The organism is Guyparkeria hydrothermalis (assembly GCF_023555375.1).
Lineage (GTDB): Bacteria > Pseudomonadota > Gammaproteobacteria > Halothiobacillales > Halothiobacillaceae > Guyparkeria > Guyparkeria hydrothermalis.
This window is the reverse complement of the sequence record NZ_JAJSEE010000004.1, coordinates 1-55,947: the sequence shown is the minus strand read 5'-3', so window position 1 is coordinate 55,947 and position 55,947 is coordinate 1. Positions and strand designations below refer to the sequence as shown.

Below are 55,947 nucleotides of genomic sequence, written 5' to 3'. Positions count from 1 at the left end.
CACCAATCCAGTGCAAATAAGCAGCTACTGATTCTCTAATGCACACGACCAGTGCGTTTGCGCGCTCAAATGTCGCCATGACGCCATATTCGTCTGGCCCATTTTTTGCTCAAAGGGGGCGCAAATCCAATAGAGCAGAGCAAGTGCATGCAACTGAAAAGCCTTTCGATGAATCTCTCCCCGGCCGAACGCCGCTGGCTGCCGTGGTTCGGTGCCACCGGCAAGTTGGCGATGGGGCGAGCATGCTTTCGCAACCGCAAGATGTACCCGGTGGTGGAACAGACATTCGAAGGCATCGCGGCGACGCGAAAGAAGTTGCTGCAGCTCTGGGCGCGGAACCAGTGGGATCACATGGCCGGGCTGGCGGAAACGACCGCCACCGCATTCCCGGAGGTCGCGTCCGACCTGTTACAGGAGAAGCGTCGGATCGCGCCGGATTTCTCCGAGTTGTTCGTGGTCGATTGCGATGGGCAGGTCGTCGCATCCAGCCACAGCTACCTGGATGGTGCTCATGCCCTGGACAGGCGCGCCGTCCAGGAGGGCCTGAAGGCGCCCTTCCTGCATGGACCGTACAGCGACCGGCGCACGCTGGAACTGGGCCCGTCGAGCTCGCGCTTTCACGATGCGGTGACCCTGATGTTCTACCAGCCGATCGAGCGCGACGGCGAGGTGCTGGGCTGCGTCTGCGGTCGGGTACCGAATGACGTGCTCGGTGACCTGATCCAGCGCGAGGCGGGGCACATCTACCCGGAATCGGGCGACAACTACCTGTTCATGGTCGAGTCAAGGTTCGACCCGAGCATCCAGCCCGGTACCGCGCTGTCGCGCTCGCGCTTCGAGGACGACACCTTCGCCCACGGCGAGAACCTCAAGAGCGGCATCCACACCAAGTTCGGCACCGTGCAGGTGCAGAACCACACCGAGCTGGAGCTGCGCTTTACCGACCCGGCCACCGGCCAGCTACACCCGGGTGTGCGCGAGACCATGCGCAAGGGCGAGAACCTGTTCATCACCTACCCCGGCTATTCGGACTACCGGCACTTCCCGGTGATCGGCAAGGGGGTGACGTTCCAGTTGCCCGGCTCGCCGGATCGCTGGGGGATGATGTGCGAGGGCGATCTGGAGGAGGTCTATCGCCGCCGGTCGGTCAGCAACCGCCTGATGCGACTCTATCTGGGTACCGTGTTGCTGGTGGTCGCACCCACCATTGCCGTTCAGCACCTGACCGACCTATCTGCCTGGGCGGTGGACGGCGTGAGCCTCGCGATGCTCTTGTTCGGCTCAATCATGTTCTACCGGCTGGGTCCGGCGCGCCTGTCCGGAAGACTTAATCAGATGACTGACGTGATTCGCACCATCGCCGAGGGTGAGGGGAACCTGCGCCAGCGGCTGGACACCCAGCGGATGGCGGCCGACGAGACTGGCGACATGGGGCGCTGGATCAACAGCTTTATCGACAATCTCGACGGCATCGTGGGTCAGGTTATCGAGGCGGCGGATGAGGTGCGACAGACAAACAGCGAGATGCTTGAACGTAATGCGATGGTGCAGCGGACGTCCTCGACCGTCTCGGAGTCGGCTTGGGACATGCTTTCGTTGGTGGAAGCGCAATTAGAGGAAATTCAGCGTGCCGCCAGCACCGCCGAGCAGATGAAGGCCACCATGGATCGGGTGGTCGCCGAGGCCAAGGGGCGATTTGAGTCGGTGCGTGCCGGTACCCAGGCGATCCGCGACGTGGTCGACACGTCGGCGAAGACCGTGCACTCGCTCGACAATCGCACCACCGAGATCGGCAAGATCGTCCAGGTGATCACCGAGATCGCCGATCAGACCAACCTGCTGGCGCTGAACGCGGCGATCGAGGCCGCCCGGGCAGGCGAGCACGGTCGTGGCTTCTCGGTGGTCGCGGAGGAGGTACGCAGCCTCGCCGGTCGCACGGCAACGGCCACTCACGACATCCGCACGATGATCGAGGGCATCCAGCGCGAAACCCAGCAGGCGGTCGGCTTCATGGAAAACGGCGTGAAGGACGTCGACAACAGCCTCAAGCTGGCCGAGGATGCCTCGTCTGACAACAGTGGCCTGCACGACATCGTTCAGGAGATGTTCGGCATCATCAAGGAGATCGACGAGAGCGGCCAGCAGCACGGCAACACCGTACGCAGCGTTGCCGACGTGACCACGGAGATGAACCAGGAGATCGACGGGCTCAAGAACAGCTCGGAGCTGGTCGGCCACACGGCCAACAAGCTTCACCAGCTGGTGGGCCAGTTCCAGGTCACCTCGCCCTGAGAGGGCCCAAGGTCGGGCCACGGCATAGCGGCCGCGGCCGGGCAGGGGTCATCCCTCGCGCAGGAACACCCGCCGACCGTTGACCCAGGTGCCCTCGACGCGGTGAGCGAAGTCCCAGCCGGCAAAGGGCGTGTTCTCGCCGGCACTGGCCATGCCGGTCGAGCCGAGGCTCCACATCGCGTCGGGGTCGATCAGGGCGAGATCGGCGCGCTGACCCACGGCGATCGAGCCGGCATCGTTGAGACCGAACAGGGCGGCCGGGCGGGTGGTCAGGGCGTCGATGGCTCGGTCGAAGCCGATGACGTCTTCCTCCACCAATTTGAGCACCAGCGGCAGCAGGGTCTCGAGGCCCGAGATGCCCGGCTCGGTCTCCGGGAAGGGCGCGAGCTTGGCATCGGGTTCGTGCGGCTGGTGGTCGGAGACCACCGTGTCGATCAGTCCCTCGGCCAGCCCGCGGCGCAAGGCGTCGCGGTCGCGAATGGTGCGCAGCGGCGGGATGACGTGGGCGTTGGGGTCGAGCGCGTCGGTGTCCATCTCGGTCAGCCACAGGTGGTGGGCCGAGACGCCGGCGGTGATCGGCAACCCGTCAGCCTTGGCGCGCTCGACCAGCTTGAGAGCCGCCGCCGAGGAGAGCATGGGCACGTGCACCCGAGCGCCGGTCTCGCTGATCATCGCGATCAGCTGGGCGAGTGGGGCGGTCTCGGCCGAGACCGGCAGGCCGGGCAAGCCCAGCCGGGTCGCCACGGCGCCGTCGTGGGCGCAGCCGCGCGCGGAGAGCGACGGGTCGAGCGGCTGGAGCAGCACCTGCAGGTCGAAGGTGGCGGCGTATTCCAGCGCGCGGCGCATCAGGCGCAGATCCTGGAAGGGGTAGTGCGCATTCGAGATCGCGACACAGCCGCCGGCGTCGAGTGCTGCCATCTCGGCAAGCAGCTCGCCGCCCAGTTGCTGGGTCATCGCGCCGATGGCCACCACGCGGGCGCGTCCGGCCAACTGGGCGCGACGCTTGATGTAGCGCGCGACCGCGACGGTATCGAGTACGGGCGAGGTATCAGGGGGCATGACCACGGTGGTGATCCCGCCGGCGACCGCGGCGGCGCTCTCGGTGGCGATGGTGGCCTTGTGCTCGCAACCGGGCTCGCGCAGGCGCGCCCAGCCGTCGATCACGCCGGGGATCAGCCAGTGGCCCTCGGCGCAGACATGCTCGGCGGTATCGGTCGGCCAGTCGCCGGGTGCCTCGCCGATCCCGACAATGCGCCCGCCACCGAGATAGATATCGCTGGTGGTATCCAGCCCATTCGACGGATCACGCAGCCGGGCGCCGCGGATGACCCAGCGATCGCAGTCGATGCCCTCGCGACAGCCCTCCGGGTGGCGCACCGGGTCGTAGTCCAGCCCCAGGTTCTCGGGTGCGTCCTTCATGCGTTCTCTCCCCGATTGGCGCTCATGCACAGGCTCATTACCGCCATCCGCACGCCGATGCCGTTGGATACCTGCTCGAGAATCACGGACTGCGGCCCGTCGGCCACCGACGATTCGATTTCCACGCCTCGGTTGGCGGGGCCCGGGTGCATGACCATCGCGTCGGGCTTGGCCCAGGCGAGCTTCTCCTCGGTCAGGCCGTAGAGGCGGTAGAACTCCTCCTCGCTGGGCAAAAGGCCGGCCTCCATGCGTTCGCGCTGCAGGCGGAGCATGATGATCACGTCGACGTCCCGGAGGCCTTCGCGCATGTCGTGGAACACGCGTACGCCGAGTTTCTCGACGTCGGTGGGGATCAAGGTGCGCGGGGCGATCACGCGCAGCTCGCCGACGTTGAGCGAGTTGAGCACATGCATCTGCGAACGTGCCACCCGCGAATGGCGGATGTCGCCGACGATCGCCACCCGCAGGGGGGTGAAATCCCCCTTGTGGCGGCGGATGGTGAAGGCATCCAGCAGCGCCTGCGTCGGGTGCGAGTGCCAGCCGTCGCCGGCGTTGAGCACCGAGACATGCGGGGCGACGTGGCGGGCGATGAAATGGGCCGCGCCGGACTGCTCGTGGCGGACGACGAACATGTCGGCCTGCATCGCCTCGATATTGCGCAAGGTGTCGAGCAGGCTTTCGCCTTTCTTGGTCGCCGAGGTGGCCAGATTGAGGTTGAGCACGTCGGCCGACAGGCGCTTGGCGGCGAGCTCGAAGGTGGTGCGGGTCCGCGTCGAGGACTCGAAGAACAGGTTGACCACGGTCCGCCCGCGCAGCAGCGGCACCTTCTTGATCTCCCGGTCGGTGACCGAGACGAAGCCCTCGGCGGTGTCGAGAATGCGCGTAATCCACTGCGGCCCCAGGCCCTCGATGGTGAGCAGGTGGCGCAGGTGGCCCTTCTCGTCGAACTGGATCGCCCATGGGTCGGGCGCGAATTTCGGGATCTTGGGGCGGACGAATTTCACGGCCATGGCGCTCAGCTCTCCTTGCTCGATACGAGGCGGGCGGTCATCGGGTCCGGCCCGTCGACGTGGATCTGCTCGTCGGGACCGAGGTTCAGTTCCTGGCCGGCCCAGTCCGCGCAGATCGGCAGTTCGCGGCCGTCGCGCTGGTATAGCACCGCCAGGGCGATCCGGCGTGGGCGGCCGTAGTCGAACAGCTCGTTCATCGCCGCCCGCACCGTGCGGCCGGTGAACAGCACGTCGTCGACCAGGATGATATCGCGGCCGTCGACGTCCACCGCCAGATCCGAGGGGCTGACCTGCGGGTGCAGGCCAAGTGTATTGAAATCATCACGATAGAAGGTGATGTTCAACCGACCTAGTGGCTCCTGGCAGTCCAGCGCGCGATGCAGGGCATCGGCCACCCAGACCCCGCCGGTGTGAATGCCGACGATCAGCGGGTCGACCAGCGCGCCGTCGCGGCGTTCGGCCCGGATCTGGCGCTCGAGCCGCTCGATGGCCTCGTTGACGGGCAGCAGGCGATCGGTCTGTGTCATCGAAGTGGGGTCCGGTGAAGTGGGTTGCTGCGGATTGTATCAACGCCGCGCGGCGCTCGGGGTCTCGACCAGGTTCTGCGTGACCTCGGCCTTGGTGACCGCCTCGATGGGACGGGGGGCGGCTTGCGCGAAGAACGTGTCCAGGATGACCGCCGCGGCCATGGCGTCGATGCGCCCCTCGTCGCGGGCGATGGCGCGCCGACCCAGCCGTTCGGTGGCTTGCTCGGAGCTCAGGCGCTCGTCGACCACGAACACCGGCCGTTGGCTGCGTTCACGCAGGCGGTTGCCGAAGCGGCGGATGGCCGCGGCTTGCGGGTAGCAGCGCCCGGCGTCGTCGATGGGCCAGCCCAGGGCGAGCGCATCCGGTTGCCATTCGTCGACCAGCGCCTCGATAGCGCTCCAGTCGATCTGGTCGGCGTTGCGGTTGTGCAGGGTGGTCAGCGGTCGGCCATTGCCGATGCGTCGGTCACCGATCGCGATGCCGATTCGCCATTCGCCGTAATCGAATCCCAGCACCTGCAGGGGGGCATCGGCGATCGGCTGGTCGGTCATCAGGCGTGACCGGCCTCGCCGGAGAGCAGGTTGATGTCGATGCCCAGCTGGCTTGCCGCGGTGGTCCAGCGCTCCTCGACCGGCTGGTCGAACAGGATTTCCTCGGTGGCCTCGACATTGAGCCAGCTGTTCTCGGCGATCTCGCGGTCCATCTGCTCGCGGCTCCAGCCGGAGTAACCCAGCGCGACGATGGCCTGCTTGGGACCGGCGCCGTCGGCCAGCGCCTGCAGGATGTCCTTGGAGGTGGTCAGGCCGATGCGGTCGGTGACCTCGAGGGTCGATTCCCAGCCGCCGTGCGGGGCGTGCAGGACAAAGCCACGCTCTAGGGCGATCGGTCCGCCCATGAATACCTGCCGGCCGCGCACGTCGGGGTCGGTGCAGGTGATGTTCATGTGATCGAGGATGTCGCCGAGGTCGAGCTCCAGCGGGCGATTGATGGTGATGCCCATCACGCCCTCGTCGTTGTCTTCACAGATGTACGTCACGCTGTGGCTGAAGTTGGGGTCCTCCAGGTTCGGCATGGCGATCAGGAGCTGGTTGGTCAGCGAATGGTGTTCTTGCATGGTCTCCCCAGTATTGGTGCCCGGCGGCCGGGCTTCAAGCCGATGGGTGCGTGTCAGCGGCTGGTGCCGCGGCGGCGATTGGTGGTGCCGCCGCCCTTGCGGCGCGAACTGGCCGGCTTGATGGTGGTCTCGCGCTTGAGCGAATGGGCAACCGGGCCGCTGCCCTTGCCACGAGCTTGGCCGCCTCGGCCGGGTTTGGCGTTCCGCTTGCCATCGCGTACCGAGCGGCCGGCCTTGAACGGCTTGTGGGCACGGCGGGCGTCGTGGCGCCCGAGCGTCTTGTGCCGGGTCTCGGGCTTGAGGCCCACCAGTTCGGCCAGGGCCGCCTCGATCCCGGGTTCCAGTTCCTGGACCTTGCCGGGGCGCAGGCGCGGCGGCAGGGCGACCCCGGCGTAGCTGATGCGGATCAGCCGCGAGACCGCGCCATTGACCGCCTCGATCATGCGGCGGACCTCGCGGTTGCGTCCTTCGTGCAGGGTGACGTGGTACCAGTGGTTCTGCCCCTGGCCGCCGGCGTCGACCAGCCGCTTGAAGCTCGCCGGCCCGTCCTCGAGTTCGACGCCCTCGAGCAGCTGTTTCTGCTGCTCGTCGTTCAACCCGCCGAACACGCGCACGGCGTAGGTGCGTTCGATGCCGTAGCTCGGGTGCATCAGGCGGTTGGCGAGCTCGCCGTCGTTGGTGACCAGCAGCAGCCCGCTGGTGTTGAAGTCGAGCCGGCCCACGGTGATCCAGCGACCCTCGCGGATCGGCGGCAGGTTTTCGGCAACCGTGGGGCGGCCCTCGGGATCGTGGTTGGCGGTGATCTGGCCTTCGGGCTTGTGGTAAATCAACACGCGGCGTACCGGGCGCACGTCGGGCACCTGGATGCGCTTGTCGCCCATCTCGATGATGTCGCCGGGGCCCGCCTGGTCGCCCAGCGTGGCGACGTGGCCGTTGACCCGCACCTCGCCCTCGGCGATCCAGTTCTCGATCTTGCGACGCGAGCCCAGCCCCATGGCCGCCAGGACCTTCTGCAAGCGTTGTTTTTCCATGGGTATCTCCTCGAGTCGCGGTCGGCCACGCTGGCCCAGATGGGGTCCAGTGTTGGGGAAGGGGTGGCCAAGGTGCAAGGTGGCCGGATCCGTACGCACAGGGTGCGTTCGGCCCGGGCAATGGCTAGGGCCATAACCCGGGCCTTAAAAGGCCGGGTATTCTAACAGGTTCGTCGTATCCCACCGACGCCAGCGCGCAGGCGGCCATGCGTCATGGCGGATCGTGGCCGCCGATGGACGAGCGGGACGGTTTGCGCCTACGCTCTAGGGCAACTCTGCACGAATGCCATACTGCTGAAGCGCGCCTTGGCGAGTCGCCCGTGCGCCGCGTTGCGATGTCTTGGCGTGGCCACCGGCACGTCAAGACATCGCGCCTTGATCACGAACGACTCGCCAAGCCAGAGTGGCATGGCATTCGTGCAGAGTTTCCCTAGCGTTCGCGTTGATTCGCCCATTTGCTGCCGACTCCCTCCGTTTACGCCGTCGAGATCCCCCGGTCCATGCCAGTTAACCAATCGTCCCGGATGTCCCCGCCGCGCATCGCCCTGGAATCAGGCGTCGAGGGGGAACGATGCCTGCGGCTGTCGGGGCACTGGACGCTCGATTCGATCGATACCGCCCACCGCCCGTCGCTGGGCGGGGACGCCGGGGTAGGCGGCAAGGGCGACGGGACGATCCGGGTGGACGGCGCGATCGAGGCCCTGGACAGTGCCGGGGCGCTCGCGCTGGCGCGGTTGATCGACGATCTGGAACAGGGTGGGGCGCGCGTGGATCTGACGGCCCTGCCCGCCGGGCAGCGCAACCTGGTCGAGCTGGTGAAGGCCCGCCTGCCGCCGCCACAAACGCCTCGGCCGCCGCGCGAGGGCATCCTGGCAAGGATCGGTCGGGCCACCGTGGCCAAGTTCACCGAGGGCAACGCCTTCCTCGCCTTCGTCGGCGAGCTGGTGGTGCGAGGCGGCCGGTTGCTGGCGTTTCCCTGGCGCATCCGTTGGCGCGAGGTGGTCGCCGAGATCGAGGCGGCCGGCCTCAGGGCGCTGGGCATCGTCGGTCTGCTCTCGTTCCTGGTGGGGATGGTGATGGCCTACCAGGCCGGCGCGACCCTGGCCGATTTCGGTGCCAACATCCTGATCGTCAACCTGGTCGCCATCATCACGCTGCGCGAGATGGGGCCGCTTCTGACCGCCATCATCGTCGCGGGGCGGACCGGCTCGTCCTATACCGCCCAGCTGGGCACCATGCGGATCACCGAGGAGATCGACGCGCTGCGATCGATCGGCATCTCGCCGTTCGACATGCTGATCCTGCCCAAGATCGTCGCCCTGATCGTGGTGCTGCCCCTGCTGACGGTGTTCGCCAACCTGCTGGGGCTGCTGGGCGGCGCGGTGATTGCGGCCTACCGCTTCGAAGTGAGTTTCTCGGTCTACTTCGACCGACTGCCCGAGGTGGTCGATCTGACCACCCTGATGCTGGGGCTGGTCAAGACGCCGGTGTTTGCCGTCGCGATCGCCCTGATCGGCTGCATGCAGGGCATGCGGGTCGCGGGCAGCGCCCTGGCCGTGGGTCGCGCCACGACCGTCAGCGTGGTGCAGGCCACCTTCCTGGTGATCGTGCTGGATGCCGGGTTCTCCGTGCTGTTCAACCTGATGGGGTACTGAGGCGATGATGGGGGATCTCGACCACATCACGAGCGAGGCGACCGTATCGCCGGTCGCTCGCCTGTCCGGCATCCGCAACTGCTTCGGTCACGAGTGCGTGCACGAGGGGCTGGAACTCGAGTTGCCGGCCGGGCGCATCATCGCCCTGGTGGGTGGTTCGGGGACCGGCAAGACAGTCCTGCTCCGCACCCTGTCGATGCTGCGTCGCCCCGATGCCGGTCGGCTGGAACTGTTTGGCGAGGATGCGTTGGCGGCCGGGGAAGACGCACAACGTCGCTTGAGACGTCGCATCGGCCTGCTGTTTCAGGGCGGCGCGCTGTTCACCGCCCTGACGGTGCTGGAAAACGTGATGTTGCCGCTGCGCGAGCACACCGCGGTGCGCGGGCACTGGCTGGAGGAACTGGCGATGAGCAAGGTCCGGCTCGCCGGGCTGCCCGCGGACAGCGCCAGCAAGTATCCGGCCGAGCTCTCCGGCGGCATGGTCAAGCGCGCGGCGCTGGCGCGGGCCTTGGCCCTCGATCCCCGCCTGTTGATACTGGACGAGCCGACCTCCGGGCTCGATCCGATTGCCGCGGCCGGGTTCGACGCCCTGGTGCGCGAGCTGACCGATTCGCTGGGCCTGACGGTGATCCAGGCCACGCACGATCTCGACTCGATCTGGCGGGGGTCGGACGCGGTGGCGTTCCTGGCCCGCAAGCGGGTGCTGGCCTTCGCCCCGGCCGTTGAGCTGGCGCAACGGGACGAGCCGGAACTGGTTGCCTATTTCCGCGGCAGTCGGTCGGCGGAGTATGCGAAACTCGAGCTCGGTCGGAGCGCTCATACCTCGGGGAGGACCTAGGGCGACGTCATGGAATCGAAGGTCAATTACAGCATCGTGGGGTTGTTCGTCGTGCTGCTGCTCGGCGCCTCGCTGCTTACCGCCTGGTGGCTTTACAGCGGCGGGTCCTCGCGTCAGTACAGCCCCTACCTCGTCTACGCGACCGACAGCGTCTCCGGGCTGAACAGCGACAGCCGGGTCTACTACCACGGCGTGGACGTCGGCTACGTCGACGAGATTCGCATCGACCGCAACAACCCGGACAATATCCGCATTCGCCTGCTGATCGATCAGACGGTGCCGATTCGCGCGGACACCAGCGCCCAGCTGCAACCGCAGGGCGTCACGGGCCTGAGTGTGCTCAACCTGAAGGGCGGTTCAGCCGAGCAGGACCTCCCGGCCGCCCCGGATGCCTGCTGCCCGGTGATTCCCTACGAACCCTCGCTGTTCTCCAAGCTCGAGGGCGGGCTCAACGACACCATGGTGCGGCTGGTGGCCGTGAGCGAGCGCATCGACCGCCTGCTGCGGGAGGAAAACCTCGCGGCGATCGAACGGACGGTGACCAACCTCGACCAGATCACCGGCACGCTGGCCGAGGAACGCGAGACCCTGCGTGCGCTGATGCAGAACGCCTCACGTACCGCCGAGAACACGGCCGAACTGACCGAGAGTGGCGAGCGGTTGCTTGCCCGGGCCGAGGGCACCATGGACTCGCTCGATCAGGCCATTGGTCGGGTGTCGGGGACCATGGATACCTTCGAGCAGACCGCCGACCGCGTGGCCACGGCAGCCGAGGCCACCGTCGGCTTCAGCCAGGCGGGCGAACGGGCGGCCGACGAGATCTCGCGCCAGACGCTACCCGACATGAGCCTGCTGATCCGCGATTTGCGCGACCTCTCCCGTCGCCTGAGCGAGTTCACCACGACGCTTGACGACGACCCGTCCCGGGCGCTGTTCGGTGGTGACCGACGCGCGCCGGGACCGGGTGAGGCGAACCCTTAATCGCGGGTAAACGTGAAACCCGAGTGGTAGAAAGATGCGGTATCCGATTGAAAACGCAATGAAATGGAGTCCAGTGCGTGCGCTGTTCGCGTTGGGCATCGCCGTGCTGGCAAGCGGCTGCGCCGTGTTGCCGGAGCGGGGCGGCGAGCCGCAGCAATGGCGCCTGGTGGCGCCCGAATCGAGCCGCCCGTCGACGACTGCCGGGTCGGTGATCGTGCGGCTGGTCGAGACCCGCGCGGCGAGTGCCATCGACCGCCGAGACATGGCCTACAGCCGTGATCGCCAGTCACTGGCGTATTACCGCGACAACCGCTGGGCGAGCCCGCCGGCGGTGATGCTCAACGAGATCATCGACGAGTCCCTTTCCAGTCAGTCCTGGGTCAAGACGGTGGTGCGGGGCGGCGCACGCGTGCCGGCGGACCTGAGCCTCTATTGCGAAATCCAGCGCCTGGAGCACCGGCTCGAGCCGAACGCGGGGCTCAACCCCTCCGGCGAGGTCCAGATGAAGGTGGCCTGCAGCTGGTACCGGGCCGCCGAACGTCAGCTGGTCGAGGCGATGATCTTCAACGAGACGGTCGAACTCGAGAGGAACAACGCCGAGGCCTATGCCCGGGGTGCCCAGTCACTGGTCGACGGGCTGATCGGACGCCTGGCTGCCCAGGGAGCGACACTGGCGGCGAGCGTGGTTGCCACCCGGTAGCTAAACTACGGGGGCGACTGGGTGCCTCGGGTCTCCACGTACCACGAGTCCGGGATGGGCAGGTGGCCGGTCTTCACCCAGATGGTGCAGCCGGTCTCCGAGTAGGGCTGGTGCAGGCTCCAGTGCGGATTGCGCAGCCAGGTGCCGGCCGGATAGCGGCCATACTCGTCGGCAAACGTGCCCTCCACGACGAAGATCTCCTCCCCGCCGAAATGGTGGTGCGGCTTGAAGCGCGTGCCCGGCGCCCAGCGCACCATGGCCGTGTGCTCGCCCTCGAACCCACCTAGCGGCATGACCTCGAGTCCCTCCACCAGGCCCGGTTGCCATTGGGTGGTCGTCGTGTCCACGACGATCTGCTCGGTCTCGCGCGGGTCGAGGTGATGCAGTTTCACCAGGATCACGCAGCCGTCCGGGGCGCTCGGACAATGTCGTGAGCCGGGCGGGTTGCGCACGTAGTGACCCGCGGGAAAGCAGCCGGTCTCGTCGCAGAACGCGCCCTCCAGCACCAGGAATTCCTCGCCACCGTGATGGACGTGTTCGGGGAAGCTCGCCCCGGGTGCGAAGCGCACCAGGCTGGTCGCCCGCGTGCCGTCACCGCCCTCGCGTTCGATCAGCTTGCGCTCGACGGTCGGCTCCGGGGATGGCACCCAGGGCAGGGCGCTGGTGTCGACGACGGCACGCTCGAACAGGTCGGCGTGAATAGGTGTCAGCGGGTGTTCGGCCATGGATCGGTTTGTCCTGAGGGGTCACGGGAGCCCAAGCGTAGACAAAAAAAACCGCGACCGGCCGGATCGGCGGGTCGCGGTTCATGCCGTGAGCTGATTGGTCAGGTCGCCTTGGCTTTCGTTGCCTTCTTCTCGGTCTTGATCTGCTGATCGAGCTGCCAGAAGTAGTACATGATCGGGATCACCAGCAGCGTCAGCATGGTCGAGGCGAAGGTGCCGAAGATCAGCGAGACGGCCAGCCCGCCGAAGACCGGGTCGGTGATCATGATCGCCGAGCCGAACATGATCGCCAGCGCGGTGAGCAGGATCGGGCGGAAGCGCACCGCGCCGGCCTCGAGCACGGACTCCTTCAGGCCGTAACCCTGCTGGCGGTAATCGAGGATGAAGTCGATCAGCAGCAGCGAGTTGCGTACCACGATGCCGGCCAGCGCGATGAAGCCGATCATCGAGGTGGCGTTGAACGGCATGTCGAACAGCCAGTGGCCCGGGAAGATGCCCACCAGGGTGAGCGGAATCGCGCCCATGACGATCACCGGCAGCATGAACGACTGGTAGTAGGCAACCAGCAGCAGGTAGATGAACACCAGTGCGACGATGAAGGCCGCCCCCAGGTCGCGGAACACGTCCAGCGTGAGCCGCATGTCACCGCCCCAGAGCACCTGGTAGCCCTCCAGGTCGTCCGGCTGGCTGTCGACGAAGCCGAGGTTGCCGGTGCTGATCTCGACGTTGCCGTCGAGCTCCATCTCGTTGAGCCACTTGTTGAGCGTCAGCGTGGCGTAGACCGGGCTCGAGCCCAACAGGTCACCCTGGACGAAGACCACCGGGTGTTGGTCGCGGTCCATGATCGGCTTGGTGACCGTGCCCTCGCGGATGTCGACCAGGTTGCCGATCTTGACCGCCTTGCCCTCGGGGTTGGTGACGGTCAGGTCGCGGATCTGGCGGATCCAGGCGCGGTTGGCCTGGTCGAGGCGCAACACGATGTTGACCGGCTCCGAGGTGTCGGTGTCGTGCACGGTGCCCAGGGTCTGGCCGTTGACGTACTCGTGAACCACCTTGGCGATCTGCGCCGGGGCGATGCCCGACTGCAGTGCCTTGGTCTGGTTGACCTCGATGCGGTACTCCGGCGCATCGGCGGTGATCGAGTCGTCGACGTTGATCATGCCGTAGACGTCCTCGAAACGACCGCGCACCTGGGTGGCGATCTCGCGCAGCGTCTCGTAGTCCGGCCCGTGGATGCGGGCGAGGACCTGGGCGCGGACGGGCGGGCCCGGCGGGGTGAGGAACAGCTTGATATCGGAATCCGCGTGCCGCTCGCGCACGGACTCGAGCTGCTCCCACATCTCCATGGCGACCTCGCTGGTCACCGGGCGGTGATGCCGGTCGACCAGGTTGACGCGGATCTGTGCCATGTTGGGCGCCTGGCGCATCATGTCGCCGCGTACCATGCCGGCGAAGGTCAGCGGCCCGGTGCGGCCGACGTAGGTCTGGTAGTCGGTCACGTAGCGATTCTGCGAGACGACGCGGCCCACGGCGTCGGCCACCAGCGAGGTGCGCTCGACCGCCGTGCCCTCGGGCGTGTTGACCTCGAGCAGGAAGGTGTCGACGTTGCCCTCGGGCAGCATCTTCAGGCTGACGCCCGCCGGGGAGAGCGGGCCGTTCATACCCGAGTCGCGCACGAACTGCCAGGCCGGCATCAGCATCGAGGCGATCATCAGGCCCAGCACGAGCAGGAGGAAGGCGAGCGAGAAGCCCCGCGAGCCCAGCAGCGGCTTGGCGACGCGCTTGTAGTTGCGCATCAGCCAGTCCTCGTGGTGCGGGTCGCCCTCGAGGGTGTCGCGTTTCGCCAGCGCCTTGCGTGCCTTCGAGCCCAGCCAGCGGTAGGCCGTCCAGGGCACGATGATGTAGGCCAGGATCAGCGAGGCGATCATCGCCACCGAGACGTTGATCGGGATGGGAAGCATGAACGGCCCCATCATCCCCGACACGAACGCCATCGGCACGAAGGCGAGGATGACGGCCAGGGTGGCGATGTTGGTCGGGTTGCCGACCTCGTTGGTCGCCCGCACGAGTAGATCGGCGAACGACGGTTCCTTGCCCTCGTGCAGGTGGCGGTGGATGTTCTCGATCACGACGATCGCGGCGTCCACCAGCAGGCCCAGTGACAGGATCAGGCCGAACAGCGAGATGCGGTTGATCGTCTGGCCGAAGATCCAGCCCACGCCCAGCACCACGAACAGTGTCAGCGGCACGGTCAGGGTGACGATCAGCGCCTCGCGCCAGCCGAGGAAGAAGAACAGGATGATCAGCACCACCAGCACGGCGACGCCCAGGTGTTCGATCAGGGTGTTGACCGCGTCGTCGGCCCGATCGCCGTAGTCGCGGGTGATGGTGAGATCGACCTGCTCGGGCAGGAGCTCGCGCTCGATGATCTCGAGCTTCTCCTTGACCGCCGCGGCCACGGTGACCGCGTTGGCCCCGGCGCGCTTGCCCACCGTCACGGTGACCGCCGCGGTGGGGTCGCCCGCGGCTTTGCCCAGGGTGTTGGCCGGGCCGAAGGCGTGGGTGGTGTACTGGTCGTTTTCCTCGGGGGTGTAGGTGATGTCCGCGACCTGGGCGAGGTAGATCGGTCGCTGCTCGTGCTGACCGATGACCAGGTTCTCGAGGTCCTCGGGGCCGGTGAAGGCCGCATCGGTCCGCAGGCGGATTTCCTGGTTGTCGTTGGTCAGGGCACCGCCCGGCAACACGACGTTCGCGCCCTGAAGCATCTCGCTCAGCCGGCTCATCGGCACGCCGGTCGCGGCGAGGCGCTGCGGGTCCACATCGATGGCGAGTACGCGGCGATGACCGCCGATCACCTCGCTGGCGCCCACCTCGGGCACGTTCTGCACCTGCTCGAGCAGGCGCTGGCCGACCTCGCGCAGCTGGGTGCTGTCGAGCGCCTCGGAGCTCAGGGTCAGGCTCATGATCGGCACGTCGGTGATGCCGATGCTCTTGACCAGCGGCATGCTGGTGTTGGGCGGCAGACGGTCGAGGTTGCGCGAGATCTCGTTGTACAGGCGTAGCAGGCTCGCCTCCTCGTCGCTACCCACCTCGAACTGCACGGTGACCATGCCGAAATCGTCCATGGCCACGCCGTAGGTGTGCTCGACGCCTTTGAGACGGGCCATCAAGGCCTCGAGCGGCTTGACCACCTGGTCCTCGATCTGGGCGGCGTCATTCCCGGGCCGCTGGACGAAGATCTGCGCGCCCGGCACCACGATCTCCGGGTTGTACAGGCGCGGGGTGATCAGCACCGCCATCAGCCCGAACAGGGTGATGGCGATCATGATCAGCGCGGTGATCTTCGAGTAGAGAAAGCTGTTGGCCAGTCGGCCGGCGAGGTTCAGCTTAGGATCCTTGGTGTTGGTCGTCTGGCTCATGACGATGCATCACCCTCGGCTGCGTTGCCCGACACGACGCGCACCCCGTTGGCGAGTCGCCCCTCGGCCTCGGTGATCACGCGGTCACCGTCACGCAGGCCGGCCAGCACGACGACCTGGTCACCGCGTTCCTGGCCGACGCGCACGAGGCGGAACCGGGCACGGTCCTCGTCATCGAGCACGAACACGCCCTGCATGCCGCCACGATCGTGAACGGCCCCCGCCGGCACCAGGATCGCCGCCTTCTGGTCGAGCACCACGCTGACGGTGACGAAGTTGCCCGGCGTGAGCGACAGTTCGGCCGGCACGCTCAGCTTGACCGTGTGGGTGCGGGTGATTGGGTCGGCGGCCGACACCAGCCGCAGCACCTCGGCGGTGAAGCTGGCCGGGTTGCCGTCGGCATCGCGGTAGCTGACCTCGAGGCTGTCGCCTTCGTCCAGCCGCGCGTAGGCCTGGTCGTCCACCTCGACCTGCACTTCGCGATCGCCGCTGCCCATCAGCATCAGGAGCGGCTGGCCCGGTGTGGCGAGCTGGCCCGGATCGACCATGCGCTGGACGATGGTGCCGGCAAACGGGGCGCGGATCTGGGCGTAGTTGACCTGCGAGCGCGCCTGCTCGACGGCAGCCTGGGCGGCGTTGAAATCGCCCTGGGCGACCTCGTAGGCGGTGCGCATCTGCTCGAACTGCTGCTTGGGTACGGCGTTTTCCTCGTAGAGGCGCTGGAACCGCTCGTAGTTGCTGCGCGCGTTGGCCAGCCCGGAACGCGCCTTGGCCAGCGCCGCCTCGGCCTGGCGAATCTGGCTGTCGACGTCGCTCTGGTCGATGGTGAGCAACGGCTGGTCTTTCTCGACGGTCTCGCCCTCGCGGACGTTGATCTCGCGGACGTAGCCCATCATCCGCGAGGCGATCGGCGACTGGTCGCTCGCGATCACCGTGCCGGGGAACAGCGCGGTGTCGTCGACCTCGCCGGCATCGACCGTGATCCAGTCGGCCTGGACCTCGGCGCCGGCATTCGCCGACGGCTGCTCGGTCGGTTCACCGCCGCAGCCTGCCAGCATGAGGCCGGCGAGCAGGGGAACAACCAGTCGGCGGGCGAGCCGCTGGTCCGTGACCTGGGAAAGGAGCGGGTGTGTCGCGTGCTGCATCATCGATGGATCTCGTTGGTTGGATCGCAATGGGTACCGCGGCCGGGCAGGGCGGCCGTTCAGGATTCGGAGGTGTCGAGCGCGGCCTCGACGCCGTTGGCGCGCACAGATTCGACCCGCTCGGGTCCGAGTTCGCCCAGCGCCAGCCACAGGGCGGCGCGCTGCATGGTGCGCTGGAAGCGCGCGCGGATCAGCTCGGCCCGCGCGTTGTCGAGTTCGGTCTGCGCGGCGAGCAGTTCGGTCATGGTCGCCAGGCCCTGCTGGTAGCGCAGGGTCTCGAGACGCACGGCCTCCTCGCTCTGGCTGATGGCCAGGCGACGCACCTCGACGCGCTTTTCGGCCATGTTGGCCTCGCGCCAGACCTTGCCGACCTGGCCGATCAGCTTGTCGAGGGCCTGCTGGCGCTCGGCCAGGCTGGCGTCGACCTTCGCCCGGGCGCGGTCGACCTTGCCGGAGCGGGCGCCGAAGTCGAACACCCGCCAGGTCAGCACGCCGCCGACGGTGTAGCTGTCGTTGCGCAGGCCGACCGTGTCGTCGTTGAAGTCCTGTTGCGCCATCAGGTTGAACTGCGGCTTGTAATCGGCGCGGGCCACGTCGACCTCGGCGCGCGCCGCGGCGATGCGGCCACGCAGGGCCTGGATGCGCGGGTTGTTCGACAGCGCGAGCTGCCGGGCCTCCTCGAGGGTGGTCTCGGGCAGGGCGACGTCGATCGCCTCGTTGAGATCGATGTCGCGGCCGGTGTCGATGCCGGTGAGTACCTTGAGCCCGTCGGCGGCGTTGGCCGCCTGGTTGCGGGCGTTCTCGACGTCGAGCTCGCGCTCGCCGAGGTTGACCTTGGCCTTGAGCAGATCGGCCTTGGTGACCACGCCCTCGTCGTAGAGCTTCTGCGAGAGATCCCGGAAGGACCTGGCCGCCTCGCGCGCCTGGCTGGCGACCTCGACGAAGGCCTCGGCGGTGTTGATGCCCGCGTAGGCCTCGACGGTGTGCAGGACCAGCTGCTGGCGCGCGGCCTCGTCGCCCGATTGCGCCGCCTGCAGCAGGGCCTGGGCCTGGGTGCGCATCTCCCGGATCTTGCCGCCGTTGTAGATCGGGATGGAGAGCTTCAGCGAGGTCTGGAAGTTGTGGTGCCAGCCGGGGTCGTTGAGATTGTCCGGCTCGGTTTCCAGGGCCGCAGGGAGATTGGCCGGGTCGTTCGCGTAGGTTTGGAAAAACTCCCCGGCGCCGAAGTCGTTGAAGTTCGCCTGCTCCTGCTGCAGCTTCATGCCGAAGACATTGAGCGGGTTGTTCGAGCCCATCACGCCGAACGACAGGTCAAGCGTGGGCAGGAGGTTGCCGTTTGCCTGTTCGATCGCGGCACGGGCCTCGGCGATGCGGGCCTGGGAGAGATCCACGGCCGCGTTCTGGTTGAGCGTGCGCTCGACCGCCTCGTTGAACGGCAGGGTGAGTGCCTGCCGGCTGTCGCCTGCCGGGGTCTCGGCAGTAAAGTCGACCGCCTCGGTCTCGACGGCCAGCGCCTGGCTGGTCATCGCCTGTCCGCCGAGGGTCAGGGCCAGCGCGATGACCGTCGGGAGCAGCCGCGGTCCGGGTAGGCGAGCGGTCGAGACGCCGTCGTCGCCCGAGGAAACCTTCGATGAAAGCCGGGGGTGATTGCTGCGCGCCATGCTGCGTGTCCTTGAAAAACGGTTGCGGAGAGTCCGGAGACATCGTTCGCGATCCCGGTCGGCGTGGACGGGCAAGGGGCGTCCCGATTCAGTCGGGCGCGCCTTGGCACCGCCGGTCCCTCCCGGTGAGCGCGGACTATATCAGTAAACTCTAATATATGAAACCCGCGTTGGTCATCCCTTTCGGATGGATGCTAGCACGCGCTCCCGGAACTGCCCGCTACATCAGTACGTTGCGAGATACTTATTAACCATCGAGTCGGTGGGTGCCTGGCCGCCCCGTGGGTGTACGCGGCCTTTCCCGGTATCATCGCGCCTCCCGACCGGACGGGCGGGTCTGCGCAACGGGCAATTCGACGGGCAATTCGAGGGGAGCGGGCATGCGATTGGCCATGGGCATCGAGTACGACGGCGGGCGGTACCACGGTTGGCAACGTCAGTCTCACAGCGACTCCGTGCAGGAGCGCGTCGAGCGGGCGATCAGCCGCGTGGCTGACGGGCCGGTCGAGGTGGTCTGTGCCGGGCGCACCGACCGTGGCGTGCATGCCACGGGCCAAGTGATCCATTTCGATGTCGAGGTCGAACGGCCGCTCTACGGCTGGCAGATGGGCACGATGCAGCACCTGCCGCGCGACATCACTGCCCTGTGGGTCCGAGAGGTCGACGAGACCTTCCACGCCCGTTTCTCCGCCACCGCCCGCGAGTATCGCTACTGCCTGATCAACCGATCGACGCGGCCGGCGATCGCCGCGGGGCGCTTGAGCTGGTGGTACCGCCCCTTGGACGAGGCGCGGATGCAGGCGGCCGCCGATCGGCTGGTCGGCGAGCACGATTTCTCCAGCTTCCGCGGCAAGGATTGCCAGGCCCATTCCCCGGTGCGGACGGTCGAACGCATCGAGATCACCCGACAGGGCGAGTACCTGTTCATCGACGTGCGGGCCAACGCCTTCCTGCATCACATGGTGAGGAACATCGTCGGCAGCCTGTTCGCGGTAGGCAGCGGCGAGCGGCCGGTCGACTGGATCAGCGAGGCGCTTGCCGCCTGCCAGCGCGAGGCGGCGGGAATTACCGCCCCCGCGGATGGTCTGTACCTCACCGGGGTCGAGTACCCGGAACCCGTTGGCCTGCCGACCCAGCCGCGCCGGCCGCTGTTCGAGCAGATGGGCTGAGTTACGGCAGATGGGCTGGGGCGGGTCGCGGTCAGGGGGGCCGACACGACGTACTCGGCCGCGGACCCCGCGATCCGTGGTGGCCTGCCCCGGGAGTCGAGAGGCCCCGGGAATCCTGCTAGAATCCGCGGCCCACATTGTTTTGTACTTCTCTTTTTCACGAGGGCCGAGAATCCGGTGGACAACAGCCGCACACGGGTAAAGATCTGCGGAATCACGCGGCTGGCCGATGTGGAGGCCGCGGTTGCCGCCGGGGCCGACGCGTTGGGCTTCGTGTTCGTGCCGGCCAGCCGGCGCTCGATCCGCGTCGAGACGGCGCGCGATCTGGTTGCCCGGGTGCCGGCCTTCGTGCAGACGGTCGCCCTGTTCTCCGACCCGAGCGTGGACTGGGTCGAAACGGTCATCGATCAGGTCGGTCCGGATCTGCTGCAGTTTCACGGCAGCGAGACGGGGCGCTTCTGCCGGCAGTTCGGCCGTCCCTACATCAAGGCGGTCAGCGCCGAGCTGGACGACGAGGCGCGCCAGCGGGTCCGGCAGGAGCATCACACGGCCCGCGGATTCCTGATCGACAGCCACGCGGTCAGCGGCCTGGGCGGGACCGGTCACCCCTTCGACTGGAACCGTTGGCCGCGGGACAACGGACGCGACCGCCGTCCCTGGATCCTGGCGGGCGGGCTGTCGCCGGAGAACGTGACCGACGCAATCGACACGCTGTCGCCTTACGCCGTGGACGTCTCCAGTGGGGTAGAAGAGGCGCCGGGCATCAAGTCGGCCGACAAAATTCATGCATTCATGCGAGGGGTGGGTCATGCCCGAAACCAACGTTAAGGCGACTGGCGCGCCGGTCGATTACGCGAGCTTCCCGGACCAGCGCGGTCGCTTCGGGGATTACGGGGGCCGTTACGTGGCCGAGACCCTGATGGAGCCGATCGAGGAGCTGACCGCCGCCTACGAGAAATACCGCAACGACCCCGGCTTCATCGAGGAGTTCGAGTCGGACCTGCGCGACTACGTCGGTCGTCCCACCGCGCTCTACCACGCCAAGCGCCTGTCCGAGCTCTACGGCGCCGAGATCTGGCTCAAGCGCGAGGACCTCAACCACACCGGCGCGCACAAGATCAACAACGCCCTCGGCCAGGCCCTGCTGGCCAAACGCATGGGCAAGACCCGCATCATCGCCGAGACCGGCGCCGGCCAGCACGGCGTGGCCACGGCGACCGTGGCTGCGCGCCTCGGTATCGAGTGCGTGGTCTACATGGGCGCCGACGACATCCAGCGCCAGGCGCCGAACGTGTTTCGCATGCGGCTGTTGGGCGCGAAGGTGGTGCCGGTCGATTCCGGTACCCGCACGCTCAAGGACGCCCTTAACGAGGCGATGCGCGACTGGGTGACCAACGTTGACGACACCTTCTACATTATCGGCACCGTGGCCGGCCCGCACCCGTACCCGCAGATGGTGCGCGACTTCCAGTCGGTGATCGGCCGCGAGGCCCGCGCCCAGATGCTGGAGAAGACCGGCGAACTGCCGGACCAGGTGGTCGCCTGCGTCGGCGGTGGCTCGAACGCGATGGGCATCTTCCACGCCTTCCTCGCCGACGAGTCGGTCGAGCTGCACGGCTCCGAGGCCGGCGGTGACGGCGTCGAGACGGGGCGTCACGCCGCCCCGCTGACCGCCGGTCGTCCGGGCGTGCTGCACGGCAACCGCACCTACCTGATGGAAGACGAGAACGGCCAGATCATCGGCACGCACTCGATCTCCGCCGGGCTCGACTACCCGGGCGTCGGGCCCGAGCATTCCTGGCTCAAGGACATCGGTCGCGTGCAGTACGCCGCGATCACCGACGACCAGGCCATGGCGGCCTTCCACGACACCATGCGCTGCGAGGGCATCATCCCGGCGATCGAGTCGGCCCATGCCGTTGCCCACGCCCGCCTGCTGGCCGAGGCGCGTGGCGGGCAGCGCATCCTGGTCAACCTGTCCGGTCGGGGCGACAAGGACATCAACACCGTGGCCAAGCTCGAGGGGATCGAACTGTGAGCGAGACGACCAAGCAACCCGCCGGCCGCCTGGCCTCCCTGTTCGAACGCCTCAAGGGCGAGAACCGCGCCGCCCTGATTCCCTACATCACCGCCGGTGACCCGGACGCGCAGGCGACGGTCGAACTGATGCACGCGATGGTCGAGGGCGGGGCGGATGCCATCGAGGTGGGCGTGCCGTTCTCCGATCCGATGGCCGACGGGCCCGTCATCCAGGCCGCGCACGAGCGTGCCCTCAAATCGGGCTTAGGTCTGCGCGGCGTGATCGATCTCGTCGCCGAGTTCCGCAAGCGCGATAGCCATACGCCCGTGGTGCTGATGGGCTACCAGAACCCGATCGAGGCGATCGGCGTGGCCGCGTTCGTCGACAAGGCAGCCGCCGCCGGCGTGGACGGCGTGCTGACGGTCGACCTGCCGCCGGAAGAGGCCGACGAGCTCTCCGCGGCGCTGGGCGAGCGCGGCATGTCCCCGATTTTCCTGCTCGCGCCGACCACCAGCGCGGCGCGCACCCGCGAGGTGGCCACCAAGGGCTCGGGCTTTGTCTACTACGTCTCGCTCAAGGGCGTGACCGGGGCGGCCAACCTCGACACCGATGCGCTCGCCTCGCAGGTCGAGGGCGTGCGCGAGGCCTGCGCGTTGCCGGTGGGCGTCGGGTTCGGCATTCGTGACGCCGAGACCGCCGGGCAGGTCGGCCGGGTGGCGGATGCCGTCATCGTCGGCAGCGCCATCGTGCGCCTGATCCACGAGCAGGCCTCGGCGGCCGGCGGCATGAACGCCCAGGGGCTGGAGGCCGTGCGCGGCTTTCTCGCCGAGTTGCGCGCGGCCGTGGAAACGGCGCGCCACTAACGACACACACCTACGGTCGCTCCACCGCGAGGATCGCGTTGGGCCGGCCCGAGAACGACATCATCCTGGGAGAGTTCGAGCATGAGCTGGCTGGACAAACTGATTCCATCACGCATCCGAACGGAAAGCACCGGCAAGCGCGGTGTGCCGGAAGGCCTGTGGGTCAAGTGCGACGGCTGCGATGCCGTGCTCTACCGCGAGGAGCTGCGACGCAACCTCGAGGTGTGCCCCAAGTGTGGACACCACATGCGCATCGCTGTGCGCGCCCGTCTGGATGCGTTTCTCGACGAAACCGGTCGTGAGGAGTTGTTCGCCGACATCTCACCGGTGGACATGCTCAAGTTCCGCGACCAGAAGAAATACCGCGACCGCATCAGCGCGAGCCAGAAGAAGACCGGCGAGAAGGATGCGCTGGTGGTCATGCGCGGCAGCACCAATGGCGTGCCGGTGATCGCCACGGCGTTCAACTTCGCCTTCATGGGCGGCTCGATGGGCTCGGTGGTCGGCGAGAAGTTCGTCCGCGCCGTCGAGGCGGCGATCCAGAACCGCTGCGCCCTGGTGGTGTTCACCGCCTCGGGCGGGGCGCGCATGCAGGAAGCGCTGTTCTCGCTGATGCAGATGGCCAAGACCTCGGCGGCGCTGACCCGCCTGTCGAAAAAGCAGCTGCCGTTCATCGTGGTGCTGACCGACCCGACCATGGGCGGCGTCTCGGCCTCGCTTGCCATGCTCGGCGACGTGCAGATCGCCGAACCCAATGCGCTGATCGGCTTTGCCGGTCCACGCGTGATCGAACAGACCGTCCGCGAGACCCTCCCCGAGGGCTTCCAGCGCAGCGAATTCCTGCTCGAGCACGGCGCGATCGACATGATCGTGCCCCGCGACGAGCTGCCGCAGACCGTCGCCCTGTTGGTGGCCAACCTGCAGAAAAAGGACCTGCCCCGCGAGCGTGCCACCGCCGCCTCGTGACCAGGCGCACCGTTCTGCCAGTCCTGACAGTCACCTGCCGGGGTCGGATGTCGTGAGCCGTTCGGTCGATGCCTGGCTCGAGGCGTTGCTCGAGCGCGATCCCAACCGGATCGAACCGGGGGTCGAGCGTTGCCGGCGCCTCACGCGTGACCTGCTGGGTGACCGTCCGGCCGCCTGCGTGATCACCGTGGCCGGCACCAACGGCAAGGGATCGAGCGTGATGATGGCATCGGCCATCTGTCGCGCGGCGCGCTATCGAGTGGGCAGCTACACCTCGCCGCACCTGGTCGACGTGCGCGAGCGCTTTCTGATTGACGGCGAGATGGTCGATGCGCACGCCCTGGTTCGCGCATTCGAACGCATCGAGCGCCACCCCGACAGCGACGCCTTGACCTATTTCGAGTGGCTGACGGTGGCGGCGTTTCTGGTGTTTGCCGAGGCGGGCGTCGACGTCTGGGTGCTCGAGGTCGGCCTGGGTGGTCGGCTGGACGCGGTCAATGCCCTGGATGCCGATCTCGCCCTGATCACCGCCATCGGGCTTGATCACCAGGATTGGCTGGGCGAAGGGCGTGAGGCCATCGGCGCCGAGAAGGCCGGCATTCTGCGCGCCGGCCAGCCGGCGGTGTATGTCGATCCCGACCCGGTCGATTCGGTGGCCGTGTCCGCCGCGCGTCTCGGTGCGGACATGCTGTCGCTCGGCGCGGATTTCAGTGTCTCTGCCGATTGCCCGACCCCGGATCACGTCGGACAGCCGGTCTTCGGCCTGGTCCGCGGCGATCGGATCATCTGCCTGCCACGACCGGCGCTTGTCGGGCGGCACCAGTGGAATAACGCCGCGGGCGTCGTTGCGTTGTTGCAACACCCGCGCAGTCCGCTTGCCATCCCGGATGAGGCCGTCCGGCAGGGGCTGGAAACGGTCCGCCTGGCCGGTCGGCTGGAGCGATTCGTCGACCGCGGGCGGACGGTGATCTTTGACGTGGCCCATAATGTCGAGGCGGCCCGCACACTCGCCGCGGCGTTGGAGGCCAAGCCCGCCGGCCGGCGTCTGGCGGTGTTTTCGGCCCTGGATGACAAGCCGATCGAGGCAGTGGTCCAGGTATTGGCCGACTGTTTCGATGCCTGGTGGATCGCCCCGCTTGCGGAACCGCGGGCGGCCGGGATTGGTCGGATCGAGTCGGCGCTGGCGAAGGCCGGCGCGGACCGGGTCAACCGTGAAGCCGACCTGTCGGGTGCGTATAATGCGGCGCTTGCCGAGGCCCGCGAGATCGACGAGATCGTGGTGTTCGGTTCGTTCCACGTGGTCGGTCCATTGCGGGCGCGACTCGATACGCGAGACAATGCCGGGCATTGAAGCGCCCCCGTCGCAACGAGGCAAAGAGGACGCCGTGGCAGAGCAAACCGAATCAAGCTGGACCGAGTCGCGTTTCCGCCAACGATTGGTGGGCGCCTCGGTGGTGGTGGCGCTGGCCGTGCTGCTGTTGCCGTTGTGGCTCGATGGCAGTGGTATCGACAGCCTCCGGGTGCAGACCGCCCCGGAAAAGCCCGAGGTCGAAGGCGTCGAGCGCATCGAGGTGCCGCAGCCGCCCGGCGAGACGGGCGAGCCACTCGAAAACCCGCCCACCTCGCTGTTCCCCGATCAGACACCGATCGAGGCCCGCGAGGCGTCCGGCTCGGACGCGGCCCGGTCGGGCGGCGAATCCGTGGAGGAAAGCGAAGAAGCCGCGGCATCGACGCCCGAGGAGATGATGCCCGAATCCGAGGGGGAAGCCGTCGAACCGGCGAGCCAGGCGGCCGATGAGGTGTCGGTTGTCGAGTCGGCACCGGAACCGGCCCGGCGCGACGAGGACGCGGAATCCGAGTCGGCCGAGGACTCCGCTGCCGCCCAGGCCGATAAGGCGGATGAGGATTCGTCGGCGGACGACCTTCCGGAGAGTTCGGCCAGCGGCGAATACGTGGTGCAGCTGGGCAGCTTCTCCGACGAGCGGAACGCGCGCGCACTGGCCGAATCGGTCGAGTCGTCCGGCTTCGACGTGTCGGTGACGCCGCTGTTCTCGGAGCAGGGCACGGTCTGGCGCGTGCGCGTCGGCCCTTATGCCACGCGTGACCTGGCCGGCGAGGCCACCGAACGACTGCGCCAGCGCATTGGCCGCGACGGACTGGTGATGACCAAGTGAGCAGGGCGGAAGGACGCGTGATCGATCGGGCAGGGAGGACGCCATGACGATGGTCGACTGGATACTGCTGGCAATCGTCCTGATCTCGACGGCGATTGCCCTGGTACGGGGCTTCGTCAAGGAGGTGGTCTCGCTGATCACCTGGATCGCGGCGTTCGGTATTGCGCTGGCGTTTTCGCAGACGGCCGCCGTGCTGGTGCCCGAGGCGGTAGACATTCCGTCCGCGCGGGTGGCGATCGCCTTCGTGGCGCTGTTCGTGGTGGTGCTGATCCTGGGCGGAATCATCAACTGGGCGATCTCGAAGCTGGTCGAGACGACCGGCCTGTCCGGCACGGATCGATCGGTCGGGATGGTTTTCGGCCTGCTGCGTGGCGTGTTGATCGTCGCCGGACTGCTGCTACTGGGCGGGTTCACGGCCCTGCCGAAGGAAGAATGGTGGCAGGCATCCATGCTGATACCGCACTTCCAGGTGGTATCCGAGTGGCTGCTGGCGATCCTGCCGGCGGACGTTGCCCGCAACGTGCAGTGGTGACGATCCCCTTGGACGACAACGTGGCAAGGACAACGTGGCGATCTGCCGGACGCAGATCGCCTTCGGGTCGACCCCGAATCACGCCGGAACGGTCGAACGACCGCTCCGGCGTCGCCGTTTCGGCCTCGGGCGGGACCGCCCGAGCCGAGGCCTTTTGACTTTTTGCACGGTTACATACCGAGGTGGTTTGACGCATGTGCGGCATTATTGGGATGGTGGCGAAATCGCCGGTGAATCAGGCGCTGTATGACGGTCTGACCGTATTGCAGCACCGGGGTCAGGATGCGGCGGGCATCCTCACCTCCGACGAGGAACGGCTCTTTCTCCGCAAGGAAAACGGTCTGGTCAAGGACGTCTTCCACACCCGTCACATGCGCCAGCTGATGGGCAACATGGGTATCGGCCACGTCCGCTACCCGACGGCCGGTTGTGACTCCTCGGCCGAGGCGCAGCCCTTCTACGTCAATGCGCCGTTCGGCATCGCGATGGGGCACAACGGCAACCTCACCAACGTCGACGAGCTGCGCGCCGCCGTGGTGGCCGAGGATCGTCGCCACCTCAACACGAATTCCGATTCCGAGGTGCTGCTCAACGTCTTCGCCCACGAGCTGGGTGCCATCGCCGGAGCGCGTCCGACCGCCGATGACGTCTTCGCCGCGATCACCAACGTCCATCGCCGGGCCCGCGGTGCCTACGCCGTGATCGGTCTGATCGCCGGCGAGGGCGTGTTCGCCTTCCGCGATCCGCGCGGCATCCGCCCGGTCTGCTACGGCAAGCGCGAGACCGAGCATGGCGCCGAGTACATGATCGCCTCCGAGTCGGTCGCGATCGAGGCCGGCGAGTTCGAACTGGTCCGCGACCTCGCTCCCGGCGAGGCCATCTTCATCTCCCGCGAGGGCGAAGTGACGCTGCGCCAGTGCGCCGACAATCCGCAGTACGCCAGCTGCATCTTCGAGTACGTCTACCTCGCGCGTCCGGATTCGATCATCGACGACGTCTCGGTCTATCGGGCCCGCATGCGCATGGGCGAAATGCTGGCCGAGAAGATCCAGCGCGAGTGGTCCCACCACGATATCGACGTGGTGATCCCGATCCCCGACACCAGCCGCACCGCGGCGCTGGAGATCGCGGTCAACCTGAACCTCAAGTACCGCGAAGGCTTCGTCAAGAACCGCTACATCGCACGCACCTTCATCATGCCGGGCCAAGCCAAGCGCAAGCGCTCGGTGCGCCAGAAGCTCAACGCGATCGACCTCGAGTTCCGCGGCAAGAACGTGCTGCTGGTCGACGACTCCATCGTGCGCGGCACCACCTCCAGCGAGATCATCCGCATGGCCCGCGAGGCCGGTGCCAAGAAGGTGTTCATGGCCTCGGCCGCGCCGGCGGTGCGCTACCCCAATGTCTACGGCATCGACATGCCGGCGGCGGACGAGTTCGTCGCCCACAACCGCGATGTCGACGCGATCCGCGATGCGATCGGCGCCGACGACCTGATCTACCAGGACCTCGAGGACCTCAAGGAGGCCGTGCGCCAGGGCAACCCGACGCTCAACGAGTTCGACTGCTCCTGCTTCACCGGCGACTACGTCACCAACGACATCGACACCGCCTACCTCGACAACCTGGCGAGCAGCCGTGCCGACAGCGAGCGCGACAAGGCCAACGGGGCGGCCGGGGCGTCACGGCGCTCCCGGGATATCGTCTCCGTCGGTCTTTACAATGACCAGTAGCCGTGTGGGGCTGGCGTGGTGCGCTGCCGTCTCGTTCGTGGTCCTGACCGCGTTCGCTGGGCCGTCGATGGCATCGGCGGGTGAGTCGGCTGCCGTGACCGTTGCCGAAACCAGCGTGCCCGACCGGGTGGCCCGTTCGGCGGCCGCAATGGCCGACCGGCTCGCCGCCAACGGGAAGGCGGGCGACCAGGCGCTGGTCGTCGACGTGCCGGGGCAACGGCTCTACCTGTACGAATCCGGCGAACTGGTCGGGTCCTTCCCGGTATCCACTGCCGAGAAGGGCACCGGTAATCGGGAAGGCAGCCTGCAGACGCCGCTGGGCCTGCATCGGGTGGATCAGAAGATTGGCGCCGATGCCCCTCGCGGCATGATCTTTCGTGGTCGCAAGCCCACCGGCGAGCTGGCCGAGATCCTGACGGGACCGGACGAGCGCGCCGCGCGCGACGACGTCACCACCCGCATCCTCTGGCTTGAGGGCCTCGAACCCGGCGTCAATCAGGGTGGCGAGGTCGACTCCAAGCAGCGCTACATCTACATCCACGGCACGCCGGAAGAGGGCCGTATCGGCCAGCCGGCCTCGCACGGTTGCGTGCGCATGACCAACGCCGACGTGATCACGCTGTTCGACCGCGTCCGGGAAGGCGCGCTGGTCGACATCATCGATTAAACCCGTTTTTCGGAGACCCGATCCATGCCCGATTATCGTTCCAAGACCACCACCCACGGCCGCAACATGGCCGGTGCCCGCGCCCTGTGGCGCGCGACGGGCGTGAAGGACGACGATTTCGGCAAGCCGATCATCGCGATCGCCAATTCGTTTACCCAGTTCGTGCCGGGCCACGTCCATCTGAAGGACATGGGCCAGCTGGTGGCGCGCGAGGTGGAGAAGGCCGGCGGGATCGCCAAGGAATTCAACACCATCGCGGTCGATGACGGCATCGCCATGGGCCACGGCGGCATGCTGTACTCGCTGCCCAGCCGCGACATCATCGCCGACTCGGTCGAGTACATGGTCAATGCCCACTGTGCCGACGCGCTGGTGTGCATCTCCAACTGCGACAAGATCACCCCGGGGATGCTCAACGCCGCCATGCGTCTGAACATCCCGGTGGTGTTCGTCTCCGGCGGGCCGATGGAGGCAGGCAAGACCCGGCTGTCGCCGGATTCCGACGAGGTGATCAAGCTCGACCTGGTCGACGCCATGGTCCAGGCGGCGGACGACTCGGTCTCCGACGAGACGCTCGCGCAGATCGAGCGCTCGGCCTGCCCGACCTGCGGGTCCTGCTCGGGCATGTTCACCGCCAACTCGATGAACTGCCTCACCGAGGCGCTGGGCCTCTCCCTGCCGGGTAACGGCTCGCTGCTGGCCACGCACGCCGACCGTCGCGAGCTGTTTCTCGAGGCCGGCCGCCAGATCGTGCGTCTGGCCAAGGCGTACTACGAGAACGACGACGCCTCCGTGCTGCCGCGCTCGATCGCCACGCGCGAGGCGTTCGAGAACGCCATGGCGCTCGACATCGCCATGGGCGGCTCGACCAACACCGTGCTGCACCTGCTGGCCGCGGCACGCGAGGGCGAGGTCGAGTTCGACATGACCGACATCGACCACATGAGCCGCAAGATCCCGCACCTGTGCAAGGTCGCGCCGAGCACGGCCCAGTACCACATGGAGGACGTGCACCGTGCCGGCGGCGTGATGGCGATCCTGGGTGAGCTCGACCGGGCGGGTCTGCTGCACAACGACATCCCCACCGTGCATAGCAAGACCGTCAAGGACGGGCTGGACCGTTGGGACATCGCGCGCGAGACCGCCTGCGACGAGGCCAAGAGCCGTTACCTCGCCGGTCCGGCCGGCATCCCGTCCCAGACCGCGTTCTCGCAGGACACCCGTTGGCCGAGCCTGGACATCGATCGCGCCAAGGGTTGCATCCGCGACTACGAGCACGCGTACTCGAAGGACGGTGGCCTCGCCGTGCTGTTCGGCAACATCGCCCGCGACGGTTGCATCGTGAAGACCGCCGGCGTGGACGAGTCCATCCTCAAGTTCACCGGCCGGGCGCGCTGCTTCGAGTCGCAGGATGCCGCCGTCGAGGCGATCCTTGGCGACCAGATCGTCGCCGGCGACGTGGTCGTGATCCAGTACGAGGGCCCCAAGGGCGGGCCGGGCATGCAGGAAATGCTCTATCCGACCAGCTACCTGAAATCCAAGGGCCTGGGCAAGGAGTGCGCGCTCTTGACCGACGGGCGTTTCTCCGGCGGCACCTCGGGCCTGTCGATCGGCCACGCCTCGCCGGAGGCGGCGGCCGGCGGCGAGATCGCGCTGGTGGAAGAGGGCGACACCATCGTCATCGACATCCCGGAGCGCACGATCCACCTGGATATCAGCGACGCCGATCTCGCGCATCGTCGCGAGAAGATGATCGAGCGCGGCGATGCCGCCTACAAGCCGGTCAATCGCCAGCGCTACGTCAGCCAGGCGCTCAAGGCCTACGCGGCGTTGACCACCTCGGCCTCGCTGGGCGCGGTGCGGGATCTCTCGCAGATCGGCGTGAAGTAAGGCGGTGACGGTCGGGACCTACATCCCGCCGCATTTCCGCCAGGACGATCCGGCGGTGATCGCCGAGGTGGTGGCGACCCATCCGTTCGCCGCCCTGGTACTCGGCGACAAAGGGCAGATGCCGTGCGTGCATCTGCCCTTTCTGCTTTTTGGCGAGGCGACACGGCCCGAGACCTGGCGGTTCGAGTCGCATCTCGCGCGGGCCAACCCGGTCGCCGAGGCATTGGCGGACGGTCGCGAGTTGTCCGCCATCCTCATCTTCACCGGCCCGGACGCCTACGTCTCGCCGCGCTGGTACGTCGATGCGCGCGAGACCAGCGTGCCGACCTGGAACTACCAGTCGGTGCACGTGCGCGGCCGTGCGCGACTCGCGGGCGAGGGCGACCCCGACTGGCTCGACCGCCATTTGCACGACCTGATCGACACCCACCAGGCGCGGATCGGCGGCGATCCGTTCGACTGGGATCACCTTCCCGACCGGCAGATCGCCGGGATGAAGGCGGCGATCGTCGGCATCGAGCTGTTGCCCGAACGGATCGAGGGGATCGAGAAATTCGCGCAGAACAAGACGGCCGCCGACCGGGACGGGGTGATCGACGGGCTGCACCGTCGTGGAGATGCCGAGTGCGATGCGATGGCCGATTTGATGCGTGCGAGGGACAAGGGATGACCATCCGGCTCGATCGACGCCGTGATTACGTTCGGTCAGCCCGAGTGGGTGGATGGTCTATAAGCCTTGTGTGGGCATGAGGTTCCTGGCGGGGGGACTCCCGGGGCACGATGCCCTTTCGGCGGCTAGCGGAGAACGGCATATGAATCGACGACAAGCGCTCGGCCTGATCGTGGTCGGCGGCCTGTTGGCAAACCGCTCGGCCCAGGCCGATTTCGCCAGCGACATGCTGAAACGGCTGGAGGGCCTCGGCAGTGGCGGCGCTCCCCAGTCCCCATCGGTCGCCTCCGGCCTGACGCAGGGGGAGATGGATCAGGGCATCCGGGAAGCCCTGAGCAAGGGCGTCGAGGTCGCCGTCCGGCAACTGGGGCGAGAAGGCGGCTACCTCAACGACCCGCAGGTGCGTATTCCGTTGCCGGGCTATCTACAGAAGGCCGAGGGGGTGTTGCGCAGCCTGGGACAGGCTGGGCTGGCCGACGAGTTCGTCGGGACGATGAACCATGCCGCGGAACAGGCGGTGCCCGAGGCGACCGACGTCTTCCTTGGCGCGATCAAGCGCATGAGCCTCGATGACGTGCGGGGCATCGTGGAGGGGCCGAACGATGCCGCCACCGCGTATCTTCGGCGCAGCAGTTCCGATGAGCTGACCACGCGTTTTCGACCGATCGTCGAGGCGGCGACCGACCGGGCCGGCGTCACGGTGGCCTACAAGCAGATGATGGACCGCGCCGGTCCGATGGGGCAAATGCTCGCGGGTGACACGGACCTGGACGGCTACATCACCGAGAAGGCGCTCGACGGGCTGTTTCTCAAGGTCGCGGAACAGGAAAGGCTGATCCGCACCGAACCTTACGCCCGCACCACCGATCTGCTGAAAAAGGTGTTCGGCGGCCGATAGATCGCCGGGGGCGCATTCAGGCAGTGGTTCAGCTGTCTTGCCAACGCCGTCGGATCAGCCGCGGCAACCGGCGCAGGAAACCTGCCAGCAAGCGCAGGTGCATCCAGATCAGGAGCCGATTGTCCCGCCCGTAGCGGAAGTGCGAGACCCCGTCGGACTCGGCATCGAAGTAGCGCACGGGCGCGTCCATGTTCACCAGTGGCAGTCCTCGCCAGGCCAGGCGCACCGCGGCCTCGGGGTCGAAATCGAAGCGTCGCATCCAGCGGGTTTCCGACATCACCGCGACCAGATCGTCGATCGGGTAGACCCGCATGCCGAACAGCGAGTCGCCAATGCCCGCCCAGAGCGTTTCCAGGTTTGCCCAGAAATTCGAGACCTTGCGCCCCTGTACGCGCAATGCCGGGGCGTCGGCCGAGAACACCGGCCGACCCAGGATCAGGGCCTCGGTTTGATCGCCGGCGGCGCCGATGAACGCGTCGATACGGTCGGCCGGGTGTTGCCCGTCGGCATCCAGGGTGAGTGCATGGGTGAAGCCCTGGGCACGCGCGCCCTGTAGTCCAGTCAGCACCGCGGCCCCCTTGCCGCGGTTCGTCTCGTGGCGCAGTACCGTCACCTGCGGGAAGCGCTGCGCCAAGTCCGCCAGGCGCCGACGGGTCGACTCGTCGCTGCCGTCATCCACGATCCAGACGGGCAAGCCGCTGCGGGAGGCCGCCTCGACCGTGGTGTCGATGCGTGCCCCGGGGTTGTAGCAGGGGATCAGGATCAGGGGGGCGAAGTCTGGGGTCGAACTCATGCCACCTCCAGTGCCTGTCGATAAGCGGCGTGCCATGCCTCGGCCTCGGCGCGCGGTTCGGCATGCATCGACGGGCGGTTGGCAAGTGGTGCCACGCTCAGTCGCACAGGCACGCGGGGCGGGCTCCACAGGGGGTCGTCCTTGCCCAGCAGCGGCGAGTCGTAGCGGAACAGGAAGGCATGGATGGGTGCCTCGGCACGTTTGGCCAGCATGAAGGCGGCCGGGTGAAAGGCATCCACGCTGCCTCCACTGGCTCGACGCGTGCGCGAACTCTCCGGGAACAGCAGCACGTGGCACCCGGCGCGAATCGCCGCACGCCCACCCAGCATCATCTCGACCGGGTTGTCGTTCGGCAGGTAGCCCGCCAGGCGCGCCGGCAGGGCAAGCAGCGGGTTCTTCAACAGCCCGGCGCGCATGACACAGACGACGTTGGGGGCGTGGGCGAGTACCACCAGGGCGTCGAGCAGGGACGGGTGGTTGGCAATCACCACCCCCGGCTTGCTCTGCCGCAACGGCTCGAGTGCGGCGGTGTGGAAGCGACAGCCGCCGATCAGGGTCAGCCAGCCGCGGTAGAGCCGCATGGCCTGATGGATGACCTGTCGGGTCATTCGCGCACGCCGGTCGCCGCGAACCAGCAGCAGGAGCACGGCCAGCGGCAGCCACCCGATCAGCAGGACGCCCAGACCCCCGAAGCCGAGGATCAGGACGGGGACACCCCAGGGGCGTCGCCAGCCGGTTTTCACGGAATGATTACCGCTCACAGGTGCGTCCACGGGGCATGTTCGACCACATCGTTGCCACGCGGCTGGCGCAGGGTGGCCTCGATCTCGACCAGCAGGTCCGCGCGGCAGATGTCCGCCCGCAGGAACATGACCTGGCTGGGTCCGCTCAACCACTGCGTCAGCCGTTCGCGTGCCGGCTCGAGGTCCTGGGGGTGACGGAGATAGACCCGGATCAGGGCGCTGGCGTCGAAGTCGAACGCGGCGCTGCCGGCGGTCCGTTCGGCATTGGCCACCTGGCGCACCGCCTCCAGGTTGGCCAGGGTTTCGTCGATCTGGGCGTGGATGTCGCCGACATGACGGGTCGCATGCCCGGTGATCGACGCGGTCCCGGAGATGAAAAGCCAGTCATGGACGGGGCCGCGGGCGATGGCGGCGCGAGCGAAGATCGGGCTCTTGGGACCGTAGTTCGGCGGGTAGCGGTAGGCGCTGACCTGGCGCGGATTCTCGATCGGCGTGGCCGGCGTGTTCGCGGCGAGGAAGATCAGGCGGCCCGAACCGCCCTCGTCGCTACCCAGCGCGCAGGCCGCCGGTGCGCTGGTGGCGACGTCGCGGCCGGTGGCGGAAAATGCGGCGGCGCGGCCCTGATTAAACAGCCGGTAGCGTTCCAGGCCAGTCTCCGGGTCGTCCGCGTTGATCGCCGGCAGGTACTGCCACACCCGCCACAGGTGCGGGGTATTCGACTGCTCGAGCAGGTCGAAGAGTTGCCGGTAGGCCCGTTCGGTGCCGTCCGCGAGGCCCGCCTGCTCGTCGAGTTCGATCACCCCGAAGGAAAAGCCGCGGCTGGTCGCGAGGCAGTGCCCGACACCCGTTTTCGTCTCGACCTCCTGGTCGAGCAAAAAGCCCTCGGCAGCGTCACCCGGTTTGCCCGCAAGCCACTCAAGCGGCAGTTGGACGACACAGCCCTGGCCCGCTGAGACCGGCCGATCCGGCAGGGTGATTACCCCGAGCGGCGAGGGCACTGCTCCTCGCCGGGTTTCCGGGCTGGGCATCGAGGCGCTCATCGGTTGATCAGGAATCCTGACTGACCGGCTGGACCTTGCGGCGATGGGCCCACCAGTCGCGCAGTGAGTGGCGCAGTCGAGCCAGCGAAGTGAGGTAGTAGATGCCCTTGAGGGTGGCGATCGAGCGCCAGATGGGCGTGCCGCGATAGATATCGGCGGCCAGCAGCGAGATCAACGCTTCCTTCACGCGGAAGATATTGCGCGGCCCCATGAACAGGTCGCGCATGACCGGCTTGGTGATCCGGTAGATGAACCAGGAGAACTCCTTCGGTCCGTGGCGTACCTGGCGGTCGTAGGTTTTGAGGGCCTGTTTCGCCCGGGCCGGCTCGCGCAGGACGGTATCGATGGCATCGGCGCCGAACACGCCGCTCTGCATCGCGAGCATCACGCCGCTGGAGAAGACCGGGTCGATGAACATGAAGGCATCGCCCACCAGGATGAAGCGATTGCCGTGGGTGCGGTCGGCCGAGTAGGAGAAGTTGCCGGTGGCCTGCACGTCACGCACCAGTGAGGCGTCGGCCAGGCGACGCTTGAGTTCCGGCACGGTGTCGATGTTGTCGAACAGGAACTGCTCGAGCGACCGACCCTGGCGGGATTTCATGTGGTACGGCCAGGTGACCATGCCCACGCTGGTGACCCCGTTTTTCAACGGGATGAACCAGAACCAGCCGTGGTCGAACCAGAACAGGGTGATGTTGCCCTCGGTCTTGCCCGGGTTGCGCTTGGCGTCGCGAAAATGGCCGAACACCGCCGCGCTGTTGTGCTTGCGGCTGCGGCGCTTCCAGCCGTGGCGGTTGGCCAGGAAGGTATCGCGGCCGGTCGCATCGGCGACGAAGGCGGTGCGCCAGGTTTTCCGGTTGCCGGCTTCGTCGCGGGTGGTAACGGTGGCGTGATAGTCGCGTCCCTGGTCGTCCGTCCGCGCCGGGTCGTGAAAGTCGATGTCGACCACCGTGGTGCCCTCGGCCGTGCGCACGCCGTGGCGCGAGGCGTTGCGGAACAGGATGCGGTCGAATTCCGCGCGCTCGACCTCGTAGGCCTTGGGCATCGACTTGTCCCAGGCCTCGCCGAAATTGTAATGCTGGGTGTGATCGTGCGCCGGCGAGACGAACTCGGCCCCCCACTTGTCGATGCCGATCTCGGCGATCTCGTCGGCCACCCCCAGGGTCTCGAATAGTTCGAGGTTCGCCGGCAGCAGTGATTCGCCGATATGAAACCGCGGATGGTGTTCCTTTTCGACCATCACCACGTCGTGGCCCTTGCGCGCGAGCAGGGTGGAGAGGGTCGAGCCGCCCGGGCCCCCGCCGACCACGAAGGTGTCGCAATAGCCGGCGTCGACGGCTGCCCGCTCGTGGTTGGGGTTCTGGTCCGTGGCGGTTAGGTCCTGTTCGTGCATGCGGTCGGCCTTGGTGGCGGTGATCGGTGTGTCGGGGTGACGGCCAGTCGATGGCCCGATGGCCGGTCCTGGCGGGGCGTTATGATCGGAGTCCGGGCAGGTCGCGTCAACTTCGATGGGGTGGCGAACGATTGGCGCGTCGTTGGCCGGCCGAACCCGTCGCTGCCCGGCGTCCCGGAGACGTCGCGGAAAGGCGCGTTCGCTTGAATGCGCGGGTCGGGGCGTGCGATAGTCGCGCGCACTCAGGGAAACTCTGCACGATTCGATGTCATCTCTGGCTCGCGGGTTTGCCCGCAATCAAGGCGCCGGACCGAAGGCGGGCCCGGGGCGATCACTTGGGCCCGTCGAGGGACGGCAACGCCGAGTGCGGGCAAGCCCGCAAGCCCCTTCGGGCGGGCCTCCAAGGACCCATCGGCGGCGTTGCCGCCCTTGTAAAGGCGACGAGCCCTTCACGGCGGACTGCGCCTTGCACCTGGGCCCTGGGAGATCCCGCAGAGACGTCATCGAATCGTGCAGAGTTTCCTTACGCACACGCCGGGGGACGAAATCAGGGTGGCATCGGTCGATCGAGGACGAGACGCGAGCGCGACGCCGCGGGCGTGGTGGCGGGAACTGGGGCGACGGATGGCCTGTTGCTGGTTCTTGAAGGGGCTTGGGACGACCCTGATGATGACCCTGTTCTTCATGGCCTACTTCCACCTGCTGGCCGCGCCGGTGACCGAGCCCTTGGTCATGCCGCAAACCTGGGTCGACCGGCAGGTGGTGTTCGAGCCGGCCTTTTTCTACCTGTATGCCTCGCTGTGGGTCTACGTCTCGCTGGTGCCGGCCCTGATGCCCGATCGGGCCACCCTGGTGCGCTACGGGGTCGCGATCGGCGCGCTCTGCCTGGCCGGGCTGGCGGTGTTCCTCGCCTTTCCCACCAGCATCGAGCGCGATCCGACCCTGTGGGCCGGTGAGCCGGCCTTCGCCTGGCTCGCCGCCGTCGACAGCAGTGGTAACGCCTTTCCCTCCCTGCACGTCGCCACCGCCCTGTTCAGCGCCTTCTGGATGGATCGCCTGATTCGTTCCATCGGCATGCCGAACTGGTGGCGCGTCGTCTCGGCGCTGTGGGCGCTGGGCATCGTCTATTCCACGTTGGCGATCGCCCAGCACGTGTTCCTGGACGTCGTCGGCGGCGTCATCCTGGCACTCGCCTTCGTCTGGTTGTCGGCCAACCGGCTCTCGGCGGCGGGTATGACCATGGCGCGCGACGAGTCGTCCCGTGACCGGCTCGGCGTTTCCCCTCAATCCTCGCCCGAGGTCGATCGATGAGCATGCACGAGGCCAACGGGCCGCTGCCGCCACTCGCCCTCTCGGCCCTGACGGTCACCACGGCCGCCGGGCCGGGCAAGGGCGCATTGCTCGACGCCTTGCGCGCGCGTCGCGGCGCGCTGGCGCCCTGCGATTTCCTCGACGTGGACCTGCCCACGTGGATCGGGCGGGTCGCGGGGCTTGAATCGGTTTCCCTGCCCAGTGCCCTGGCCGATTACGATTGCCGCAACAACCGGCTGGCCGAGCTCGCCCTACAGCAGGACGGCTTTGGCGAGGCGGTAGCCGAGGCCGTTCGACGCTACGGCGCCCATCGCATCGGCGTGGTGCTCGGTACCAGCACCTCCGGCATCCTGCACACGGAGCTAGCCTTCCACGAGCGCGACCCGGCGACCGGGGCGTTGCCGAGCCCGCTCCATTACGCCACCACGCACGAGCTGTCCTCCGCGCCGCGCTACCTGCGCAAGCGCCTGGGGCTCGCCGGGCCGATCTACGCGGTGTCCACCGCCTGTTCGTCGAGCGGCAAGGTCTTCGCCAGCGCGCAACGACTGATTGCCGCCGGCGTCTGCGATGCGGTGGTGGTTGGCGGCGTGGACAGCCTCTGCCTGACCACCCTGTACGGGTTCGCCTCGCTGGAACTGACCTCGACCGGGCCCTGTCGCCCCGGCGACGTGGAACGCGACGGCATCTCCATTGGCGAGGCCGCCGGCTTTGCACTGGTCGAGCCCGCACCGGCGGCCACCAACCGCGGTGAGTCATCGCTTTGCCTGTTCGGTGTCGGCGAAAGCGTTGATGCCCACCACATGTCCTCGCCGCACCCCGAGGGGAAGGGGGCGGAGCTCGCGATGCGCCGGGCCCTGGACGCCGCCGGCAGAAGGTCCGATACGGTGGATTACGTCAATCTGCACGGGACGGCCAGTCGCGTGAACGACGCCGCCGAGGATCGGGCGCTCGAGGCCGTCTTCGGACCCGGGCAGGCCTGCTCCTCGACCAAGGGCTGGACCGGTCACACGCTGGGTGCGGCCGGCATTACCGGGTTGGTCACGGGGGTGTTGGCGATCGAGCACGGCTTCCTGCCGGGTACCCTCAACACCGAGCGCCGCGACCCGGCCTTCAGCGCCGACTACCTGCTGGCCAACCGCGACATGGCACCGCGGTGCGTGATGAGCAACTCGTTCGGCTTCGGTGGCAACAATTGCAGCCTGCTGTTCGGCAGAGCGGAGGAGGCGGCATGAACCTCTCGATTCGAGGCATCGGCTTTGTGGGCGCCGCGCTCGCCGACTGGACCGAGGCGGCCGCGGCGCTCAGGGGCGGTGATGCACCGGGTCACATGCCGCTCGCCGAGCTCGGGCGGGCGCTGAAGGCCGACCGCCTGCCGCGCACGGAGCGTCGCCGCGCCGGCAAGAGCACACGCCTGGCCATGACGGCCTGCTGGGAGGCGGTGGAGTCCGCGGGCCTGGACCCGGCCACCCTGCCCATGGTGTTCGCCTCGTCGACCGGGGATACCGAGGTGCTGACCCAGAGTTGCGCCTCGCTGGCCGAGCCCGAGCGCATGATCTCGCCGATCCGCTTTCACAACTCGGTGCACAACGCGGCCTCGGGCTACTGGTCGATCGCGGTGGGCGCACGCGAGCCGGCCACGGCGATCGCCGCGCACCACGAAACCGCCGCCGTGGGTCTGCTCGAGGCCGCCATGCAGGCCACGCTGGGGAACCAACCGGTGCTGCTCGCCGTCTATGACCTGCCGTTCCCCGAGCCGATGTGCCGGGCCGAACCGATCGCCGAGCCGATGGCCGTCGGGCTGGTTATTGCCCCGGCGCAAGCCGGTGATGTCCACCGAGTGACGCTTGGCATGGCCGAGGGAAACGGTCCGGTCGAGGGCGTCCTGGGTCACCCGGACTGGGAGCGCATGCGCCGCGGCGTGCCGGCCGGGCGCCTGCTGCCGTTGCTGGATGCCATCGCCCGGGGCGAGTCGCGGCAACTGCATCTGGTCATGGACGGAACCGACGGGCTCGAGGTCAACTATCAAGTGAATAACGCGACCCAACATCATGATCGATAAGGAAACGAAGTCCGCGCGACTCGCGCTGGTCACCGGGGCAAGTGGGGCGATCGGTGCGGCGATCGCCCGGCGGCTTGCCGCCGACGGATTCGATCTGTTGCTGCACGCCAACCGGAATCCCGAGCGGGTCGAGGCGCTGGCCGAACAATTGCGCGGACGGGGTGGTGAAGCGTCCGCGATCACCTTCGACGTGACCGACCCCGAGGCGGTGGAAAACGCCCTGGCGCCGATCCTGGCCGAGCGGCCGGTGCAGGTGCTGGTCAACAACGCCGGCATGCACGATGACGGTCCGCTGGCGGGCATGTCGGCGGCACGCTGGCGGGCGGTGGTGGATGTGTCGCTCAACGGGTTCCATCATGTCACCCAGCCCGTCCTGCTGCCCATGATCCGTACCCGCTGGGGCCGGGTGATCAATATCGCCTCGGTCAGTGGCCTGATCGGCAACCGTGGTCAGAGCAATTACGCCGCGGCCAAGGCCGGCCTGATCGGGGCGACGCGGGCCCTGTCGCGCGAAGTGGCCTCGCGCGGCGTGCTGGTCAATGCCGTCGCCCCCGGTCTGATCGAGACGCCCATGAGCGACGGCTCGGCGGCGAGCGAGGCGGTGAAGGATCACATCCCGATGCGGCGGGCCGGTCGTCCCGAGGAGGTGGCCGAGGTGGTTGGGTTCCTGGCCGGCGAGGCGGCGTCTTACGTCAGCGGCCAGGTGATCGCCGTCGACGGCGGCATGACCTGAGCGAGCCATGAGCTGCCGACAACTCAGGTCACCCGTTGGGCCATGTGTCTGGCGACGAGTCGGGCCATGAGCGTCGATCGCGCGACGGATGTCCGCCCACCCGTCATGCTCAGCTTCGACGACGGCCCACGCTCGGGCTCGACCGAGGCGGTGCTTGATGTGTTGGCCCGCCGCGGCGCGGGCCTTGGCCACCCGGATGAACCGCTGCGCGCCGCGTTCTTCACCCTGGCGCGCAACCCCCACCGCTGGCTTGCCCGGCGCTTGTTGTTCGCCCCCTACGAATGGTGGACCGAGAAGGGCAGCCTCGAGGATTACCCCGTGGTCGCCCGCCGGATCGTGGCCGACGGGCACTGGCTGGGCAACCATGGCGCCGAGCACTTCTGGCCCCGTTGGCCGTGGTTCCGGCGCGAACGGCGGGTGCTTGCCGAATTGACGGAATGGCAGCGGGTGGCCGATTCCGTGGTGCCGGGTTGGCGTGTGCAGCCGGTACGCCTGGCCCGGGCGCCGTACCTGATTCGAACGCCCGGCTGGCGAGCCGCCTGCAAACTGGCCGGCCTGGTGGACGTGGGCGGGGTGACCAGCGGCGATGCCGATCCACGCGCCGGTTGCGACGAGGTGGCCAGCACGTTGCTCGCGCGCCTCGGAAGGCAGCATGAGGGGGATGGGGCCGCGAGCCGACCGGTGCTGCTGATCTTCCACGACATCCGTGAACTCACCGCCGACTGCCTGGATTGCTGGCTGGATGCGATCGTCGCGGCGGGGTACCCCCTGGTGGATTTCGACCCCGACCGGCTTTAAGCGCTTTCGCCCGGCTCGTTTCTTGAGCGCGTGGGCGGGCTCAGTCGCCGCTCAGCAGGACCGAGAGACCGCCGTCGAGTAGCACCGTCTCCCGGTGCGTTATCGAAAACCGGTAGCGCGCCATCTCGCCGACCTGTGCCTCGCAGGTCACGTCGATCCGCAAGGGATCGGGGAGATCATCGAACCGCCCCACGCGCGGGTTGAGATCGCTGGCCCGCGTGATCATGCCCTCGCGGGCCTGGTGGCTGTCCAGATCGCCATCCCCGACTACCCCCGCGCTCGCCTCGTCCGGCTGGCCTGTCGCCGTCAATGCCAGGTGCAGGGCCATCGCCTGGCCCGCCATTTCCACACCCGCGAACACGCCCAGTCGTTCATTTAGGCGCAACGGGTTGTCAGGGCGCTGGTGGGCGCGGGTCTCGCAGCTGATCGTGTTCTCCCCGCAGGACAACACGCGCTCGAGCTGGCATACCGCGCCTTGGTGCGGCAGGCGCTCGCCGATCGCGTGGGCGTCGAGGTGCGTGAAATCGGATGACGTCGGCATGGCTCAGGAATCCGGGGTCGTTGCGTTCGGGGTGTCGGCAAAGATCGCGGCGAGCAGCCAGGCGGCAAGCGCCCCCGGCGCCACGGTCGCACCGATCGCCTGCAGCACGGGGACGTGCGAGAACGCCAGCACGCCGAAGGCGCAGACGGTGGTCGCGGTCGCCAGGGTCAGGGAGGCCAGTGTGCGGGCATCGCGTTGCGCATCAATGCCCGTGTCGTCGTTGGGCCGGGGCTGGAAGAACAGCGCGTAATTCGAACCGATGGCCGCGACCAGCAGCAGCCCGACCAGGTGCAGCAGGGTCAGTTGTCCGCCGAGCAGAGCGTGACCGGCAAGCACCAACACGATCGCCAGCGTGATCGGCAGCAGGGTGCGCAACGTGTGTCGAGGATTGGCCTGGACCCACAGCAACAGCAGGACGATCGCGGCCGCGCCCAGTAGAGAGACCAGCAGGGTGGTGTGGAGGTAGCGGCCGTAGAGCCGGTTGGATTCGGCGAGCATGTCGATCAGCACGGCGGACTCGACCGGGGACAGCGCCTCGCGCAGCGCGCCGGTCTCGAGTGGTGTGCTGCTGTCCGCCGTGCGCAAGGTAATCATGGCCACCGACGGGTCGGTCCCGCTGGCCTCCGGCAATTGACCGGAGGCGGCCAGCCACAAGGGGGTGCCTTCGAGCGCCGTCAGGTCGATCAGGTCCGTCTCGCGTTGGCGCACCACGTCATCCACGAATCCCCCGAGGCGGTCGGTCGATACCGGCAGGTCGGCCAGCGCGGTATCCAGTCGACGCTCGAGTTCCTCGCGGGTGGGCAGGGCCCCCTGCCGGGCCTGCTGGGTGGCCTGCGAGGGGAGGATCGAGGTGGGCGAACGATACCCGGCCAGACGGCCCGCCTCGATTTCCTTGTCGAGGATCGCGGTGACGCGCTCGGCGGCGCGCAAGGCCGCCTCCCGATCCTCACCCCGGACCACCACGAGGTGGCGCGGGCTCGGCGAGCCCAGCTCGTCGCGCAGGCGGGCATCGGTCGCCTCCAGGCGCGGATCGATCGGGGCGAGCCCGGAGAGCGTGTCGCGCCAGAGCCCATCGTGCTGCCAGACGAGCACGATCACGGCGAGCCCACCCAGCAGGGCGGCCGGGACCCGTAGGCGGCGCAGGGAAGCGACGGGGCGGGCGAGCCGTCGTCCCAGGCCAGCGATGTCCGCCCGGGGCAGTTTCGGCCCCAGGATCGGCAGCACGAACCGCGTGACCAGTGCGGCGGTCAGCAGGCCGGTCATCGCGTAGAGCCCGATCTGCATCAAGCCCGGGAATCCCGAGAAGAGCAGGGCGGCGAACCCGATCAGCGAGGTGAGCAGGCCGAGGCGCACGGTGGGCCAGTAGGTCGTCAGCCAGTCGCGGCTGGTCGAGCCCGGCTGCGTCGTGTCCCGCTCCCCCTGCCGCGACTGGACGAAATAGTAGATGCTGTAGTCGATTGCCTCGCCCATCAGGGCGGTGCCAAACCCGATGGTGATGCCGTGGACCTCGTCGAATCCCAGGCCGACCACGGCGATCCCCACGGCCACCCCGCTGCCCACGGGCAGCAAGCCGGCGAGCAAGACGGGCACCGAGCGATAGGCGAGCAGCAGGACCAGGGTGACCAGCACGACGCTGATGGTCGTGAACAGGGTCACCTCGGCCTTGATGCGGTCGCGTGCCTCGATCGCGAACATGGGCGAGCCGGCAATCACCAGGCGCAGGGATGGGGCGATGTCATCGCGCATCGAGTGGAATGCCGCCTCGATACGATTCACGGCCCGGGCGAGCCCGTCGGTATCCGACCCGGAGGCGCTGGCCTGCGCGACCAGCAGCATGGTCGACCGTTCGGCGCCCGTCCACACCCCGCAGCAGCGGTCTGGTCCGCTGCCGGTCGATTGCCCGTCGATCAGCGCCAGCATTTCCCCCGTGGGATCGCGCGGAAACAGCTCCCGCGTGACATCGCCGAGGGGGGAATTCAGATCGGCGATCGACTGGCCGATGGCCTGTCGCAACCCGTCGACCGAGAAGCGTTCGTCGGTCACGTTGGGGCTGAGCAGGTAGCGATGCTCGAACAGGACGTGCCGCGCTCGCTCGCGGTCGCCCGCATCGCCGTTCTGCACGCTCGTGAAGGCCGGGTCGTTGGCGAGCGCCGCGTGCAACCGACGGCTCGCCTCGGCCCGGTGCTCGACCGTGCCGCCCTCGATGCCGATCAGGAAGGTGCGCGAGATGCCGCCCTGTTGGAGCTGGTCGACCAGCAGCCGTTGCTCCGGACTGGGGGAGGCGGGCAGGAAGGCGGACATGTCCGCGGTAAAGCGCGTCTGTGTGATCGAATAGACCGCCAGCAACAGCACCGAAAGCCACAGGCCGATGACGAGCGTGGGTCTGAGGAAGCGCGTCACGGCGAGGTGGGCTCCCGATCGGGCGCATCCCCCGCCGGGACGCCCAGGCGCATCACGCTGCGGTCACCGTTGGCGAATTCCAGCGTCATTCGCTCGACCTCGGCCCGCTGGTCCCGGAACTGGCCGATCACCTCGATTCGGCGAATGCGGTCGGCCAGTTCCTCGGTCAACGGCAGCAGGTTCAACTGCCAGCCATCCCCGGCGCGTTCGCGCAGCACCAGTTCGTAGTCGTCGCGCAATGCCTCGACCTGACCGTTGAGGATGCCGCGCAGGCTGGCCGCGAGGGCCGCCCCTTGCGGCGAGTCGTCAAGCGAAACGACCCGCTCGCGCCCGGCCGCCGAATAGGTCATTTCCTCGCCATCGAGGATGAGCGTGCGTGGTTCCGGGGCGAGTTGCTCCTGGACCAGGCGGTCGGGCGGCTCGAAGGCCAGTCGGCCGCTGGATTCCAGCGGCTCGTCGAGGATGCCGAGATAGCGCGTCTGCTCGTAGGTGGTGCTGTCCGCACCCCGGGCGGCAAGGGCCGCGGCGAGCGTCTCCAGCTCGATTGCCAGCGTCGGCAAGGGCAGGCACAGCAGGCCGGGAAGCAGCAGGGCCGGGGCAAGCAGCCGCCGCGCGATCGACGGGATCGGGGTCATGGTCGCTCCTGCGATGGGGGCGTGGTGGCGGTTTCTCGCTCATCCCGCGGTTGTTCCTGCCCAGGCTCGGCGCCCCAGAAATCGTAGAAGTTGAACCAGTTGCCCGGGTAGGCCCGGACCAGGGTTTCCAGGCGGTCGACGTAGCGGTCCATGGCCTCATCGACCGCGCGGGAACGATTGCGTCGCGGGAGATCGCGGAAATCGGCCAGTGGCTCGAAGTGGATCCGGTAGCGGTTGCCGCCCAGGTAGATGCCGGCCATGAGCAACAGTCGCTGGCGGAGGATCGCGGCCATGCGGAAGGGGCCGACCGCAAAGCGGGCCGGTTGACCGAGGAACGGACGGGTTCCCATCGGGTCACCCTCGAGACTGCGATCGGCGAGCATGCCGACCAGGTGTCCCTGTTCCAGGCGGGTGCCGGCCTCGAGCATGGAGTCGATGCGGCCCAACGGGATGATGTCCTGACTCCGCTCGGGGTTGAGCGCCTCGAGTACCTGCTGGATCTTCCGGGCGTTTTCCGGGTACATCATCATGCTGATCGGCAGGTCGCGTTCGAACCGTCCCATGGCCCGCAGGACGTCGAAGCTGCCAAAGTGCGCCCCGACCAGAATGGCGGGGTCGGGCGGATCGAAGCACTCGGCCCCGACCACCTCGACCTCGAACGCCTCGAAGCGATCACTCAGGAAGAACAGCCGGTCGTGGATGGTGCTGGCGAAATCGTGGAAATGCCGGTAGACCTCGCCCCATCGGGCCGGTCGGCCATGCACCCGGCCGAGGAAATCGCGACTGGCCCGGCGTGCGGCCGGTACGAACAGCAGGAAATACAGGCTGATCGGCGCGAGCAACAGCCGGCTCACCCGCCTGCCGGCTTTCAGCGAGACAAACGCCATCAGGCGGAGCAAGGCCGGATGGCCACGCTCCCGACGTGTCCACCAATGGGCCGCCGCGGTGTGCTCCCGACTCACGAGGTCACCTCCGGATCGTTGCCTTGCCGTGCTTCCAGCAACAGGTCGAGCACTACGTGGCGCTCCCCAGACGCGGGCGTGGCGACGACCTGCAGCCGGGTCCGGCCGCGGCGTGCGGGTTGTGTTTGGAGATGCAGCGGGATGCCCGGGCGCGCGGGGGCGGGAAAACGGGCCTGGCGCACGGCCATGGTGGCGGCCGGCACGCCGTCCGCGCCGTCAGTCGGACCGGCCGCCATGTTCGTGAGGCGATCGATGTACGCCGACATGGCCCAGTCGATCAGCATGGCGCCGGGCAACAGCGGGTTGTCCGGGAAGTGCCCGCGGAACACGGGCATCTCCGGCGACGGCGTCCACTCGGCCAGCGGTTGCGGTGAGTCGATCATCAACTCGCGTCCCGACGGGAAAACTCGGCGGCGTTACCGTCGGTCAGGATGGCCTCCAGGGCATCGCGCGTGATCTTGCCGGTGGCGTTGACCGGCATCTGTTCGACCAGCACGAGCGGGCGAGGGAGAAAGACCGGGTCGAGGTGTTCCCGCAACGCCTGACGGATTACCCCCGAGGTCAGACCGGGGGCGCGCACGATCGCGGCGAGCCGTTCGGGTCGCCGGCCGTCGCAGTCGGTTGCTTGCGGTCGGAAGAAGAGGCCGTCCTCCACCCCCTCGATGGCGCGCAGCGTGGTATTGAGGTGCTCGATCGAGCTGCGCTTGCCGGCGATGTTGACCTGGTTGGCCAGCCGGCCGGCCAGGCGAAAGCGCCCGGCATCCACCGGCTCGATGCAGTCGGCCAGCGGGACGGGGCGTTCGATGTGACCACCGGAGGCGATCACCTCGCCGCCCGGACGTCGCTCGAGACGGATGCCGTCCATCAGCCGCCAATGGGGCTGGCGGGTCGGACGGCGAACGGCGACCTGGCCGGTCTCGGTCGACCCGTAGATCTCCTTGAGCGCGCAACCGAGCGCCTGTTCCGCCTGCTCGGCCAGCGCGGCATCCAGCGGGGCGGTGGCACACAGGACCTGCTCGCAGCTGGTTCGGTCGCCATCCGAGGCCAGCAGGTGGTGCAGGTGATAGGGGGTGGTGACCAGCATGCGCGGCGAGGGCAGCTTGCCCAGGGCGGTGGCGATGTCGTCGGGGAAGAACGGCTGGTCGACGCTCAGGGTCGCCCCGCCGCAGAGCGCGGCCAGGATCAGTGACTCGAAGCCGTACATGTGCTGCGACGGGACGGTCCCGAGCAGGTGCAGTCCGTGGACCGCGTCGCTGTCCGAGTGGCTGTCGTCCGCGTCGTCGACAGCAAGGGCGCGGGCGGCCGCGCCGGCGTTCTCGACCAGTCGACCCCAGTGCTTGTCGTGGCCTTTGGGCTTGCCGGTCGTCCCCGACGTGAACACGCGGGCGATCCGTTGGTCGCCGGGGATCCGCGGCATCGCCTCGGCCGGCATGCGTGCCGGGCGCAGCGGCGGGATGGTCAGCTGCTGCCCCTCGAGACCGAACGATGAGTCCAGTGGTTCGTCGCCGTCGTGCAGGATCACCGTGCCGGGGTGGTCGACCAGCAGGTCCTCGATGGCTCCGCGACTGCGCGTGGAGGGCATGAGGCTGACCTGCGCGCCGAGGATGCCGGCGACCAGGCCGACGAGAAACCGGTCGCGGCGCGCGGCGAGGTTGATCAGGTGCTCGACCGGGCCGGGCAGCGCCTGCAGTGCCGCCTGGAGGTCCCGGGCGCTTGCCAGCACGTCGGCAACCGTCCAGCGTTGGTCGCCGTCGATCAGCAACACGCGCGTCGGGTCGCCGTCCGGGACCAACGGGATGTCACGGGTTGGGGCGTGAGGGCGGCGATCGGTCATGGACGGGCCCGTTGTTCCGCGGCCTGACGCAGGTGGCGCCGGTAGGCAATCACCGCGCTCCAGGGGCTGGACAGGTCCTCGCGGGGCAGCACGCGCAGCCGAACGAGATACTCCAGCACGAACATCAGGGTGACCAGCGGGAAGGTGGCGTAGATCGCGTAGTCGGCCCAGACCGCCGGCCCGGCGATGATCATCAGTCCGGCGGAAACCACACCGTTGGCGATGAAAAACAGCCCCCAGGCCCAAGTGATCTGCCGCGTGTAGCGGTTCAGGGCCGGCGACATGTGGGCGTGCACCTGGGCGGCAAAGCGCGTGCAGGCCGCCACGTGGCCCGGGCGCAGGCTGGCGAGAAAGAACCAGGCCAACGCGGCGTGGACGGCCAGGTGCTGCACCAGGTAGAGCAGGTAGATGTGTTGTTTCAGGAGCGCCGCGACGCCCAGGACCAGGAGCGTGATGATGCCGAGTTGCGTGAGGGCAACGAAAGGGGCGGCCAGCGGTGACCGGCGCGAGGCGAGCACGACGAGGAGGATGACGCCCAGCGGGGCGATGACGAGCGTCGCCTGGGCAAGGGACACCTGGTCCTGCCCGGCGAACAGCTGCGCGAACACCAGGTTGAATACCAGCATCGCGCCGATCAGCCAGCCACGCAGGCGGGCGGCGGCCGACGGGCCGGTTACTTGCTGCGATTCTCGGCGATGAAGCGGCATAGATTGCGCAGTGAGGCGAAGATCTGCTCGTTGCGCTCGTCGTCGGAGCGCAGGTTCAGGCCGTAGCGTCTCGAGACCACCAGGGCGATTTCCAGCACGTCGATGGAATCGAGCCCCAGCCCGTCACCGAACAACGGCTCGTCCGGATCGATTTCCTCGGGCGTCTCGTCGAGGTTCAGGGCCTCGACCAGCTCGGCGGCCACTTCCGGGATCAGCGCGTCGACGGCGTTGTCGTGATTGTCTGTCATCGAGTCTTGGGTCATCGAGTCTGGGCTCATCGGGCTATCGGTCATCGTTCGAGTCGGTTGATCGGTCATAAGATCCGCGGGGCTCAGTCCTCGGCGCGGGTGAAGGCGAGCACGGCGTTACTCCCACCGAACGCAAACGAGTTCGACAGCGCCGCGCGGATCTCCGGGGCGGAACGGGCCGCGTCGCGCACCAGGTCGACCCCGTCGCAGGCGGGATCGAGTTGGTCGAGGTGCGCGGTGGGCGGCAGTTTACCCTGTTGTAGCGTCAGGACGGTCAGTGCCGCCTCGATCGCGCCGGTCGCGCCCATCGCGTGCCCATGCACCGCCTTGGTGGCGCTGACGGGCAGGCGCTTCGCGCGCTGGTCGCCGAACGATTCGCGAATGGCGCGCACTTCGATCGCGTCGCCCTCGGTCGTGGCGGTGCCGTGGGCGTTGATGTAGCCGATCGCGTCGGGATCGAGCCCGGCATCGTCCAGGGCGGCATGGATGGCGCGGACCTGGCCGCGGTGATCGGGGCGCACCACGTGGTTGGCATCGTTGGAGGCGCCGTAACCGGCCAGTTCCGCGAGGATCGTCGCGCCACGCCGCTCGGCGTGTTCCCTGGATTCGAGCACGAAGGCGGCCGCTCCTTCGGCGAGCACCAGCCCGCGGCGATCCGGGTGAAACGGGCGGCAGGCCCGGTGGGCGGATTCGTCGTCTCCCGGGGCAAGCATGTGCATCGCATCCCAGGCCCGCAATACACCGATGCCGAGTGGCAGGTCCGAGCCACCGGCAACCATCAGGTCCATCTCGCCGTCACGGATGCGCTGGTAGGCCTCGCCGATGGCGATGGCCGCCGACGCGCAGGCCACGCTATGGGTCACGGATACGCCCCCGAGCCGGAAGCGGATGCCGATCTGTGAGGCGGCGGCGTTGTTCATGCCCATGACCACCGACATCGGCGAGAGCCGTTTGCGGCCTTCCTTCCAGAAGGCGCGATAGCCGTTCTCGAAGGTGTTGATGCCGCCCAGGGCGGTACCCCAGTGGACGCCGGCGCGCGGATCGGGTGACTCGTCTGGCGACGGTAGCTGCGCGTGTTGCCAGGCCTCGTCGGCGGCCAAAATGGCCAGGCGCGCGAAGGGGTCGGTGCTGCGGCAGGTGGCCTTGCCGAGGCGTGCCTCGAAATCGATCGGGTCGAAGAAGACGGCCGGGGTGCAACCGCCGATCGTCTCGTCGCCGTAGGGGTACAGGCGCACGCTGGACTGGCCGGCGAGGGCGCGCTCGAAGACCGCCTCGGTGGTCCCGCCGAGAGGATCGAGAATGGATAGACCGGTGACGACGACCCGTTGCTGGCCGGTGGGGTCAGCCATTGGTCGGCAGGTGAGGCTCGAGGATGTCGATCAGGTCCTGGATCGTTTCGGGGGTGCCGACGTCGTTGCCGAGTTCGATTTCCATCTGTTCCTCGAGCGAGAAGATCAGCTCGAGTAGGGTGAAGGAATCGACGCCGAGCTCGTCGAGCCGGCTTTCGGGGGTGATGGTGGCCGGATCGACGTCCGTGTTCTCGGCGATGCCGGTGCGGATGATTTCCAGTGCCTGCATGCAATCCTTCCTGAATAAATGCCTCACGCCGTTGCCGCCTGATTCGACCCATTCCCTGGCCCGAGATTCCCGACGGTGACGGCGTCGACTTGGCTCGAAAACAAAAAAGACACCCGGAGGTGTCTCGTTCGTCCGATAATCTGGTGGCGGAGGGTCAGGGATTCGAACCCTGGAAGGGCTATTAACCCTTGCCGGTTTTCAAGACCGGTGCATTCAACCGCTCTGCCAACCCTCCGAAGCCCGCGCATCTTCCGCGATCCGGCCGGATGGTGTCAAGTCGGCCATCCGCTGTTGTGAATATGCAACAGAACGTGTGGTGTGTTCGCAAAAATGCAGCCGGCGGTCGGGAACCGGCCCCGGTGGCGCCGGTCACAGCGCAGCAACCCGGCACGGTTGAACGGCCGGGTGCTGTGATATCGTTTTTTCCGTTTCGTGATGATGATTCCAATTCAAGGAGATCGAATTATGCGTTGGTCCTATCTTGCTTCCGTCGGCGCGCTGGCCGTGGTCCTGTCCGCGTGTAGCTCCACCCCGGGCCCGGGCGCCGAAGACGGTGCCGGCAGCGGTGATGCCGCTTCGGCCGATGGCGCACAAAGCACCGGCATGAGCGGTGCGGGCGGCATGAGCGAATCCGAGCTGTACCAGGGTCAGCCGGTCGAGCGCGAGCGCATCGTCTACTTCGGTTTCGACGAGTACTCGGTAGCCGGCCAGTACCAGGGCATGCTGCAAGCCAATGCCGACTTCCTCAAGGAAAACGGCAACCGTGAAGTGGTCATCGAAGGCCACACCGACGAGCGCGGCAGCCGCGAGTACAACATCGCGCTGGGCGAGAAGCGCGCCAACGCCGTACGCGACGTGCTGCTTTCCTACGGTGTTTCCTCGAGCCAGATCGATACCGTGAGCTACGGCGAAGAGAGCCCGGCCGTCGACGGCACCGGCGAATCCGCCTGGGCCAAGAACCGTCGCGCGGTAATCGAGTACGGTCAGTAAGCCCTTGGAGTAACGCCCTTAAGGATGGCGAGTCGGTTCCGTCCGGCTCGAAACAAGAAAGCCAGGCATATGCCTGGCTTTCTTTCGTTCGGCTCAGCCCTGCAGCGGGGTGCCGCGGTGTCCGTCGCGTACGCTCGGGTAGGGGCGCGCCGGCGGCGGGATCAGCACGGTGTTGAAATGCTCGGCGCGGGGATTGGTCTGCGGGAAATCCTTGCTGTAGTGCAGGCCGCGGCTCTCGTGGCGCGTGAGCGCCGAGCGGACGATCAGATCGGCCACCTCCACCAGGTTGCGCAGCTCGATCAGGTTGTTGCTGACCCGGAAATGCGCGTAGTAGTCGTGGATCTCGCGACGCAGGAGATTGATCCGATCGCGGGCGCGGTACAGGCGCTTGGTGGTGCGCACGATGCCGACGTAGCTCCACATGCTGCGGCGCAGCTCGTCCCAGTTGTGCGTGACCACCACGGCCTCGTCCGGGTCGGTGACCTGGCTTTCGTCCCAGGCGGGGATGGGCGGGTGGGCGCGCTGCCCGGACTCGGGATCGCTCGCGATCCGTTCGGCCGCGGCCTGGGCGAAAACGAGGCACTCGAGCAGGGAGTTGCTGGCGAGCCGGTTCGCGCCGTGCAGGCCCGTATGAGCGGTTTCGCCGATCGCGTAGAGGTTGTCGATGTCAGTCTGGCCGTGTTCGTCGACCATGACGCCGCCGCAGGTGTAGTGGGCAGCAGGCACCACGGGCAGGGGCTCGCGGGTCATGTCGTAGCCGAACTCGAGGCAGCGGGCGTGGATCATCGGGAAGTGGGTCTCGATGAAGTCCCGACCCTTGAAACTGATGTCGAGGTAGACGCAGTCGATGCCCAGGCGCTTGATCTCGGCGTCGATGGCACGGGCGACGATGTCACGGGGCGCAAGCTCGGCATCCGGGTGGTGGTCGGGCATGAATCGGCTGCCATCCGGGCGCAGCAGCACACCGCCTTCGCCGCGCACCGCCTCGCTGATCAGGAATGACTTGGCGCGCGGCTCGTACAGGCAGGTGGGGTGGAACTGGATGAATTCCATGTTCGACACGCGGCAGCCGGCCCGCCAGCCCATGGCGATGCCGTCGCCGGTGGCGCCGTCGGGATTGGTGGTGAACAGGTAGGCCTTGGCCGCGCCGCCCGTGGCCAGGGCCGTGTGGCGTGCCCTGACGGTGATCACGCGGTCGTTGTCGATGTCCAGCACGTAGGCGCCGAGGCAGGCATCCCGGGTCTCGCCCAGCCGGCGCGCGGTGATCAGGTCGACCGCGTTGTGATGCTCGAGCACGGTGACGTTTTGCCTGGCGCGCACCGCGTCGACCAGCGTCTCCATCAGCGAGCGCCCGGTGTGATCGGCGGCGTGCGCGACCCGGCGCTGACTGTGGCCGCCTTCCCGTGTCAGGTGCAGGCGTTCCGGGTCGTTCCGGTCATGGGTGAACGGCATGTCGAGCGATTCGAGCCACTCGATCTGTTCGGGGCCGGCCTGGACCACGCGTTCGACCACCTCGCGCTCGGGCAGCCCGGCGCCGGCCTTGATCGTGTCCTCGACGTGCTGCTCAATGTCCGTGTCGCCACCGAGGGCCGCGGCGATACCGCCCTGGGCCCAGGGGGTGCTGCCGCCAACCAGTTCGCCCTTGCTGATCACCAGCACGCTCAGGTGGCTCGGCAGGCGCAGGGCCATGGCGAGGCCAGCGGCGCCCGAACCGATGATCAGGACGTCGCTGTGCAGGGTGGTGTGGTCGCTCAGTTCGCTCATGTGGCTTTCGGATTCCTCCTTTCGCCGCCCCGGACAGATGCGGGTGGCGGCATATGCCTGTCACGCGGGTTTTCGATACAATGTCGTTCGGCGAGTATACGTGCTCGAGCCCTTCGGGAAGGGCGGCGCGGGACAAGCATGGCGTAAACGGCCATCTTGAACGGGGCCATCTTGCCCCGGTTTCGATCGACGACGGGGTCGGTCTCGCCGGCAACCCGACATTCGACTTCCCTCCATTTGATTTGCACGCAGGCAGGACCGGATACGGAAATGAGCGCCGAGGAGAACGACAAGGCCCTGGTGGCCCGCGCCCGCAAGGGTGACCGGCGAGCCTTCGATCTCCTGGTCCTGAAATACCAACACCGCGTGCAGCGCCTGATCGCGCGTTACATTCGAGATCCCGAGCAAGTCTTTGATCTTGCTCAGGAAACCTTTATCAAGGCCTACCGGGCGCTCGAACGGTTCCGCGGCGACAGCGCCTTCTACACCTGGATCTACCGCATCGCGGTCAACACGGCGAAGAACCAGCTTGCCTCGGACGCGCGCGGCGGCTACATGGTGTCGTTGAACTCCGGCGGCTCCGATGAGTCAGACGAACCAATGATCGAGCCCGAGGCGCTGCGCGACGGTGGAACACCGGATGCGCTGGCGGCGACCGAGGAACTCAAGGCAGCCATTGACCAGGCGATCTCCGATCTGCCCGAGGATCTGCGCACGGCCTTGACGTTGCGGGAGATGGAAGGGCTGAGTTACGACGAGATCGCGTCGGTAATGGACTGCCCGATCGGAACGGTACGGTCGAGGATTTTCCGCGCCCGTGAAGCAATCGAGCAATCGATCGAGTCGCTCAAGGGCGGTTAAATGGTAGGTGGCAACGGTATGAAGCAACGGCACGCAAACGAATCGACGACCCTCCGGGACACCGTTTCCCAATGGTGGGACGACGAATGGCGGGCGGACGATTCGGAGCTCGACACGCTCCTGTCCGACGTGGAAGGCGTTCGATCGCGCACCCGCAGTTACGAACTGATCGGTAGCCGTCTGCGTGGCGAGTCCTTGGAAACACGCGACCTGCTCGACTCGATCAACGCCCGCCTCGACGAGATCCCCGAGAACGAGCGACCCGGCGGCGGCAAGGTGGTCTCTCTGGACTCGGCGCGGTCGTGGCGTCACCGTCGTATCTGGCAGGGCGCGATCGCCGCCTCCCTGTTCGCCGCGGTCACGGCGGTCGGGCTGACCCTCTCGACCGGCGATCGCGCCGGCATCGAGCCGATGCAGGCCGAGGGGCCGACCGAAAACGATCGAGCCGTCATGGCGTCGCTCAACGCGCAGGAACTGCCGAAGGATGTCTCGCCGGCCGCGGTCGCGAGCAACCCACAGCAGAGTCGCGTCGTCCAGGCCTCGACGGCGCCGGCCAATGCCTCCAAACTGCCTGACTGGGCGACGGGGCGAAGCAACTCCGGCCCGGATCCGTACGTGGTGACGCATTACCGCATGGCGTCGCCCGAGTTCGGTACCACCGGCCCCGAGGCGCGTGCAGCGACCTTTGATCAAAAGTAAGCGAGGCGTGATGCGAGCATTGCGGTTGCCTTTCCCACAGCGTTTTTCGATGGCCACCTTCGTTTTGGCGGGGGTGGCCTTCTGTTGTTCTCCGGCTCGGGCCGAGCCGCTGCTCAAGGCGCTGCCGGCCGAGCCCGAGGCGCCCACTAGCCTGGAAACCCCAGAGGCGTCCGGGGGGCAGGCCGGTACGGAGACCCTGCGCGACCGCGTGCGGGCCATGGTCGATGCGATGGCCAGCCGCACCTACGGGGGGCGGTTCATTCACATTCGGGGCGACCAGATCGACCTGATGCGCGTGGTGCACCGGCAGGTCGACGGGGAACGCGTCGAGTTGCTGGTTTCCGAGAACGGCGAGGTGCGCGAGATTCGTCGGCTCGGTGACCGTTGCGCCTGCCTGTGGCCGGAGCGTCGCCAGGTCATGCTCGGCGACTACCCGAACATCAACAGTCGACTCTCCGGTGAGCGTTTCGAGGCCATCGACGACCTCGAGGACGATTATCGCCTGATCGATCTGGGCGGCAGCCGGGTGGCCGGCGTGAACTGCAACCTGATGGCCGTGGTGCCACGCGATGACTATCGCTACGGCTACAAGCTCTGCATCGGCGAGCAGGAGCCGCTGCTGCTGCGCATGAGCATCTACGACGAGGGCGGTCGGCCCATCGAGCACAACCAGTTCACCCAGGTCGAGCCGCTCGATTCGGTGGAACTGACCTTCCAGGATGAACTGCTGGCCGGGCTTGAGTCCGACTTCGAGCAGATCGAGCTGGGCGGCGAACCGGTCGAGCAGGCGCCGATCCGCCAAAACGGCTGGGTGGTCGATCCGCTGCCCGCCGGCTTCGAGATCCGCTCGCGCAGCTGGCGACGAAACCCGGTGACCGGGCAGTACTTTGAGCACATGGTGATCACCGACGGTCTGGCCACCGCGTCGGTGTTTGTCGAAAAGCGCGACGGGGATGCCGCGCGCCAGGTGACACGTACCGATCAGGGCATGACCATGGCCGCACGCAGCGTCGACAACGTGCGCATCACCGCCATCGGCGACGTGCCCTCGGCAACCGTCGAGGCCCTGGTCGAAAACACGGTGCGCGCGTCCCTCCCCGGTGACGAGGCAGGCGAGGGCCCCTCGGGCGAGTGATGGAAAACCATCCCGCCGCGATCGATCAGCCGATGCTCGAATCCGCTCGTGTGGTGGCCGTGGAGCCCGGTGGTGTCTGGTTGGAGTCCGAGGGGCAGAGTGGCTGCGCCAATTGTCGTGATGGTCGCGGTTGTGGTGTCAGCGTCTTCCAGCGGTTGTTTCGCCTGCCGCGTCACCAGCTCTACCTGCCCACCGAGGAGACGCTCGCGGTCGGTGATCACGTGGTGATCGCGCTCTCCCAGCGCGCCGTGCTGATCGCCTCCCTGTGGCTGTACCTCGCGCCGTTGCTCGGCCTGTTGCTCGGTGCACTGCTGGCCGAGGCGGCATTCGGTCGCGAATGGCTGACGGCACTGGGTGCGGTCGGCGGGCTGGCCAGCAGTCTGTGGCTTGTCCGAGCCCGCCAGCAACGACAGGCCCGTTCGGGTGCCTTCTTTCCCGTCCTCCACGAGATCACCTTCCGCCAGGCCCCATCCTCGGCGGATCAGCGCCCCTAGTGGATCGGCTTTAGCCGTTTGATCTAACAGATTGATTTTTATCCGTAACGATTCGAAGTAAGCTAGGGGAAACTCTGCACGAATCGATGACGTCTCTGCGGGACCTCCAAGGGCCCAGATGCAAGGCGCAGT

Annotated in this window: 53 protein-coding genes and 1 tRNA gene; 28 read left to right on the top strand and 26 right to left on the bottom strand. The window is 67.5% G+C overall.

Annotation, left to right across the window (positions count from 1 at the left end; translation table 11 throughout):
- The first annotated feature begins 147 nt into the window (after positions 1-147).
- Positions 148-2,292 (top strand): methyl-accepting chemotaxis protein, encoded by a 2,145-nt coding sequence (locus LV475_RS06585; RefSeq protein WP_250105978.1) that lies wholly within the window; start codon positions 148-150, stop codon positions 2,290-2,292.
- Positions 2,293-2,340: 48 nt separating this feature from the next.
- Here the strand turns inward: LV475_RS06585 and LV475_RS06580 are convergent, their stop codons facing one another.
- The 6 genes from LV475_RS06580 to rluB are packed head-to-tail and all read right to left on the bottom strand — an operon-like array spanning position 2,341 to position 7,394.
- A complete protein-coding gene (locus tag LV475_RS06580; protein WP_136866977.1) occupies positions 2,341-3,711 on the bottom strand; it encodes a dihydroorotase in 1,371 nt (456 codons plus the stop codon).
- Positions 3,708-4,721 (bottom strand): aspartate carbamoyltransferase catalytic subunit, encoded by a 1,014-nt coding sequence (locus LV475_RS06575; protein ID WP_136866976.1) that lies wholly within the window; start codon positions 4,719-4,721, stop codon positions 3,708-3,710. Before LV475_RS06575 ends, LV475_RS06580 begins: the two co-directional genes overlap by 4 nt.
- 5 nt (positions 4,722-4,726) lie before the next feature.
- A complete protein-coding gene (pyrR, locus tag LV475_RS06570; protein WP_136866975.1) occupies positions 4,727-5,248 on the bottom strand; it encodes a bifunctional pyr operon transcriptional regulator/uracil phosphoribosyltransferase PyrR in 522 nt (173 codons plus the stop codon).
- A gap of 39 nt (positions 5,249-5,287) precedes the next feature.
- Positions 5,288-5,800, bottom strand: a complete 513-nt coding sequence (gene ruvX / locus LV475_RS06565; RefSeq protein ID WP_136866974.1) for a Holliday junction resolvase RuvX — start codon at positions 5,798-5,800, stop codon at positions 5,288-5,290.
- Positions 5,800-6,363 carry a YqgE/AlgH family protein gene (locus LV475_RS06560; protein WP_136866973.1) on the bottom strand — a complete coding sequence of 188 codons (564 nt, stop codon included), beginning with the start codon at positions 6,361-6,363 and terminating at the stop codon, positions 5,800-5,802. The genes ruvX and LV475_RS06560 overlap by 1 nt, the downstream gene beginning before the upstream one ends.
- Before the next feature lie 53 nt (positions 6,364-6,416).
- Positions 6,417-7,394 (bottom strand): 23S rRNA pseudouridine(2605) synthase RluB, encoded by a 978-nt coding sequence (gene rluB / locus LV475_RS06555; RefSeq protein WP_136866972.1) that lies wholly within the window; start codon positions 7,392-7,394, stop codon positions 6,417-6,419.
- Positions 7,395-7,894: 500 nt separating this feature from the next.
- Here rluB and LV475_RS06550 point away from each other — a divergent pair, with 500 nt between their 5' ends.
- Genes LV475_RS06550 through LV475_RS06535 form a run of 4 tightly spaced genes read left to right on the top strand, consistent with a single transcriptional unit; the run spans position 7,895 to position 11,568 of the window.
- A complete protein-coding gene (locus LV475_RS06550; RefSeq protein WP_211238800.1) occupies positions 7,895-9,049 on the top strand; it encodes an MlaE family ABC transporter permease in 1,155 nt (384 codons plus the stop codon).
- A 7-nt stretch (positions 9,050-9,056) separates the two neighbouring features.
- Positions 9,057-9,887 (top strand): ABC transporter ATP-binding protein, encoded by an 831-nt coding sequence (locus LV475_RS06545; protein WP_136866971.1) that lies wholly within the window; start codon positions 9,057-9,059, stop codon positions 9,885-9,887.
- A 9-nt stretch (positions 9,888-9,896) separates the two neighbouring features.
- Positions 9,897-10,868 carry an MlaD family protein gene (locus LV475_RS06540; protein WP_136866970.1) on the top strand — a complete coding sequence of 324 codons (972 nt, stop codon included), beginning with the start codon at positions 9,897-9,899 and terminating at the stop codon, positions 10,866-10,868.
- 58 nt (positions 10,869-10,926) lie between these two features.
- Complete coding sequence (locus tag LV475_RS06535; protein ID WP_169303603.1) at positions 10,927-11,568, top strand: ABC-type transport auxiliary lipoprotein family protein; 642 nt, start codon at positions 10,927-10,929, stop codon at positions 11,566-11,568.
- 5 nt (positions 11,569-11,573) lie between these two features.
- Here the strand turns inward: LV475_RS06535 and LV475_RS06530 are convergent, their stop codons facing one another.
- The 4 genes from LV475_RS06530 to LV475_RS06515 form a co-directional block, all read right to left on the bottom strand.
- Positions 11,574-12,293 (bottom strand): cupin domain-containing protein, encoded by a 720-nt coding sequence (locus tag LV475_RS06530; protein ID WP_136866968.1) that lies wholly within the window; start codon positions 12,291-12,293, stop codon positions 11,574-11,576.
- Positions 12,294-12,394: 101 nt separating this feature from the next.
- Complete coding sequence (locus tag LV475_RS06525; protein WP_136866967.1) at positions 12,395-15,712, bottom strand: efflux RND transporter permease subunit; 3,318 nt, start codon at positions 15,710-15,712, stop codon at positions 12,395-12,397.
- Entirely contained in the window at positions 15,709-16,857 is a 1,149-nt protein-coding gene (locus tag LV475_RS06520) for an efflux RND transporter periplasmic adaptor subunit (RefSeq protein WP_169303602.1), read from the bottom strand. Before LV475_RS06520 ends, LV475_RS06525 begins: the two co-directional genes overlap by 4 nt.
- Positions 16,858-16,916: 59 nt before the next feature.
- Positions 16,917-18,518 carry a TolC family protein gene (locus LV475_RS06515; protein ID WP_250105977.1) on the bottom strand — a complete coding sequence of 534 codons (1,602 nt, stop codon included), beginning with the start codon at positions 18,516-18,518 and terminating at the stop codon, positions 16,917-16,919.
- A gap of 380 nt (positions 18,519-18,898) precedes the next feature.
- Here LV475_RS06515 and truA point away from each other — a divergent pair, with 380 nt between their 5' ends.
- The 13 genes from truA to LV475_RS06450 all read left to right on the top strand — a co-directional run bounded on the left by truA (position 18,899) and on the right by LV475_RS06450 (position 32,097).
- Positions 18,899-19,687 carry a tRNA pseudouridine(38-40) synthase TruA gene (gene truA, locus LV475_RS06510; protein WP_136866964.1) on the top strand — a complete coding sequence of 263 codons (789 nt, stop codon included), beginning with the start codon at positions 18,899-18,901 and terminating at the stop codon, positions 19,685-19,687.
- A gap of 177 nt (positions 19,688-19,864) precedes the next feature.
- Positions 19,865-20,515: a phosphoribosylanthranilate isomerase gene (locus LV475_RS06505; RefSeq protein ID WP_136866963.1), complete on the top strand. Its 651-nt coding sequence runs from the start codon at positions 19,865-19,867 to the stop codon at positions 20,513-20,515.
- Positions 20,496-21,725: a tryptophan synthase subunit beta gene (trpB, locus tag LV475_RS06500; RefSeq protein WP_136866962.1), complete on the top strand. Its 1,230-nt coding sequence runs from the start codon at positions 20,496-20,498 to the stop codon at positions 21,723-21,725. The genes LV475_RS06505 and trpB overlap by 20 nt, the downstream gene beginning before the upstream one ends.
- Positions 21,722-22,570 carry a tryptophan synthase subunit alpha gene (gene trpA, locus LV475_RS06495; protein WP_250105976.1) on the top strand — a complete coding sequence of 283 codons (849 nt, stop codon included), beginning with the start codon at positions 21,722-21,724 and terminating at the stop codon, positions 22,568-22,570. Before trpB ends, trpA begins: the two co-directional genes overlap by 4 nt.
- An 81-nt stretch (positions 22,571-22,651) precedes the next feature.
- Positions 22,652-23,536 carry an acetyl-CoA carboxylase, carboxyltransferase subunit beta gene (gene accD, locus LV475_RS06490; RefSeq protein ID WP_136866961.1) on the top strand — a complete coding sequence of 295 codons (885 nt, stop codon included), beginning with the start codon at positions 22,652-22,654 and terminating at the stop codon, positions 23,534-23,536.
- Positions 23,537-23,588: 52 nt separating this feature from the next.
- Positions 23,589-24,887: a bifunctional folylpolyglutamate synthase/dihydrofolate synthase gene (locus LV475_RS06485; RefSeq protein WP_169303601.1), complete on the top strand. Its 1,299-nt coding sequence runs from the start codon at positions 23,589-23,591 to the stop codon at positions 24,885-24,887.
- Between the two features lie 34 nt (positions 24,888-24,921).
- Positions 24,922-25,710 (top strand): SPOR domain-containing protein, encoded by a 789-nt coding sequence (locus LV475_RS11140; RefSeq protein ID WP_169303600.1) that lies wholly within the window; start codon positions 24,922-24,924, stop codon positions 25,708-25,710.
- Positions 25,711-25,753: 43 nt separating this feature from the next.
- Positions 25,754-26,242: a CvpA family protein gene (locus LV475_RS06475; protein ID WP_136866958.1), complete on the top strand. Its 489-nt coding sequence runs from the start codon at positions 25,754-25,756 to the stop codon at positions 26,240-26,242.
- A gap of 194 nt (positions 26,243-26,436) precedes the next feature.
- Positions 26,437-27,972 (top strand): amidophosphoribosyltransferase, encoded by a 1,536-nt coding sequence (purF, locus tag LV475_RS06470; RefSeq protein ID WP_250105975.1) that lies wholly within the window; start codon positions 26,437-26,439, stop codon positions 27,970-27,972.
- 148 nt (positions 27,973-28,120) lie between these two features.
- A complete protein-coding gene (locus LV475_RS06465) occupies positions 28,121-28,639 on the top strand; it encodes a L,D-transpeptidase (protein ID WP_250106090.1) in 519 nt (172 codons plus the stop codon).
- A gap of 24 nt (positions 28,640-28,663) precedes the next feature.
- A complete protein-coding gene (ilvD, locus tag LV475_RS06460; RefSeq protein ID WP_250105974.1) occupies positions 28,664-30,529 on the top strand; it encodes a dihydroxy-acid dehydratase in 1,866 nt (621 codons plus the stop codon).
- A 4-nt stretch (positions 30,530-30,533) separates the two neighbouring features.
- The gene (locus LV475_RS06455) at positions 30,534-31,199 is read left to right on the top strand and encodes an FMN-binding negative transcriptional regulator (protein WP_250105973.1); all 666 of its coding nucleotides are present in this window, start codon (positions 30,534-30,536) and stop codon (positions 31,197-31,199) included.
- 142 nt (positions 31,200-31,341) lie between these two features.
- Positions 31,342-32,097 (top strand): DUF4197 domain-containing protein, encoded by a 756-nt coding sequence (locus LV475_RS06450; protein ID WP_250105972.1) that lies wholly within the window; start codon positions 31,342-31,344, stop codon positions 32,095-32,097.
- A gap of 28 nt (positions 32,098-32,125) precedes the next feature.
- Here LV475_RS06450 and LV475_RS06445 read toward each other — a convergent pair whose 3' ends face one another.
- The 4 genes from LV475_RS06445 to LV475_RS06430 are packed head-to-tail and all read right to left on the bottom strand — an operon-like array spanning position 32,126 to position 36,066.
- The gene (locus tag LV475_RS06445) at positions 32,126-32,890 is read right to left on the bottom strand and encodes a glycosyltransferase family 2 protein (RefSeq protein WP_169303599.1); all 765 of its coding nucleotides are present in this window, start codon (positions 32,888-32,890) and stop codon (positions 32,126-32,128) included.
- The gene (locus LV475_RS06440; protein WP_250105971.1) at positions 32,887-33,633 is read right to left on the bottom strand and encodes a lysophospholipid acyltransferase family protein; all 747 of its coding nucleotides are present in this window, start codon (positions 33,631-33,633) and stop codon (positions 32,887-32,889) included. Before LV475_RS06440 ends, LV475_RS06445 begins: the two co-directional genes overlap by 4 nt.
- 14 nt (positions 33,634-33,647) lie before the next feature.
- On the bottom strand, positions 33,648-34,673 hold the full coding sequence (locus tag LV475_RS06435) for a chorismate transformation FkbO/Hyg5 family protein (RefSeq protein ID WP_250105970.1): 1,026 nt from the start codon (positions 34,671-34,673) through the stop codon (positions 33,648-33,650).
- 7 nt (positions 34,674-34,680) lie between these two features.
- Positions 34,681-36,066, bottom strand: coding sequence for an NAD(P)/FAD-dependent oxidoreductase (locus LV475_RS06430; RefSeq protein WP_250105969.1), 1,386 nt, complete (start codon positions 36,064-36,066; stop codon positions 34,681-34,683).
- 666 nt (positions 36,067-36,732) lie between these two features.
- On the opposite strand from LV475_RS06430, the gene LV475_RS06425 reads away from it, so the two are divergent.
- From LV475_RS06425 to LV475_RS06405, 5 genes are all read left to right on the top strand, one after another.
- Positions 36,733-37,377 carry a phosphatase PAP2 family protein gene (locus LV475_RS06425; RefSeq protein WP_250105968.1) on the top strand — a complete coding sequence of 215 codons (645 nt, stop codon included), beginning with the start codon at positions 36,733-36,735 and terminating at the stop codon, positions 37,375-37,377.
- A 23-nt stretch (positions 37,378-37,400) separates the two neighbouring features.
- Positions 37,401-38,609, top strand: coding sequence for a beta-ketoacyl-[acyl-carrier-protein] synthase family protein (locus LV475_RS06420; RefSeq protein ID WP_136866993.1), 1,209 nt, complete (start codon positions 37,401-37,403; stop codon positions 38,607-38,609).
- On the top strand, positions 38,606-39,436 hold the full coding sequence (locus LV475_RS06415) for a beta-ketoacyl synthase chain length factor (protein ID WP_250105967.1): 831 nt from the start codon (positions 38,606-38,608) through the stop codon (positions 39,434-39,436). The genes LV475_RS06420 and LV475_RS06415 overlap by 4 nt, the downstream gene beginning before the upstream one ends.
- Positions 39,426-40,169, top strand: coding sequence for a 3-oxoacyl-ACP reductase FabG (gene fabG / locus LV475_RS06410; protein ID WP_250105966.1), 744 nt, complete (start codon positions 39,426-39,428; stop codon positions 40,167-40,169). The genes LV475_RS06415 and fabG overlap by 11 nt, the downstream gene beginning before the upstream one ends.
- 66 nt (positions 40,170-40,235) lie before the next feature.
- Positions 40,236-40,967: a polysaccharide deacetylase family protein gene (locus tag LV475_RS06405; protein ID WP_250105965.1), complete on the top strand. Its 732-nt coding sequence runs from the start codon at positions 40,236-40,238 to the stop codon at positions 40,965-40,967.
- Between the two features lie 40 nt (positions 40,968-41,007).
- On the opposite strand, the gene LV475_RS06400 is transcribed toward LV475_RS06405, so the two are convergent.
- From LV475_RS06400 to LV475_RS06350, 11 genes are all read right to left on the bottom strand, one after another.
- Positions 41,008-41,508, bottom strand: a complete 501-nt coding sequence (locus tag LV475_RS06400; protein WP_156573789.1) for a hotdog family protein — start codon at positions 41,506-41,508, stop codon at positions 41,008-41,010.
- Between the two features lie 3 nt (positions 41,509-41,511).
- Positions 41,512-43,908, bottom strand: coding sequence for an MMPL family transporter (locus LV475_RS06395; RefSeq protein ID WP_250105964.1), 2,397 nt, complete (start codon positions 43,906-43,908; stop codon positions 41,512-41,514).
- Positions 43,905-44,543: an outer membrane lipoprotein carrier protein LolA gene (locus LV475_RS06390; protein WP_250105963.1), complete on the bottom strand. Its 639-nt coding sequence runs from the start codon at positions 44,541-44,543 to the stop codon at positions 43,905-43,907. Before LV475_RS06390 ends, LV475_RS06395 begins: the two co-directional genes overlap by 4 nt.
- Positions 44,540-45,505: a lysophospholipid acyltransferase family protein gene (locus tag LV475_RS06385; RefSeq protein ID WP_250105962.1), complete on the bottom strand. Its 966-nt coding sequence runs from the start codon at positions 45,503-45,505 to the stop codon at positions 44,540-44,542. The genes LV475_RS06390 and LV475_RS06385 overlap by 4 nt, the downstream gene beginning before the upstream one ends.
- On the bottom strand, positions 45,502-45,888 hold the full coding sequence (locus LV475_RS06380) for an ApeI family dehydratase (protein ID WP_250105961.1): 387 nt from the start codon (positions 45,886-45,888) through the stop codon (positions 45,502-45,504). The genes LV475_RS06385 and LV475_RS06380 overlap by 4 nt, the downstream gene beginning before the upstream one ends.
- Positions 45,888-47,339, bottom strand: coding sequence for an AMP-binding protein (locus LV475_RS06375; RefSeq protein ID WP_136866941.1), 1,452 nt, complete (start codon positions 47,337-47,339; stop codon positions 45,888-45,890). Before LV475_RS06375 ends, LV475_RS06380 begins: the two co-directional genes overlap by 1 nt.
- Positions 47,336-48,046: a COG4648 family protein gene (locus tag LV475_RS06370; RefSeq protein WP_136866940.1), complete on the bottom strand. Its 711-nt coding sequence runs from the start codon at positions 48,044-48,046 to the stop codon at positions 47,336-47,338. Before LV475_RS06370 ends, LV475_RS06375 begins: the two co-directional genes overlap by 4 nt.
- Complete coding sequence (locus LV475_RS06365; RefSeq protein ID WP_197039260.1) at positions 48,013-48,294, bottom strand: phosphopantetheine-binding protein; 282 nt, start codon at positions 48,292-48,294, stop codon at positions 48,013-48,015. The genes LV475_RS06370 and LV475_RS06365 overlap by 34 nt, the downstream gene beginning before the upstream one ends.
- Before the next feature lie 83 nt (positions 48,295-48,377).
- Positions 48,378-49,643 (bottom strand): beta-ketoacyl-[acyl-carrier-protein] synthase family protein, encoded by a 1,266-nt coding sequence (locus tag LV475_RS06360; RefSeq protein ID WP_136866938.1) that lies wholly within the window; start codon positions 49,641-49,643, stop codon positions 48,378-48,380.
- Complete coding sequence (locus LV475_RS06355; RefSeq protein WP_136866937.1) at positions 49,636-49,872, bottom strand: acyl carrier protein; 237 nt, start codon at positions 49,870-49,872, stop codon at positions 49,636-49,638. The genes LV475_RS06360 and LV475_RS06355 overlap by 8 nt, the downstream gene beginning before the upstream one ends.
- 144 nt (positions 49,873-50,016) lie before the next feature.
- Positions 50,017-50,107, bottom strand: a tRNA-Ser gene (locus LV475_RS06350).
- A gap of 230 nt (positions 50,108-50,337) precedes the next feature.
- On the opposite strand from LV475_RS06350, the gene pal reads away from it, so the two are divergent.
- Positions 50,338-50,862 (top strand): peptidoglycan-associated lipoprotein Pal, encoded by a 525-nt coding sequence (gene pal / locus LV475_RS06345; RefSeq protein WP_156573825.1) that lies wholly within the window; start codon positions 50,338-50,340, stop codon positions 50,860-50,862.
- A gap of 93 nt (positions 50,863-50,955) precedes the next feature.
- On the opposite strand, the gene nadB is transcribed toward pal, so the two are convergent.
- Positions 50,956-52,626: an L-aspartate oxidase gene (gene nadB / locus LV475_RS06340; protein ID WP_136866936.1), complete on the bottom strand. Its 1,671-nt coding sequence runs from the start codon at positions 52,624-52,626 to the stop codon at positions 50,956-50,958.
- Between the two features lie 270 nt (positions 52,627-52,896).
- On the opposite strand from nadB, the gene rpoE reads away from it, so the two are divergent.
- From rpoE to LV475_RS06320, 4 genes are read left to right on the top strand one after another with little or no spacing between them, the layout of a single operon-like run.
- Complete coding sequence (rpoE, locus tag LV475_RS06335; RefSeq protein WP_136866935.1) at positions 52,897-53,487, top strand: RNA polymerase sigma factor RpoE; 591 nt, start codon at positions 52,897-52,899, stop codon at positions 53,485-53,487.
- 18 nt (positions 53,488-53,505) lie between these two features.
- Positions 53,506-54,186, top strand: a complete 681-nt coding sequence (locus LV475_RS06330; protein WP_136866934.1) for a hypothetical protein — start codon at positions 53,506-53,508, stop codon at positions 54,184-54,186.
- Positions 54,187-54,235: 49 nt separating this feature from the next.
- A complete protein-coding gene (locus tag LV475_RS06325; RefSeq protein WP_250105960.1) occupies positions 54,236-55,321 on the top strand; it encodes a MucB/RseB C-terminal domain-containing protein in 1,086 nt (361 codons plus the stop codon).
- Positions 55,321-55,815: a SoxR reducing system RseC family protein gene (locus LV475_RS06320; RefSeq protein WP_136866932.1), complete on the top strand. Its 495-nt coding sequence runs from the start codon at positions 55,321-55,323 to the stop codon at positions 55,813-55,815. The genes LV475_RS06325 and LV475_RS06320 overlap by 1 nt, the downstream gene beginning before the upstream one ends.
- The last annotated feature ends 132 nt before the right edge of the window (positions 55,816-55,947 follow it).

What these genes read in the sequence shown, in the direction of transcription:
- LV475_RS06585 (WP_250105978.1), top strand. Translation starts at nt 148, where the DNA reads ATGCAACTGAAAAGCCTTTCGATGAATCTCTCCCCGGCCGAACGCCGC.
- LV475_RS06580 (WP_136866977.1), bottom strand. Translation starts at nt 3,711, where the DNA reads ATGAAGGACGCACCCGAGAACCTGGGGCTGGACTACGACCCGGTGCGC.
- LV475_RS06575 (WP_136866976.1), bottom strand. Translation starts at nt 4,721, where the DNA reads ATGGCCGTGAAATTCGTCCGCCCCAAGATCCCGAAATTCGCGCCCGAC.
- pyrR (WP_136866975.1), bottom strand. Translation starts at nt 5,248, where the DNA reads ATGACACAGACCGATCGCCTGCTGCCCGTCAACGAGGCCATCGAGCGG.
- ruvX (WP_136866974.1), bottom strand. Translation starts at nt 5,800, where the DNA reads ATGACCGACCAGCCGATCGCCGATGCCCCCCTGCAGGTGCTGGGATTC.
- LV475_RS06560 (WP_136866973.1), bottom strand. Translation starts at nt 6,363, where the DNA reads ATGCAAGAACACCATTCGCTGACCAACCAGCTCCTGATCGCCATGCCG.
- rluB (WP_136866972.1), bottom strand. Translation starts at nt 7,394, where the DNA reads ATGGAAAAACAACGCTTGCAGAAGGTCCTGGCGGCCATGGGGCTGGGC.
- LV475_RS06550 (WP_211238800.1), top strand. Translation starts at nt 7,895, where the DNA reads ATGCCAGTTAACCAATCGTCCCGGATGTCCCCGCCGCGCATCGCCCTG.
- LV475_RS06545 (WP_136866971.1), top strand. Translation starts at nt 9,057, where the DNA reads ATGGGGGATCTCGACCACATCACGAGCGAGGCGACCGTATCGCCGGTC.
- LV475_RS06540 (WP_136866970.1), top strand. Translation starts at nt 9,897, where the DNA reads ATGGAATCGAAGGTCAATTACAGCATCGTGGGGTTGTTCGTCGTGCTG.
- LV475_RS06535 (WP_169303603.1), top strand. Translation starts at nt 10,927, where the DNA reads ATGAAATGGAGTCCAGTGCGTGCGCTGTTCGCGTTGGGCATCGCCGTG.
- LV475_RS06530 (WP_136866968.1), bottom strand. Translation starts at nt 12,293, where the DNA reads ATGGCCGAACACCCGCTGACACCTATTCACGCCGACCTGTTCGAGCGT.
- LV475_RS06525 (WP_136866967.1), bottom strand. Translation starts at nt 15,712, where the DNA reads ATGAGCCAGACGACCAACACCAAGGATCCTAAGCTGAACCTCGCCGGC.
- LV475_RS06520 (WP_169303602.1), bottom strand. Translation starts at nt 16,857, where the DNA reads ATGCAGCACGCGACACACCCGCTCCTTTCCCAGGTCACGGACCAGCGG.
- LV475_RS06515 (WP_250105977.1), bottom strand. Translation starts at nt 18,518, where the DNA reads ATGGCGCGCAGCAATCACCCCCGGCTTTCATCGAAGGTTTCCTCGGGC.
- truA (WP_136866964.1), top strand. Translation starts at nt 18,899, where the DNA reads ATGCGATTGGCCATGGGCATCGAGTACGACGGCGGGCGGTACCACGGT.
- trpB (WP_136866962.1), top strand. Translation starts at nt 20,496, where the DNA reads ATGCCCGAAACCAACGTTAAGGCGACTGGCGCGCCGGTCGATTACGCG.
- accD (WP_136866961.1), top strand. Translation starts at nt 22,652, where the DNA reads ATGAGCTGGCTGGACAAACTGATTCCATCACGCATCCGAACGGAAAGC.
- LV475_RS06475 (WP_136866958.1), top strand. Translation starts at nt 25,754, where the DNA reads ATGACGATGGTCGACTGGATACTGCTGGCAATCGTCCTGATCTCGACG.
- purF (WP_250105975.1), top strand. Translation starts at nt 26,437, where the DNA reads ATGTGCGGCATTATTGGGATGGTGGCGAAATCGCCGGTGAATCAGGCG.
- LV475_RS06465 (WP_250106090.1), top strand. Translation starts at nt 28,121, where the DNA reads ATGGCCGACCGGCTCGCCGCCAACGGGAAGGCGGGCGACCAGGCGCTG.
- ilvD (WP_250105974.1), top strand. Translation starts at nt 28,664, where the DNA reads ATGCCCGATTATCGTTCCAAGACCACCACCCACGGCCGCAACATGGCC.
- LV475_RS06450 (WP_250105972.1), top strand. Translation starts at nt 31,342, where the DNA reads ATGAATCGACGACAAGCGCTCGGCCTGATCGTGGTCGGCGGCCTGTTG.
- LV475_RS06445 (WP_169303599.1), bottom strand. Translation starts at nt 32,890, where the DNA reads ATGAGTTCGACCCCAGACTTCGCCCCCCTGATCCTGATCCCCTGCTAC.
- LV475_RS06435 (WP_250105970.1), bottom strand. Translation starts at nt 34,673, where the DNA reads ATGAGCGCCTCGATGCCCAGCCCGGAAACCCGGCGAGGAGCAGTGCCC.
- LV475_RS06430 (WP_250105969.1), bottom strand. Translation starts at nt 36,066, where the DNA reads ATGCACGAACAGGACCTAACCGCCACGGACCAGAACCCCAACCACGAG.
- LV475_RS06425 (WP_250105968.1), top strand. Translation starts at nt 36,733, where the DNA reads ATGATGACCCTGTTCTTCATGGCCTACTTCCACCTGCTGGCCGCGCCG.
- LV475_RS06415 (WP_250105967.1), top strand. Translation starts at nt 38,606, where the DNA reads ATGAACCTCTCGATTCGAGGCATCGGCTTTGTGGGCGCCGCGCTCGCC.
- fabG (WP_250105966.1), top strand. Translation starts at nt 39,426, where the DNA reads ATGATCGATAAGGAAACGAAGTCCGCGCGACTCGCGCTGGTCACCGGG.
- LV475_RS06405 (WP_250105965.1), top strand. Translation starts at nt 40,236, where the DNA reads ATGAGCGTCGATCGCGCGACGGATGTCCGCCCACCCGTCATGCTCAGC.
- LV475_RS06400 (WP_156573789.1), bottom strand. Translation starts at nt 41,508, where the DNA reads ATGCCGACGTCATCCGATTTCACGCACCTCGACGCCCACGCGATCGGC.
- LV475_RS06390 (WP_250105963.1), bottom strand. Translation starts at nt 44,543, where the DNA reads ATGACCCCGATCCCGTCGATCGCGCGGCGGCTGCTTGCCCCGGCCCTG.
- LV475_RS06380 (WP_250105961.1), bottom strand. Translation starts at nt 45,888, where the DNA reads ATGATCGACTCACCGCAACCGCTGGCCGAGTGGACGCCGTCGCCGGAG.
- LV475_RS06375 (WP_136866941.1), bottom strand. Translation starts at nt 47,339, where the DNA reads ATGACCGATCGCCGCCCTCACGCCCCAACCCGTGACATCCCGTTGGTC.
- LV475_RS06370 (WP_136866940.1), bottom strand. Translation starts at nt 48,046, where the DNA reads ATGCCGCTTCATCGCCGAGAATCGCAGCAAGTAACCGGCCCGTCGGCC.
- LV475_RS06365 (WP_197039260.1), bottom strand. Translation starts at nt 48,294, where the DNA reads ATGACAGACAATCACGACAACGCCGTCGACGCGCTGATCCCGGAAGTG.
- LV475_RS06360 (WP_136866938.1), bottom strand. Translation starts at nt 49,643, where the DNA reads ATGGCTGACCCCACCGGCCAGCAACGGGTCGTCGTCACCGGTCTATCC.
- LV475_RS06355 (WP_136866937.1), bottom strand. Translation starts at nt 49,872, where the DNA reads ATGCAGGCACTGGAAATCATCCGCACCGGCATCGCCGAGAACACGGAC.
- pal (WP_156573825.1), top strand. Translation starts at nt 50,338, where the DNA reads ATGCGTTGGTCCTATCTTGCTTCCGTCGGCGCGCTGGCCGTGGTCCTG.
- nadB (WP_136866936.1), bottom strand. Translation starts at nt 52,626, where the DNA reads ATGAGCGAACTGAGCGACCACACCACCCTGCACAGCGACGTCCTGATC.
- rpoE (WP_136866935.1), top strand. Translation starts at nt 52,897, where the DNA reads ATGAGCGCCGAGGAGAACGACAAGGCCCTGGTGGCCCGCGCCCGCAAG.
- LV475_RS06330 (WP_136866934.1), top strand. Translation starts at nt 53,506, where the DNA reads ATGAAGCAACGGCACGCAAACGAATCGACGACCCTCCGGGACACCGTT.
- LV475_RS06325 (WP_250105960.1), top strand. Translation starts at nt 54,236, where the DNA reads ATGGCCACCTTCGTTTTGGCGGGGGTGGCCTTCTGTTGTTCTCCGGCT.
- LV475_RS06320 (WP_136866932.1), top strand. Translation starts at nt 55,321, where the DNA reads ATGGAAAACCATCCCGCCGCGATCGATCAGCCGATGCTCGAATCCGCT.